The 57,671-nt window shown below is 47.8% G+C and carries 60 protein-coding genes, 1 pseudogene and 2 riboswitches (2 of these 63 running past the window's edge); of the genes and pseudogenes, 15 read left to right on the plus strand and 46 right to left on the minus strand.

Translation table 11 applies throughout. The features are described 5' to 3' along the window. From ABD014_RS15230 to ABD014_RS15290, 13 genes are all read right to left on the minus strand, one after another. Positions 1-974, minus strand: the 5' portion of a protein-coding gene (locus tag ABD014_RS15230; RefSeq protein WP_343862575.1) for a CgeB family protein. 115 nt of this gene lie to the left of the window's left edge; the window shows 974 of its 1,089 coding nt (coding positions 1-974); its start codon is at positions 972-974; the stop codon falls past the left edge of the window. 198 nt (positions 975-1,172) lie between these two features. Continuing rightward, the gene (locus tag ABD014_RS15235) at positions 1,173-1,526 is read right to left on the minus strand and encodes a hypothetical protein (RefSeq protein WP_343862577.1); all 354 of its coding nucleotides are present in this window, start codon (positions 1,524-1,526) and stop codon (positions 1,173-1,175) included. Beyond that, positions 1,520-1,831: a hypothetical protein gene (locus tag ABD014_RS15240; protein ID WP_343862579.1), complete on the minus strand. Its 312-nt coding sequence runs from the start codon at positions 1,829-1,831 to the stop codon at positions 1,520-1,522. Before ABD014_RS15240 ends, ABD014_RS15235 begins: the two co-directional genes overlap by 7 nt. Beyond that, positions 1,828-2,175, minus strand: coding sequence for an alpha-helical endospore appendage domain-containing protein (locus ABD014_RS15245; RefSeq protein ID WP_343862581.1), 348 nt, complete (start codon positions 2,173-2,175; stop codon positions 1,828-1,830). The genes ABD014_RS15240 and ABD014_RS15245 overlap by 4 nt, the downstream gene beginning before the upstream one ends. Positions 2,176-2,200: 25 nt before the next feature. Beyond that, positions 2,201-2,488 carry a nucleoside-diphosphate sugar epimerase gene (locus ABD014_RS15250; RefSeq protein ID WP_343862583.1) on the minus strand — a complete coding sequence of 96 codons (288 nt, stop codon included), beginning with the start codon at positions 2,486-2,488 and terminating at the stop codon, positions 2,201-2,203. Between the two features lie 114 nt (positions 2,489-2,602). After that, a complete protein-coding gene (locus ABD014_RS15255; protein ID WP_343862585.1) occupies positions 2,603-3,904 on the minus strand; it encodes a glycosyltransferase family 2 protein in 1,302 nt (433 codons plus the stop codon). A 17-nt stretch (positions 3,905-3,921) separates the two neighbouring features. Further along, positions 3,922-4,881: a GT-D fold domain-containing protein gene (locus ABD014_RS15260; protein ID WP_343862587.1), complete on the minus strand. Its 960-nt coding sequence runs from the start codon at positions 4,879-4,881 to the stop codon at positions 3,922-3,924. A gap of 59 nt (positions 4,882-4,940) precedes the next feature. Next, entirely contained in the window at positions 4,941-5,072 is a 132-nt protein-coding gene (locus ABD014_RS15265; protein ID WP_343862589.1) for a hypothetical protein, read from the minus strand. Positions 5,073-5,239: 167 nt separating this feature from the next. Next, positions 5,240-5,968: a sugar phosphate nucleotidyltransferase gene (locus ABD014_RS15270; RefSeq protein WP_343862592.1), complete on the minus strand. Its 729-nt coding sequence runs from the start codon at positions 5,966-5,968 to the stop codon at positions 5,240-5,242. A gap of 26 nt (positions 5,969-5,994) precedes the next feature. Next, positions 5,995-6,741: a glycosyltransferase family 2 protein gene (locus ABD014_RS15275; protein WP_343862594.1), complete on the minus strand. Its 747-nt coding sequence runs from the start codon at positions 6,739-6,741 to the stop codon at positions 5,995-5,997. After that, entirely contained in the window at positions 6,738-7,859 is a 1,122-nt protein-coding gene (locus tag ABD014_RS15280; RefSeq protein ID WP_343862596.1) for a glycosyltransferase, read from the minus strand. The genes ABD014_RS15275 and ABD014_RS15280 overlap by 4 nt, the downstream gene beginning before the upstream one ends. A gap of 10 nt (positions 7,860-7,869) precedes the next feature. Beyond that, positions 7,870-8,685 (minus strand): glycosyltransferase family 2 protein, encoded by an 816-nt coding sequence (locus tag ABD014_RS15285; protein WP_343862598.1) that lies wholly within the window; start codon positions 8,683-8,685, stop codon positions 7,870-7,872. Between the two features lie 140 nt (positions 8,686-8,825). Beyond that, positions 8,826-10,016: a glycosyltransferase family 4 protein gene (locus ABD014_RS15290; RefSeq protein ID WP_343862600.1), complete on the minus strand. Its 1,191-nt coding sequence runs from the start codon at positions 10,014-10,016 to the stop codon at positions 8,826-8,828. A gap of 377 nt (positions 10,017-10,393) precedes the next feature. On the opposite strand from ABD014_RS15290, the gene ABD014_RS15295 reads away from it, so the two are divergent. Further along, complete coding sequence (locus ABD014_RS15295; protein WP_343862602.1) at positions 10,394-11,503, plus strand: YheC/YheD family endospore coat-associated protein; 1,110 nt, start codon at positions 10,394-10,396, stop codon at positions 11,501-11,503. A gap of 119 nt (positions 11,504-11,622) precedes the next feature. Here the strand turns inward: ABD014_RS15295 and ABD014_RS15300 are convergent, their stop codons facing one another. From ABD014_RS15300 to ABD014_RS15310, 3 genes are read right to left on the minus strand one after another with little or no spacing between them, the layout of a single operon-like run. Continuing rightward, positions 11,623-12,429: an energy-coupling factor transporter transmembrane component T family protein gene (locus ABD014_RS15300; RefSeq protein ID WP_343862604.1), complete on the minus strand. Its 807-nt coding sequence runs from the start codon at positions 12,427-12,429 to the stop codon at positions 11,623-11,625. Further along, complete coding sequence (locus tag ABD014_RS15305; RefSeq protein WP_343862606.1) at positions 12,426-14,021, minus strand: ABC transporter ATP-binding protein; 1,596 nt, start codon at positions 14,019-14,021, stop codon at positions 12,426-12,428. Before ABD014_RS15305 ends, ABD014_RS15300 begins: the two co-directional genes overlap by 4 nt. Continuing rightward, positions 14,021-14,626, minus strand: a complete 606-nt coding sequence (locus ABD014_RS15310) for an ECF transporter S component (RefSeq protein ID WP_343862608.1) — start codon at positions 14,624-14,626, stop codon at positions 14,021-14,023. Before ABD014_RS15310 ends, ABD014_RS15305 begins: the two co-directional genes overlap by 1 nt. Positions 14,627-14,755: 129 nt before the next feature. Next, positions 14,756-14,867, minus strand: a riboswitch (TPP riboswitch). A 153-nt stretch (positions 14,868-15,020) separates the two neighbouring features. Here ABD014_RS15310 and asd point away from each other — a divergent pair. Continuing rightward, positions 15,021-15,818, plus strand: a complete 798-nt coding sequence (gene asd / locus ABD014_RS15315) for an archaetidylserine decarboxylase (RefSeq protein WP_343862610.1) — start codon at positions 15,021-15,023, stop codon at positions 15,816-15,818. Positions 15,819-15,891: 73 nt separating this feature from the next. Here the strand turns inward: asd and ABD014_RS15320 are convergent, their stop codons facing one another. Continuing rightward, complete coding sequence (locus tag ABD014_RS15320; protein ID WP_343862612.1) at positions 15,892-16,677, minus strand: helix-turn-helix domain-containing protein; 786 nt, start codon at positions 16,675-16,677, stop codon at positions 15,892-15,894. Positions 16,678-17,406: 729 nt separating this feature from the next. Between ABD014_RS15320 and ABD014_RS15325 the strand changes: the two genes are divergently transcribed. Both ABD014_RS15325 and ABD014_RS15330 read left to right on the plus strand, forming a co-directional pair. Then, a complete protein-coding gene (locus tag ABD014_RS15325) occupies positions 17,407-18,696 on the plus strand; it encodes an aminotransferase class I/II-fold pyridoxal phosphate-dependent enzyme (protein ID WP_343862708.1) in 1,290 nt (429 codons plus the stop codon). A gap of 107 nt (positions 18,697-18,803) precedes the next feature. Then, positions 18,804-18,917, plus strand: a complete 114-nt coding sequence (locus ABD014_RS15330) for a sporulation protein YjcZ (protein ID WP_229716841.1) — start codon at positions 18,804-18,806, stop codon at positions 18,915-18,917. A gap of 80 nt (positions 18,918-18,997) precedes the next feature. On the opposite strand, the gene ABD014_RS15335 is transcribed toward ABD014_RS15330, so the two are convergent. The 5 genes from ABD014_RS15335 to ABD014_RS15355 form a co-directional block, all read right to left on the minus strand. Further along, positions 18,998-20,212, minus strand: a complete 1,215-nt coding sequence (locus ABD014_RS15335) for an ABC transporter permease (RefSeq protein WP_343862617.1) — start codon at positions 20,210-20,212, stop codon at positions 18,998-19,000. A gap of 3 nt (positions 20,213-20,215) precedes the next feature. Further along, entirely contained in the window at positions 20,216-20,962 is a 747-nt protein-coding gene (locus ABD014_RS15340) for an ABC transporter ATP-binding protein (RefSeq protein WP_343862619.1), read from the minus strand. A 29-nt stretch (positions 20,963-20,991) separates the two neighbouring features. Next, entirely contained in the window at positions 20,992-22,371 is a 1,380-nt protein-coding gene (locus tag ABD014_RS15345) for a DEAD/DEAH box helicase (RefSeq protein ID WP_343862621.1), read from the minus strand. Positions 22,372-22,544: 173 nt separating this feature from the next. Next, entirely contained in the window at positions 22,545-23,321 is a 777-nt protein-coding gene (locus tag ABD014_RS15350) for an SDR family NAD(P)-dependent oxidoreductase (protein WP_343862623.1), read from the minus strand. Positions 23,322-23,365: 44 nt separating this feature from the next. After that, on the minus strand, positions 23,366-23,821 hold the full coding sequence (locus ABD014_RS15355; RefSeq protein WP_343862625.1) for a chemotaxis protein CheX: 456 nt from the start codon (positions 23,819-23,821) through the stop codon (positions 23,366-23,368). 265 nt (positions 23,822-24,086) lie between these two features. Between ABD014_RS15355 and ABD014_RS15360 the strand changes: the two genes are divergently transcribed. Both ABD014_RS15360 and ABD014_RS15365 read left to right on the plus strand, forming a co-directional pair. Next, positions 24,087-24,989, plus strand: coding sequence for a LysR family transcriptional regulator (locus tag ABD014_RS15360; protein ID WP_343862627.1), 903 nt, complete (start codon positions 24,087-24,089; stop codon positions 24,987-24,989). A gap of 36 nt (positions 24,990-25,025) precedes the next feature. Then, positions 25,026-25,835, plus strand: coding sequence for a histidinol-phosphatase (locus ABD014_RS15365; protein ID WP_343862629.1), 810 nt, complete (start codon positions 25,026-25,028; stop codon positions 25,833-25,835). 231 nt (positions 25,836-26,066) lie between these two features. Here the strand turns inward: ABD014_RS15365 and ABD014_RS15370 are convergent, their stop codons facing one another. The 3 genes from ABD014_RS15370 to ABD014_RS15380 form a co-directional block, all read right to left on the minus strand. Further along, complete coding sequence (locus ABD014_RS15370; protein WP_343862631.1) at positions 26,067-26,633, minus strand: GNAT family N-acetyltransferase; 567 nt, start codon at positions 26,631-26,633, stop codon at positions 26,067-26,069. Further along, on the minus strand, positions 26,539-27,375 hold the full coding sequence (locus ABD014_RS15375) for a DUF1361 domain-containing protein (protein ID WP_343862633.1): 837 nt from the start codon (positions 27,373-27,375) through the stop codon (positions 26,539-26,541). The genes ABD014_RS15370 and ABD014_RS15375 overlap by 95 nt, the downstream gene beginning before the upstream one ends. Before the next feature lie 135 nt (positions 27,376-27,510). Further along, positions 27,511-28,068, minus strand: a complete 558-nt coding sequence (locus tag ABD014_RS15380) for a GNAT family N-acetyltransferase (protein ID WP_343862635.1) — start codon at positions 28,066-28,068, stop codon at positions 27,511-27,513. A gap of 71 nt (positions 28,069-28,139) precedes the next feature. Between ABD014_RS15380 and ABD014_RS15385 the strand changes: the two genes are divergently transcribed. Further along, positions 28,140-28,487, plus strand: a complete 348-nt coding sequence (locus ABD014_RS15385; RefSeq protein WP_343862637.1) for an MGMT family protein — start codon at positions 28,140-28,142, stop codon at positions 28,485-28,487. Here the strand turns inward: ABD014_RS15385 and nagZ are convergent. The 7 genes from nagZ to ABD014_RS15420 all read right to left on the minus strand — a co-directional run bounded on the left by nagZ (position 28,479) and on the right by ABD014_RS15420 (position 36,215). Then, positions 28,479-29,786 (minus strand): beta-N-acetylhexosaminidase, encoded by a 1,308-nt coding sequence (gene nagZ / locus ABD014_RS15390; protein WP_343862639.1) that lies wholly within the window; start codon positions 29,784-29,786, stop codon positions 28,479-28,481. The two genes, ABD014_RS15385 and nagZ, sit on opposite strands and share 9 nt — an antisense overlap. Before the next feature lie 155 nt (positions 29,787-29,941). Then, complete coding sequence (mnmH, locus tag ABD014_RS15395) at positions 29,942-30,976, minus strand: tRNA 2-selenouridine(34) synthase MnmH (RefSeq protein WP_343862641.1); 1,035 nt, start codon at positions 30,974-30,976, stop codon at positions 29,942-29,944. Positions 30,977-31,091: 115 nt separating this feature from the next. After that, on the minus strand, positions 31,092-32,144 hold the full coding sequence (gene selD, locus ABD014_RS15400) for a selenide, water dikinase SelD (protein ID WP_343862643.1): 1,053 nt from the start codon (positions 32,142-32,144) through the stop codon (positions 31,092-31,094). Between the two features lie 88 nt (positions 32,145-32,232). Then, entirely contained in the window at positions 32,233-32,628 is a 396-nt protein-coding gene (locus ABD014_RS15405) for a YbaN family protein (RefSeq protein WP_343862645.1), read from the minus strand. Positions 32,629-32,877: 249 nt separating this feature from the next. Next, positions 32,878-33,642 (minus strand): succinate dehydrogenase iron-sulfur subunit, encoded by a 765-nt coding sequence (sdhB, locus tag ABD014_RS15410; RefSeq protein WP_343862710.1) that lies wholly within the window; start codon positions 33,640-33,642, stop codon positions 32,878-32,880. Between the two features lie 18 nt (positions 33,643-33,660). Beyond that, entirely contained in the window at positions 33,661-35,406 is a 1,746-nt protein-coding gene (sdhA, locus tag ABD014_RS15415; protein ID WP_343862648.1) for a succinate dehydrogenase flavoprotein subunit, read from the minus strand. Between the two features lie 143 nt (positions 35,407-35,549). Continuing rightward, on the minus strand, positions 35,550-36,215 hold the full coding sequence (locus ABD014_RS15420) for a succinate dehydrogenase cytochrome b558 subunit (protein WP_343862650.1): 666 nt from the start codon (positions 36,213-36,215) through the stop codon (positions 35,550-35,552). A 276-nt stretch (positions 36,216-36,491) separates the two neighbouring features. On the opposite strand from ABD014_RS15420, the gene ABD014_RS15425 reads away from it, so the two are divergent. Further along, positions 36,492-37,394, plus strand: coding sequence for a LysR family transcriptional regulator (locus ABD014_RS15425; RefSeq protein WP_343862652.1), 903 nt, complete (start codon positions 36,492-36,494; stop codon positions 37,392-37,394). A 27-nt stretch (positions 37,395-37,421) separates the two neighbouring features. On the opposite strand, the gene ABD014_RS15430 is transcribed toward ABD014_RS15425, so the two are convergent. Genes ABD014_RS15430 through ABD014_RS15440 form a run of 3 tightly spaced genes read right to left on the minus strand, consistent with a single transcriptional unit; the run spans position 37,422 to position 40,711 of the window. Continuing rightward, positions 37,422-38,666 (minus strand): cation:proton antiporter, encoded by a 1,245-nt coding sequence (locus ABD014_RS15430; RefSeq protein WP_343862654.1) that lies wholly within the window; start codon positions 38,664-38,666, stop codon positions 37,422-37,424. Between the two features lie 24 nt (positions 38,667-38,690). Beyond that, on the minus strand, positions 38,691-39,362 hold the full coding sequence (locus ABD014_RS15435) for a potassium channel family protein (RefSeq protein WP_343862656.1): 672 nt from the start codon (positions 39,360-39,362) through the stop codon (positions 38,691-38,693). A gap of 14 nt (positions 39,363-39,376) precedes the next feature. Then, the gene (locus tag ABD014_RS15440) at positions 39,377-40,711 is read right to left on the minus strand and encodes a TrkH family potassium uptake protein (RefSeq protein WP_343862712.1); all 1,335 of its coding nucleotides are present in this window, start codon (positions 40,709-40,711) and stop codon (positions 39,377-39,379) included. A 75-nt stretch (positions 40,712-40,786) separates the two neighbouring features. Then, positions 40,787-40,943, minus strand: a riboswitch (cyclic di-AMP (ydaO/yuaA leader). A 353-nt stretch (positions 40,944-41,296) separates the two neighbouring features. Between ABD014_RS15440 and ABD014_RS15445 the strand changes: the two genes are divergently transcribed. After that, positions 41,297-43,015 carry a CPBP family intramembrane glutamic endopeptidase gene (locus ABD014_RS15445; protein ID WP_343862658.1) on the plus strand — a complete coding sequence of 573 codons (1,719 nt, stop codon included), beginning with the start codon at positions 41,297-41,299 and terminating at the stop codon, positions 43,013-43,015. On the opposite strand, the gene uvrC is transcribed toward ABD014_RS15445, so the two are convergent. After that, entirely contained in the window at positions 42,981-44,852 is a 1,872-nt protein-coding gene (gene uvrC, locus ABD014_RS15450; RefSeq protein ID WP_343862660.1) for an excinuclease ABC subunit UvrC, read from the minus strand. The two genes, ABD014_RS15445 and uvrC, sit on opposite strands and share 35 nt — an antisense overlap. Before the next feature lie 159 nt (positions 44,853-45,011). Further along, positions 45,012-45,326, minus strand: coding sequence for a thioredoxin (gene trxA / locus ABD014_RS15455; protein ID WP_068777944.1), 315 nt, complete (start codon positions 45,324-45,326; stop codon positions 45,012-45,014). Positions 45,327-45,669: 343 nt separating this feature from the next. On the opposite strand from trxA, the gene ABD014_RS15460 reads away from it, so the two are divergent. Beyond that, positions 45,670-45,825, plus strand: coding sequence for a YqzM family protein (locus tag ABD014_RS15460; RefSeq protein WP_343862665.1), 156 nt, complete (start codon positions 45,670-45,672; stop codon positions 45,823-45,825). Between the two features lie 155 nt (positions 45,826-45,980). Here ABD014_RS15460 and dnaI read toward each other — a convergent pair whose 3' ends face one another. From dnaI to ABD014_RS15475, 3 genes are all read right to left on the minus strand, one after another. Next, positions 45,981-46,937 carry a primosomal protein DnaI gene (dnaI, locus tag ABD014_RS15465; protein WP_343862667.1) on the minus strand — a complete coding sequence of 319 codons (957 nt, stop codon included), beginning with the start codon at positions 46,935-46,937 and terminating at the stop codon, positions 45,981-45,983. A 21-nt stretch (positions 46,938-46,958) separates the two neighbouring features. Beyond that, positions 46,959-48,479, minus strand: a complete 1,521-nt coding sequence (locus tag ABD014_RS15470) for a replication initiation and membrane attachment family protein (protein WP_343862669.1) — start codon at positions 48,477-48,479, stop codon at positions 46,959-46,961. 283 nt (positions 48,480-48,762) lie between these two features. Further along, positions 48,763-49,056, minus strand: a complete 294-nt coding sequence (locus ABD014_RS15475; protein WP_127002441.1) for a YuiB family protein — start codon at positions 49,054-49,056, stop codon at positions 48,763-48,765. Positions 49,057-49,258: 202 nt separating this feature from the next. Here ABD014_RS15475 and hemQ point away from each other — a divergent pair, with 202 nt between their 5' ends. Beyond that, complete coding sequence (gene hemQ, locus ABD014_RS15480) at positions 49,259-50,005, plus strand: hydrogen peroxide-dependent heme synthase (protein WP_127002443.1); 747 nt, start codon at positions 49,259-49,261, stop codon at positions 50,003-50,005. 266 nt (positions 50,006-50,271) lie between these two features. Here the strand turns inward: hemQ and ABD014_RS15485 are convergent, their stop codons facing one another. Further along, a complete protein-coding gene (locus ABD014_RS15485) occupies positions 50,272-50,532 on the minus strand; it encodes a hypothetical protein (protein ID WP_343862674.1) in 261 nt (86 codons plus the stop codon). 1 nt (position 50,533) lies between these two features. Then, complete coding sequence (locus tag ABD014_RS15490; protein ID WP_343862676.1) at positions 50,534-51,727, minus strand: NAD(P)/FAD-dependent oxidoreductase; 1,194 nt, start codon at positions 51,725-51,727, stop codon at positions 50,534-50,536. 404 nt (positions 51,728-52,131) lie between these two features. On the opposite strand from ABD014_RS15490, the gene ABD014_RS15495 reads away from it, so the two are divergent. Further along, positions 52,132-53,154: an NAD(P)/FAD-dependent oxidoreductase gene (locus tag ABD014_RS15495; protein WP_343862678.1), complete on the plus strand. Its 1,023-nt coding sequence runs from the start codon at positions 52,132-52,134 to the stop codon at positions 53,152-53,154. Positions 53,155-53,737: 583 nt separating this feature from the next. Here the strand turns inward: ABD014_RS15495 and sda are convergent. Continuing rightward, positions 53,738-53,881 (minus strand): sporulation histidine kinase inhibitor Sda, encoded by a 144-nt coding sequence (gene sda / locus ABD014_RS15500; RefSeq protein WP_127002453.1) that lies wholly within the window; start codon positions 53,879-53,881, stop codon positions 53,738-53,740. A 233-nt stretch (positions 53,882-54,114) separates the two neighbouring features. Then, the gene (locus ABD014_RS15505; RefSeq protein WP_379340708.1) at positions 54,115-54,774 is read right to left on the minus strand and encodes a YheC/YheD family protein; all 660 of its coding nucleotides are present in this window, start codon (positions 54,772-54,774) and stop codon (positions 54,115-54,117) included. A 202-nt stretch (positions 54,775-54,976) separates the two neighbouring features. Between ABD014_RS15505 and ABD014_RS15510 the strand changes: the two genes are divergently transcribed. Next, positions 54,977-55,177, plus strand: a complete 201-nt coding sequence (locus ABD014_RS15510) for a hypothetical protein (protein WP_251415340.1) — start codon at positions 54,977-54,979, stop codon at positions 55,175-55,177. Between the two features lie 142 nt (positions 55,178-55,319). After that, positions 55,320-56,510, plus strand: a complete 1,191-nt coding sequence (locus ABD014_RS15515; RefSeq protein WP_343862682.1) for an AI-2E family transporter — start codon at positions 55,320-55,322, stop codon at positions 56,508-56,510. A gap of 70 nt (positions 56,511-56,580) precedes the next feature. Here ABD014_RS15515 and ABD014_RS15520 read toward each other — a convergent pair. Then, positions 56,581-56,676 (minus strand): annotated as a pseudogene (locus ABD014_RS15520) (iron-sulfur cluster assembly accessory protein); the annotation flags it as partial. Between the two features lie 234 nt (positions 56,677-56,910). Here ABD014_RS15520 and ABD014_RS15525 point away from each other — a divergent pair. Beyond that, complete coding sequence (locus ABD014_RS15525) at positions 56,911-57,423, plus strand: SHOCT domain-containing protein (RefSeq protein WP_343862684.1); 513 nt, start codon at positions 56,911-56,913, stop codon at positions 57,421-57,423. Between the two features lie 64 nt (positions 57,424-57,487). Here the strand turns inward: ABD014_RS15525 and ABD014_RS15530 are convergent, their stop codons facing one another. Further along, positions 57,488-57,671 carry the 3' portion of a hypothetical protein gene (locus ABD014_RS15530; RefSeq protein WP_343862686.1) on the minus strand. Its footprint extends 20 nt past the window's final position, so only the last 184 of its 204 coding nucleotides appear in the window; the start codon falls outside the window, past its right edge; the stop codon is at positions 57,488-57,490.

The raw sequence follows: 57,671 nt of genomic DNA on the forward strand, positions 1-57,671 counted from the left end.
TAGTCAATTTTGGATTGCAAGTCGCCGACATCTTGGAATGTTTCAATATCATACCCCGGACGGTAATACCGAAGCAGATCGCTACGGATATCGGTGATTTGCAATGTTCCACAGGCTGAAATCTCATAGGTTCGCGGATTGATTGAGCTTCCAGATAACCCTCTACCATTGTGGTTATCCGAACCGGCCGACGTCGGACGATGAAGATTAATCACTATTCTGGAACCATTGTAATAAGCGACCGTCTCCGGAACAGGAACCCATCCAATGCGGATAAAGCGGGACATTTGATCGTAGCGCTTGAGCCGGTCCCAATGTCCCCCCGCGATGATCACTTTCTTATCCTGCAGAAAAGGTTCCAGCTGATCGAACAGTTCGACTCTGTTCCAGAAGGCGTTGCCTATAAAGCAAATATCGAATTGCTGCTCTATCGTCGTCCTAACCGGTGCGAATGTATTCGGAGATACTGCTAGAGGTAAATAATAAACCTGTGAGCAGCCTGCTTCCTTATAGAAAGAAACGCAGTCCTGCTCATGAGTGAACACAACATCATAAGACACCGACAACTCAACCGTTTCATCTGTAAAGTAGGGATCATCCACGAACCAAACCGCAGTCTTGATTCCCATCTGACGAATCATTCTGATATGAGCCACATGATCGGCAGGAAATACATGCAGCCCATTCATTACAATCACCAGATCCGGTCGGCAGTTTCTCGCTGCTTCAAGCATCTTATCTGGAGTGGCGATAATGCACTCTGCTGCCAGCTGCTGGAGCGCATCACTCATCCCTTGATCAATAGCCTCGAATCCTTGAGGGATGTACAGAACCCTGATGTTTGTTTTGCCAGATATTTGCGGTGGAATTCTCGCCAGAATTGCCTGGCACCCACCATAACGGTATCCCTCTCGGTATCCGGCTTGGTAAACCTCGCTGGGGGTACTCTCGTTCGCATTCTTCAAGGTATTCATCCTATCTTTGAATGGATTTCCTAGGTCTGTATAAATATATGCTAGGGGTACACGTGCATCATGGACGACTACCCCGCGTCCGCATAAATTGGCGAATGCCTTCTATGTAGCAGACATCAAAGCCCCTACCCGGTCTTGTGGCCGAATAGGGGCTTTCAGATTGCACACTCTATGAAATTTATAGATAATAGATCAGTCCTATATCCGTTCCTTATAACCTATTTTATGCCCATCCTCGAACCCTTGGGAGAACCCTGAATCGAAGCCCTCCTGGTAGGCATCATTATAAGAATTCTGATAACTTTCTGAATCATTTGCCACTTCCTCCGGGACCGTAACGACTATAGGATCGGATGCCAAATTTCTTTTACGACGGTGATTCAAATAACGCCTGCGTTGAAACCTGCCTCTACGTTTTGATCTACTCTTGCGGAGGCCCCTGCCGTGCAGCCTGCGTCCGCGTTTTAGCGCTAATTTGCGTTTACCGGCATTACCTCGCCCAAGCCTCCTCGATTTGGGTCGGCGGCCGGCGCGAACCTTCGGTCTTAACATACTCTATCTTCCTCCTGTTCTCCTCGGGTGACAACCTTTGCTGCATAACAAGAATCCGTAATCCAGGGCGATGAAGGAGTTCCGTAATAGACGCGATGCAGTGTTACTCCACATATCGTACGGGCTATCGCCTGCTGATATTCCACCAGCGTCTTGACATTTTCCGCGAGATGGCGGGCCGTTCCTTCGGAATGAGTCACATCTGCCATGCTATCCAGAATGCGCGCCAATGCCATTTGGCTCCTGGCAATGGATTCTATGACACTTATTTTGGCCTTCTCTCTAGCATGAAGATCGATCATCATTTGTCTGTATCCCCCAAATCGAAGCCGTCACCAAACAATCCGTCAAGGCTTCCTTCCTTATCCGCCTCTTCTTCTGCCGGGACAAGTACTGTCTTTAAATTACTGCATAATCCGTTCTGCAGCTTAGTAAGCCCCTCCATTACCTCAACAATCTGTTCATGAATGTCGAGCGGCTCGGACAACCGCTTCTCATCCTCCTCGAAGCTGGTGTGTTGGACATGGTTCAATACCCAATTGCGCACCTTCTCGGCTTCAAGCGCCTTAGCCTCCAGGATCATAGCGACATTCCACTGGACTTTGGAGGCTGCATCTAAAATATGCAAATAAGCCTGCTCTCTACTCATTGCATCCTCCCCACTTTCAAGCTTATTACTCTTCATCCTGGCTTCTTAGCTCTTTTAAGACGAAGCCCAAATTCTCTGCCATAGCCTCCTGAAGATCAGCAATGGCATTTAAATAAGAAATTACGCTTTTGTTGATCCGGCCCGTATTCTCGATCAGACCAGATACTCCATCAAATCCAGGTTCGGTATCAGGAATGGCATGAACGATTTGGGCCAAACGAACAACAACCTGCCGTTCAGCATCCATCACTCTCGCCATCTGCTGGTGTGAATGAGACACGTGGACAATGATCTCTGTAATCTTCTCCTCCATCCTGATTCCTCCAAATGATTATAATTATTACAATAGACGGCACAAGGCTATGCCCGGCATTCATCTTTGTTCCAGCATATGCACGGCCATAGCCTGTCGTTCCTGTATGACAACCTACAAAACCACCGATTTCAACCGGGTGGGAGGTGCGATCGGAAGACCTTCCGCCCAATCGTTCCACACTTCATGGGAGGTCACCTGCTTAGGAATAATAAATCCCCAAGCAGTACAAGCATAATGTGATACAAATGCTCTCTTTGCCCCCTGATCGAGCTGATAGATCGTCCCGTCCTCCGCTATTACAACTTTCCCATCCTTGAACAGATCCCCCTTGATCGCTGCCAGCTCTGCTTCTCCATACTCAGATCCCGTTGGAATCTGCAGTAATTCAATGACGGACAATTGAACAGCAGATGCGATCATCGCCTCGTCCCTTATTCGGGTGGATACAGGATGCTTCACGCCATGCTGCATCCAGAATAGCTTCCCGCTGGCGCTTCTGATCCAGGTATGTGTTGGAAAGAAATCAGCCGCCTGATAAGGGGCAGCGGTCGATTCCTTGACCCTGCTTCGTACCCTTTCATAGCGATCCCCCCATTTCTGTGTGTAGAACCGCCCGTTCCTGTCATTCACAGCAGAAAATTGCTTCTCGCCAAGCCCCTTCATCGTCACGCTTCCAATATGGTGGACAAAAGTATCGCCGGCAATTCGCATCCTTTTGCCTTGCAAGCGTAAGCGCAAATTCCAGTCATCATCCTCGAAGTTCCCGACTTCATACCCCTCATCGAGGTATCCTACCTGTTCAAAGGTGCTGCGCTTCATTAGAATACAGAAGCCTACAAGGCGACTCGTATCCCGCCATTTGCCAGGATCACGGCGATTATAGGCAGCTGCAAATCGAGGCATTTCGGATATTTCATGATAGGGAACATCTATTTTCTGCTCCCCACTAATGTAATTCGTAACCGGACCTACAGCCGCCGTATCGGGACTTTCATACAGGCAGGCCAGCATCTGGGTTAACCATCCTTCTGTAACAAATACGTCATTGTTCAGGAGTACGATCGTCTGTCCTCTGGCCATCATAAGTCCGGTATTAATCGCTTGTGCGAAGCCTAGATTAGACGAATGCGCCGCAATACGAAGTGAACCTCTACGACGACGCAATGCCTCCACCGTTCCATCCTGTGATCCATTATCAACAATAATAATTTCATAGGGTGACACGGTATGGGCTTCTATATAATCCACACATTGAAGCAGTAATTGCTTCTGATTATAAGTCGGAATGATGATGCTAGTTCCCTCGAACCAGGTACCAAATGTCTCTTTACCGGATTTAAAACCCTTGTCGTAACCCGTACGATATCCCCGCCGGAAATCGGCTTTACGGGCCGTATGTCTGGTATTCCGCAAGAAGCTACCTCCTCCTCTCATGTGAGCGACAACTCACCTGAAGTGATTTTATCCGCCAGATGCCCCATGTCTAGAGCAGCCTTCCCCAACTCATTAGCGATTCTTGCACATAGAATGACAGCTGCAATACCGGCCGATACAAATGCAATATCGAATTCGATATGTGCGATCTGATTCATCACCCGCTGAATATCAGTGACACCGAGCACCGGAGCGATTATTCCTTGAACCTGAATCCCCAGAGATCGCAAATGCTTGGCCAAGCCAGGAGCCTCATTGCCAATCAGCAGAACTCTGCGCCCAGTCAGCAGTTGTCTCAGCCTTCCCTCTTCGTTGAGAGCATAGTTAACGGTAGACGAGGTCATCTTCAGGCTTCGATAATTGATTCCGAAATATCGCAATACCGGGAACAATAACCCTTGATAGGAAGGATGTCGTGACTCAGGGATACCGACGATGCTTGCACTGGAAATTGCCTTAGCTAATTCCAACCGCACACGGGAATCAGGAAGGTTCACTCCTGCATATGGCAAAAAGCTTCCCCAGCGCCTCACCTCTTCTATAGACATAACCGTATCATGGGCTAAGGTTAGTAGTTCTCCATCACCAAGGCGTACTAATGAGAAGGGCCTAGCGTTCTTAATCGCTTCTGCCAGCTCTTGAGAGACATCGACAGTTGTGAGGATCGGTATTAAAGATCCAGTCAGGCTCTGTATTCCAGCTTGTATAACATCATCCACTGTCAACTCTGGCAGCACCATCTGATTCGGTAACCATTTCTCTACCTTGGCCTCTCCCCCATCATACAATCCTTGTCGATAGCCTTCCTCATAGGGTAAAGCGTCGATATTTTGCCGTATCCCGACCCGATCCGGAAGAACGGAAGCCCGTAAGGGTATCTTGGTCGACTTGGATATCCTATGGTCCTTCACCGCCTCATTCTTGCCGTCAATCGGCGCTGGCAACATTCTTCTCATCCTGTTCTTCCTATACTTCTCAGTCATTTTGCTCATCCCTAGTGTCCCAGGGGATGAGCTTATAGACTGGCGGTGGTGCTTCCCCCAACTCTGCCTTGTCTTATCCGTTCCGCTCCACAAATACGAGCCGGTCCGTCTCCGCCAATGTCTACGCCATGACATCCGTCTCCTTCGTGCCGGCGGTCCGTCATGCACGAGACCCGCTTGACGAGGTATTCTCCTGATTTTCCGACTTCTGCCGGCTGTTCGGAATTGATACCCTCTGACCGACATCCTATTCGCTCCTCTCCAAGCAGGCTGGACTATTCTTCAGTAACCTCATTGGCAACTTGAATAAGAAATCGCTTCTGCCCTTGAATCAGGGCAGTACCCCTCTCATATATACTTCAGCTTCACGCAGAGATTCCGGTGTACCTGCATCTCCCCACCACAGCTTCAATATGTCATACTCCAGCTTGCCTTGTTCCGCGTACCGATTGTTCACATCCGTAATCTCCAGTTCACCTCGGGCCGAGCGGGTGATGCCCTTAATCATGCTGAATACCGTGTAGTCATACATATATATTCCTGTTACGGAATACCTCGACTTCGGATGCTTCGGCTTCTCCTCAATATACGAAATCAGCCCAGGCTGATTCGGATCGAAGACAGGAACTCCGTAGCGTCTAGGATCATCCACAGGTTTAAGCAGAACTCTTGCTCCACTGTGCTGCTGCTTGAACTTCTCTACATAGGGTGTAAGATCATCGAGGAATAAGTTGTCTCCAAGCAATACGACGAATTTCTCTCCGGGCGTTATAAATCCTTCTGCCAATTCCAACGCTTCGGCGATTCCTCCGGCGGATTCCTGGATTCGGAAATTCAGCTTTACACCGTAGTTCTCCCCGCTTCCAAAAAAATCGGCATAAAGGCCTGCCGACTGCTTGCCGATAACCATGAGAATATCAGTGATTCCGGCCTGGCGCAGCCGTTCTATGCCATAGCAGACCATAGGATATCTCCCGACCGGAAGCAGGTGCTTATTCACCAATCGGGTCAGCGGGTACAGTCGTGTTCCGGTGCCTCCCGCCAAAATCACACCTTTCATTGGCTCCCCTCCTTAATTCAACTCATCTATATAAACTGCCAAGGGTCTATGCCCCATTTCTCGATAAACAATCCTCGGTTCCTCTCGATCAGAGGGTTCCATCCATCAGGATGATGCTGTCTAAAGCTGGCGCTTCCGGCGTGGTGGACTAGTGTATCCCCGGATATCATAAGACGATATCCACGCCGTCTAGCTCTATAGCAATAATCATCATCTTCATAGTGTCCTGGTGAGAATCGCTCATCGAGCTGACCGAGCTCAGTGAACAGCTTCCGCTTGAACATGAGACACATTCCGACGAGCCTTGGCACCTCCTGCCATCGCTCAGGGTTAGACTGATTATATTGCTCCGCAAGAGCGTAATACTCCGCCAGTCCCTCCCATTGAATATCCACCTGCTGCCTCCCACTACAATAATTTGTTACGGGTCCGACCATTCCGATGTCTTGTGAACTATACAGTGTTATTAACATATTGCTAAGCCACCGTGGTGAGACGATCACGTCATTATTAAGCAAGAGAAGCTGATCACCCGATGCAATGCTTAGCCCTCGATTGCAGGCTGCCGGAAAGCCTGTGTTATCAGGCATGGCTACAACAATAAGCCCTTCACGCAATCCGTATTCCGCAGTCCCGTCGCTCGATCCGTTATCTACGATAATGATCTCATAGGGTACCTCCGTGAAGCGACGAATCGCCTCTACACATGGAATCAATAAATGCAGACCGTTATAGGTAGGAATAATGATACTGGTTAGACCGAACTTGCTCAACGTCTATTCCTCACTTTCGCAAGCTCACTGCGAGTCATCCGCGTAAATTTCAACCGCGGACCATAAATCTCCATCACTTCCGCCAATGCCTCTATATGATCGCCAAGGATTAGTCCGGCTACCGAATTGGCCGGACCTGTATTTGTGCTGCGAATTCGGTTATTCTTCACCACATTCACCGAATACGGCGCCGTTACAGTTAATCCGCGAACTAAGGCAAGTGCATGTGCCTTGGGAGGGACGGTCAGGCTGGCATGACCTAATGCATCGATAGCTCTGCGAGATAGAGCATGTGGAACAGCAGTGAGCGAGTTAGCTAATAAATCCGTGCGTCCAAGCGACATATTTAGAAACATCTTGCTATACGTCACACTATCCTGCTTCATGAATGAAGGCAGGAACGGTGTAATGTCATTGAGAGCCACATCGCTCCCTTGCTCAATAGCTACTAGAAAGGCCCCGAGATCCTCCGCAGGTAGCGCCATATCCCCATCCACGAACAGAACCGTATCCTTAGCAGTCACCGCGGCACCAAGGGCTCTCCCCACATCATGGCCGAGCCGTTCCGGATAGTTCAGCTTAATAAGACGAGGATCATGTTCCATAGCTGTGAAGCTCCCGTCACTGCAGCCATTCAGTACCACCACAATCTCCCCGAAGGGTAAGCGCATAAGCTGCGCCAGTACCGCATTTAAAGTCCCTCTCTCATTGCTGGCTACAACTACAGCTGCTGTCGTCCTTCTAAGTGGGAGTGGGATATAATGACACAGCAGGCTGTCTCCCGCAGCATAACCATGCGCAAAAGCTGTGGAAATACGGAGTGTTGGGGAATATTTCCTTTGTGTTCCCGCCGCGTGTTCCAAGTACCATGAATTAAAGCTCTGCTGCATGTGATTACAGGAGCGTTCGCTCTCACTCTTGCCGGCGGCTGCCTCTCTTCCGCCTTGCAAAGCCAGCCGTTCCAGCCAGTCTGAACCATATGACCGCGCTTCCGCTCGAGTAGCGTTTGCCTCGTGGAACACCTTCTTCGGCCTAACAGTATACCCTTTTCTTCTGTTGCGTCTGGCTATATTATCCCGTCGGTTTTTACCTTCACCAGCTGCATGCATTCTTCCCATTCGCATACTATCACCTCACCTTGCCCCGTAGTCGGTTCAAGTCACTGTAACCTCCACGTTTCCCCCGTTCCTGAATCAGCCAATGCACCGCATCCAGATGGTCGCCAACCACAAGCGAGGCTAGCGGGTCGGACCTTCCCACTCTCCGGCGCACAGGATTCATGCTCCCCACCGCGACGGTATTCGCGATTTGGATATTCAATCCCCTAATCGCTGCGACTGTATGGGCCAGTGGAGGAATCTCTAGCAGCTTAGGGCCTATTATGGCAAGAGCCTGACGGCTGAGCGCATGAGGTACAGCTGTCATTGAGGCGCCATGGAGATCTGGGCGGGACAGCCAAGCATTCAGCGAGTATTTCGCTAACACGACAGGATGAGCCATTTGTCTGCCAACTGAACCGGAATACCCGTTCAAGGCTACGTCTACACCGGATAATACAGCCCTGACGAAAGGTCGCAGCTCAGCAGCCGAAATAACCATATCCCCATCCATGAACAACAGAACCTGCCCTCTGGCTGCTTCCGCACCGATACGTCGTCCAACATCATGCCCGAGCGGGTCGGCAAAGCGAATAACCCTCGCCCCAACTGCGGCGGCGATCTCAGCCGTTCCGTCCGTCGATCCATTTGCAACGACAATCGTCTCGCTGCATGGATGAACTTTACTAGCTTCACGCAGTACGGAGGGCAGCCGCGCTCTCTCATTCATGGCCGGAATAATTATAGAAACCATAGGATCGCGATGATTAACGATCTTCGGCAGCTTTGGCCTTGAAGCCTGTTTTCTGGTACTTGGGACCAAGCCTCTCTTCCTTCTTCTGATCAAGCCTGCACCTCCCCGTCTTGTTGTACCAGTCTATATAAAACAGTGTATGTGAGTGTGAAATAGACGCAACGGCAAATGTACATTCATGTAAATATGCAAAAAAATAGCGCGTAAGCTCCTTACGCACCCTTCATACAATTCTATTCGACTCCCCTCATTAATTGTCCCCAACGATCCGCGGTATGCTTCCAGCGGAATCTACTGCGAGCGAGTTCACGCCCCGCGCACCCCATTACCCGGCGTACCTCTTCATGATTAAGCAAATAAGATACATACTCAGCGAGTCCTTGCTGGAGAGAACCGGGCGGAAGCAGATATCCGGACTGTCCATCGGCTACAATCTCCGGAATCCCCCCGGTGTTGGTGGCAATAACCGGTATTGCTGCGGCCATCGCCTCGACATTTACTAATCCAAAGGCCTCTTCCTCACCGGAGGGAACGACAACGACATCGGCCAAATTATAGCAATCAGCAACTCGGGGATACTCAATATATGGAAGGAAGACGATATGATCTTGATATGGCTCAGCCAGCTTCTTCAGCCTCCGAACGTAGGCGGTCTCACGCTCGGCCCCATAAAATGCACTGCCTACAATAACTAGCATTGCATCCGGTACGCACTTCTGAATCGTTGGCCAAGCACTCAAAATATGATGTACGCCTTTGGCTGGCAGCAGCCTGCCTACATAGAGAACAACCTTGCGGTTCTCCCAACCGAAATCAGCCAATCTGGCCTGGCGGAGCGATTCTCCGAGTGGAGTCCAGCGAGGTATGAAATCTTCCAGGCTGACCCCTAACGGATTTACTAGGATCGGAACCTGCAGACCCGGGAATCGAAGCAACAGCTCTGAGCGCAAATACTCGCTATTCACGACGATACCATCTACCCGATTCAGCCAGCGGGAAGTCTCAGACAGAGGACTATAGGTCGTACTAATAAATGTTGTAGAATGGAGCGTCAATAGAACACGAGTGAACGGGAGTTTGCTCTTGATTTGATAAGCTAATCTAGGGCGGTTATGCACATCTATAGTATCCGGATGCCATTTACGGAGGTGCTGGAGGATCGACTGTAAGTAACGGTTCCCACCTGGCAGACGAAAACACGGAACACGGCCCACCATGCCAAAGTTCGGAAGCTGCCTGTCGGACAGCCCAAATATGCGAATATTCAATTGATCTGACGCAAGCGGTACTACCTTCTCAATCACTCTCTCAACCGAGCTGCTCCTGCCTGATGGAATAATGAAGGAGCCGGGAGTAATCACTGCTACCTTAGGGCGCTCCAATACAGACTTAGATCCCCGTTCTGTCACGATGATACTGTTCATCTCCAAACCCTCCGCATGAATCTCTTCAAGTCCACTTTTGATCACGAAGTAACACTGAGAGCTATTCGACATCGAATCTTGAATTCAGCCGGGCCTTCCGGTGCTCACGTACCCACTACAAGCAAATGCTTACGAAGTCGTTTTCTCCGAAAATGTGTAGCTCCGCTCCTCACGCCCTAGCTTCATCCAACCTTCTCGGTGCTGAAAACTGGACTTTTTGAACACGCACTTATAGATAAATATACGACCTTACTCTGTAAAATGTGCATAAAGGCAACGTCAATAAAACAGGCTGTTGCCGCAGAACAGTCGTCCACGCTTTCGGGTCAGGCCAACATAGAGTGTAAAAGAAGCCTCAAGTAGGAAGGAGGAACACTATGGGACCAGACCACGTCGGAATCCTGCTTAATTCCAGCATGTTTCGTGGTATTCCCACAAGACGTACCGGTCAGGAATCGATAAATAATTACGAGGAAGTCGCCAAGGAATTCGATCTCACCCCCTGTTTCCTCCGCTTGGGCGATATCGATCTGAAACAGGGGAAGTGCATCGCCTATATCTACAACGGCCGGGAATATGCCAAAGCTATCATTCCTATCCCCAAGGTGATTCATAACCGGGCTCTCTACTCAGATCCGGCCGCCCACAGGAATGTCCTCCAGCTCATATCGCAAGGAACAACCGTGTTTAACGCCAACAATCGATATCGTAAGGATCTCATCCACAAATTGCTGTGGGACAATAAGTATCTTCGCAGTTACTTACCGGTCTCTGTCCCAGCGACATCTTCCGGACTGCAGCAAATGATGGAGCTATACTCCGACCTCATTCTCAAGCCAGTACGCGGATCGGTGGGTCACGGAATCATACGATTACGAAAAGGAACCAAAGGCTGGGAAATCATTCATTATTCCTTACGCCAAAAAAGCTGGATCAAAGCGCGTCTATATCCGGGAGATCTGCCAAAATGGCTTGAAAAATTGCTTGCCCGTACACCTTATTTCATACAGGAACGTATTCCCTTGCTGGAATACAATAACAGGCCGCTCGATCTTCGTGTCACTGTCCAGAAAGGGATTAACGGTACCTGGAATGTTACCGGTCTGTTCGCCAAGGTTGCCCCCACGGGCAGCTTTATCTCCAACATTGCCAAGGGAGGGACGGCATACCCGGCTCCTGTGCTGCTGGGCAACCTGCTGCCTGCCCCTATCGTCGCTGGCGTCTTGGCTCAGGTTAAATCTCTGTCCTTATCAATCGCTTCAGAGTTATCCGCCAACTTACCGCAGTTAGCCGACCTAGGGCTGGACATCGGACTTACGGATAATGGACGCCCTTACTTTATAGAATGCAACGGACGGGATCAACGCTACGGATTTCGCAAAGCGGAAATGACAAATATCTGGAAGGACACTTATCGGACTCCAATAGCCTACGCAAGGTATTTACTGAATCATCAGAAATGGACAGAAAGCGAAAGAATAAAGTAGAACCTAAATCGATTAGACGCAGCGTTTACTATCTGCTAATTCGAACATTAATAAGGAGCTATCCCTAAAGTAGTACTTACTACTAGGGACAGCTCCTTCCTGCATTAACGTGCATCTATTCATAACTGGTATCTTACATCATCTACACCGAAAGGCGGCAGTAGAAGCGACATTATTAGCGCAGCTCCAACAGTGGCACTTAGTAAGAGAGCAACCCAATAATCATTCCTAGAGTACTCTGAGGGGTAATAGTAGCTTCTTCTTCCTTTCCCATCAAAAGCTTTCGTCTCCATCGCCACCGCAACCCGGTGGGCCCTCCTGATTCCTTGGACAAGCAACGGAACGATATACAGCTTAAGGCCACCGATCCATTTCATCCCTCCGCGTAAGGAGCGGGCTCCACGAATTTTCAAGGCGTTACGGCGAATTTGCAGTTCCTCCCACACCATGGGCAGCAGCCTGATCGAAGCCATGAAGCTATAAGCAAATTTAGGCGGCAGCTTCGCCTTCTGCATCAAGGCATAGAACAGAGCGACCGGCGGAGTTGTCAGTACAAACAATAGGCCTTCCGAAGCAAACGTTACAGCCTTGAACCCGATGTGTATGCCGCGATAGAAGCTCTCCTGGGAAATCTGGATCAGTCCCCATGCCCACCAGATTGTATCTCCCTTGCCAAACAGAATCATTGTTGAAGAGGAGGCTAGGAAGACGATTAGGAACGGCGTCATCATCATTGATATTTTCCAGAGTCTATGTCCACTGAAGAACACTAGCAATAGCAGAAAGCAAGTCATCTGGTAAAAGATGAAATCAAGCCGATGTGTGAAGAGCGTCAGCATAAATAGCGCAATCATACAAATCAGCTTAGCGACTGGATTCGCGCGATGAAATAGATTAACACGACGTGGAATTAAAAAATCATTCATGCCCCATCTACGCCCCTATCGCTCCGCTTTCGCTTAGCCATTGTCTCTCCCCGTTTGGTCAACCTTCTCTCCACAAGTTGCCCATTCATTACTCTCCATTCCAAGGTCGCTATCGTGTCGGCCAGCTTCTCCTCATGCGTGATCATCACAATTGCGGTTCCCTGCCTGCGAAGTTCCTCGCACAAGCTTAGAATCGTGAAGGTGCTCACCGCATCCTGACCAAAAGTCGGCTCATCCAGTAGCAGCACCGACTTATTCAGTACTGTCGCTCCAGCCACACTTAGGCGCCGCTTCTGACCCAACGAGAGCTGATAGGGATGACGGTGCTCCATTCCCTCTAATCCGAACTGCCCAATCGCCTGCCTTACTAGGGATAAAATGTTGTCTTTGTCATATCCCTCTTCATATAGTGAGAAAGCAATTTCCTCGCTCACATGATCAGCCAGGAACTGCATCTCTGGATTCTGAAATACAAAGCCAATCTTCCGAGCAGCCTTCTCGGTCCGTCTCTTCTTCGCCTTGTCTCCGCTCATATCAATCCCCTGCAGCCTGTAGGTTCCATCTGTAGGCAGGAGACCCATTAAGCTGAGCAATAATGAACTCTTCCCTGCACCATTTGGCCCTGTAATCACGATGAAGTCTCCAGGATATATCTCGGCTTGCTCCACTTCAATCACAGCTCTCCGCTGTCTGTAGCCGTGAAATTGCTTCAACTCAATCAGCGGATCTGCCAAGGAGGAACACGGGACATCCTCAGGGAGACTCAGAAGTTTCTCCCCGTCCCGGGACATGAAGAAGACTTCCCATACCCCAGGGTACCAGATGCCGAATTGCTCCAATTGTTCATGGAAGGAGGCAAACAGCTTCATTGGAGGATCCTGCCCGAGAATTTGTCCGTCTGGGCCAAACAGTACTACATTGTCCACAAGCCCAATCATTTCTTCAATCCGATGCTCAACAATAACTAGCGTTCGCCCTTCAGCGATAGAATGAATGGCCTCCCATATCTGCTTGCGTCCTTCGGGATCAAGCAATGCGGAAGGCTCATCCAAGAACAGGACTTCAGGATCGGCAAGAAGCACCGAAGCAAGCGCCAGTCGCTGCTTCATTCCTTGCGACAGTGAATTAATCGGAACATGTAGATCCTCAAAGAACAAGCCTACCTGATCCAGAGCCTGCCTCATCCGTGTCTCCATCTCTTCCCTGGGAATACATAGATTCTCCAGCACGAAGGCCAGTTCTTCATCTATGTAGGGCATACAGAACTGCGTATCCGGATCCTGAAACAACACGCCTCTCGATTCAGGAACGATTCTCTCCTTAAACCGCATCGGTACCTCGACCATCTCAGGCATGATCCCGCTCAGCACCTGGAGCAAAGTAGACTTGCCGCAGCCGCTGGGTCCTAGCAATAGCACCTTCTCACCGCGCCGGACTGAGAGGGACAAGTCCTTGAATACGAATGCAGCTTCCTCTGGGAACTTCAGACGAAGGTCTTGCACCCCCAAAATGATATCGGGTACCACAGACGCTTGCTCACCAACCTCAATATCAGACTCTGCAATCACATTTGCATAAGATGTGTTCATCATTAATCATCCAACGCCGCCAGATCTTTGGATTCGACAGGACGAAGCAGATTGGTTACCCCTGTTCGCTCGACTGCTTTGGCCAAGCTGTAGGCCAGGAACCCAGCGATTACGACCGAGCTGACGGCACGCATCGAATATTTGGCAATGAACATCCACGGCGCATAATCTCCAACATATCCATAGAAAATGTCCGGAATCAGCGAGCCAATCGATGCAGCAAGACCTGCCAGACCCGCAACTGGCGCGGAGAAATTACGGTAGCGGAATGCTGCAAATATGAGCTCTGCGGCAAGCCCCTGAAGCAGACTATAGACAAGCAGCTGAATTCCCCAAGCGCTGCCGAATAGAACCTCTACGTGCGCGGCTGCAACTTCGGCAATCAGCGCCACACCCGGCTTGCGAATCAATAGAAATACAAGTGTCGAAGCGATGAACCACATGCCGTACACCAGTTCATCCGCCTGAAAGAACAGCGGAGATAGGAGTCCGTAGACCGAGCTCCACAAATGATACACTACTCCGAGTACGACCGAGATTAGCACCGTCACCAGAAGATCGCTAAGCTTCAGTCCTTTTTTTCCCTCTTGCAAGTTGACCTCTACCATTACCTATCACTCCTTAATAAATTTATTGCGGGGATATTCCGTCTAGAGAACAACAAAAAAACCGGCTGAATAAGCTCAGTCGGTTGTATAGTCCCAGTATGCAGACATGATGAGTCCACAAAATAAGCATGAACAGGACGATAGATTCTCTACGCTGGCATTATCCAGATCAGATTAACGGTCTGCAGCGGAGTATGCTGCCATCTCAGCCTGATTCACTCAAGCCCCCGTATCCCTATGCAATTAACATTACAATACACCACATGTTTCCAAGTTCGCAAGCATCAATTACAATATTTTTATATTTATTGCTTTCACTCTTATTCTATGTCAAGATAACGAAAGTAGATTGCGGCAGTTCCAACTGCCCTTCACCTATGGGAGGAAATAACAATTGGCTACCAAATGGATGATATGGATGACAGAGCTATCCTCGCGCAAATCGGTTTGCCGGCTGACTGGCCGCTTTTCCCATTCCAAATGGAGCAGGTTCGTCATTCCACGCTTTGCTAAAGCTTATGGAATCACCCTGGATGAAGCTGAGAAAGAAATCAAAGAATACCGCACTTTGAATGAATTCTTTACGCGTAGGCTCAAGCAGGGGATGCGCCCGATTTGTCAGGAGCCAGGCGGTGTCGTAAGCCCAGTTGATGCGCTTATTACTGCCATGGGAAAGATCCAATCCAGTACGATTCTGAACGTAAAAGGACAGGACTATTCCATTGATGAACTGCTTAACCACTCACCGAGGAGCGAGGCTTACCGCAATGGTTATGCCTATGTGCTCTATCTCAGCCCAACCGACTATCATCGCATTCATGTGCCTGTCGGTGGACGCAAGCTGGAAAGCGAGCACATACCGGGAAGAGTATATCCCGTGAATGACTTCGGCATGACCAATATGCGTTCTGTACTCAGCCGCAACGAGCGGCTCATCACATATATTTCCCATCAATACGGGGAGACCGCCGTCGTAAAAGTCGGAGCCATGAATGTCAGCAGCATCAAATATGTCGATAACGACGCCAAAGAGTGGGAGCGCGGCGATGAGCTGGCCTATTTTGAATTCGGCTCCACCGTGGTTCTCCTGATGCAGAAGAACTTCCATCCGTTGTCCGGCCTGGACGTGGGAAGTAAAGTCAAAGTCGGGACCCTGCTCGGACATTTCCACAATTCTGAGTCGAGTCACTGATCGTTTAGACAAGAAATAACCTGAGTACGACTCAGGTTATTTCTTGTTAACTTTATTTTCAATCCCGTACGGATCATCTTATTTCAGAAGGACTTTTCCCCGTATACTGCTTGAATTGACGGCTGAAGAAAAATATGTCCCTATACCCCAAAGCATCGGCCACTTCAGTTACATTCATGCCTGCATGCAAGAGCAGATGCTGTGCGCGGTCAATCCTGCATTTGATGATATAGGTCTGCACGGACATGCCGATAATCTCTTTGAATTTGATCGAAAAATAGCGTGCTGATAATCCGGCCCGAGCGGCCAAATCCTCGACTTTATGCGGCAATCCGGGATGCTGAAGAACATAATTAGCCACCTCATGGATGACCTCGACCAGCTGATTGCTCACTTTCTTCTCCCGGGGTACCTCACGCTCCTCGCGCAGCAAGTAGATGAGAAGTTGCTTCAGGATCAAGCGAGCCTCCTCCTCCGCTCCATAAGCATTTACCAGGAACAAGCGTACATAGCGAGACAGCATATATTCAAAATCAAGGGTATTGTCCAGTACCCGATAAGATTTGGGCACCTCCATTACAGGTTCATCAATGTCAAAATGAATATATGTAAGCACTAGTGGCCGTTGTGGATTATGCGTCGCTGTCGGATGATCGCCTTTACGAAACAAGAAGCAGCTTCCTTTACTCACTTGAAAGGGCTGGTTGTTCAGGACGACGTTCCCTTCCCCGCTCCACACATAGAATAAATCATAGTTCTCCAGCGCTTTATCTCGCTTGCGCCACTTCCAGTTAGGTTCGCATACAATTTTGGCAAAAGCCGGCTTCAGAATAAAAGATGATGGTGAAACGTGAAGCATGTCCTTCCCTCCCCCCAAAAAATATTTCTTGTAAGAGGTTGTTCAAAAAGTCCGCTTTTGATAAGAAAACCAATCGAGGCAAATTCAAGGCTGAGCGACCGTGACGCAGAGGAGGTTTTCTTGTGATATAGAATTTCATGCTTCCGAAGTCGTTTTCTACGAAAACGTGTAGCTCCACTCCTCAGACCCTAACTTCATTCAAGCTGTAGCGTTCGAAGAAACGCACATCGGAAGCATAAGCTTCGGTGCTGAAAACCGACCTTTTTGAACACACACTTGTAAGTATTATACTCATTTTGTTGCCTGTTGAACATCTTCAAACTGTCCTATTTCCCCGAGGAATAGAAGGAAATCATTCGTGACGGCTTATGTTGTAAATGATATAATGTAAGGCAGTCTAAAACAGTCGCTTTTGATCACGAAGTGAATCAAGAGGTTAACTCGACATCGAATCTTGAATTCAGCCGGGTCTAAGCAGATGCTTACGAAGTCATGTTTCCTACAGAAACATCTCAGGTGCTCACGTACAAACTACAAGCAAATGCTTCTGAGGTCGTTTTCTACGAAAACGTGTAGCTCCGCTCCTCAGACCCTAGCTTTATCCAGCTGAAGCGTTTTGAAAAAACGCACATCGGAAGCATAAGCTTCGGTGCTGAAAACCGACCTTTTGAACTTCTTAACTATAGAAACAATAAAATAAACGATCGGAAGGATGGAACGAGAATGAGCCTGAATCCACTTGCAGAGCAGTTGAACCAGACCTTACAGCAAAGCTATGTTTATCACATGTTATCTCAGTTGGGTAAGGAGATTTATTTCCCGAAGGAAGGAATCCTGAGCCAATCGGCTGAAGCATCCGCAGGAGCTAAGAAGTATAATGCGACAATCGGTATCGCAACCGAGAATGGCATCCCTATGCATCTTGCAGCTATTCAAGACACCTTGTCCGCCTATAAACCGCAGGATTTATACCCTTATGCACCGCCTGCGGGTAAACCGGAATTGCGTAAATTATGGCGTGAGAAGATGATCGAGGAGAATCCTGCAATTGGCGGTAAGAGCTTCGGTAGCCCGGTGGTTACTAATGCGCTTACACATGGTCTGAGCGTAGTTGCCGATCTGTTCGTGGATGAAGGCGATGCCGTCATTTACCCAGATAAAAATTGGGAGAATTATGAGCTGACCTTCGGCATCCGCCGCCATGCTCATATTATCAACTACCCCCTCTTCACCGAAGATATGAAGTTCAACAGTGCTGGCCTTCGCGAGGCTCTGCTAGCGCAACGAGACAAAGGCAAGGCGATCGTTATCCTCAATTTCCCGAACAACCCGACAGGCTACACACCGGGAGCTAAGGAAGGCCAAGAGATCGTGTCTGCAATCCATGAAGCTGCCGAAGCCGGTATCAATGTCGTTGCCGTTACGGACGACGCCTATTTCGGCTTGTTCTTCGAAGAATCGATGACAGAATCTCTGTTCGGCAAGCTTGCTGGTCTTCATCCGCGAATTCTTCCGATCAAGGTGGACGGAGCCACGAAAGAAGAGTATGTATGGGGCTTCAGAGTTGGCTTTATTACCTTTGCGAACGATAATGCTGATGTCCTTGCCGCATTAGAGCAGAAGACAACAGGCATTATTCGCGCCACGATCTCTAGCGGTTCGCATCCTTCGCAGACCTTCATCCTTCAAGCGCTCAAATCGCCTGATTTCCATGCGCAGAAGGAAGAGAAATTCCAGATCATGAAGATACGCGCCAATAAGGTGAAAACGCTGCTCGATAGTGGAAACTACGGAGATGTGTGGGATTACTATCCCTTCAATTCCGGATACTTTATGTGTCTGAAGCTAAAGACGGTAAATGCAGAAGCACTGCGTCAGCATCTGATTCGCGAGTATGGCGTCGGCACGATCGCGCTTGGCGATACCGATTTGCGAATCGCTTTCTCCTGCATCGGCGAAGAGAATCTTGAGGATTTGTTCAATCTGATCTACAAAGGGGTTATGGACCTACAGGCTTAGATCCATTTTTACGGAGACCACCGATACATTCGCCCAAGCACATTCCCGGCTATAGTCATACCATACATTGTATAAATTATCTTCTTAATCAGAAAGGGGAATTGTACATGAGCGGAGTTATCGAAGAAGGAAGAGGCGGATTCGGTGGTCTGTGGACCAGTACTGGAGTTATTCTCGTGCTCTTTATCCTGCTTGTCATTGTTAGCCGTACATTTATCTAACCCGACCATACCTTCAAGTAATTCAACAGGCCAGCCGGCATATCGCCGCTGGCCTATTGTTCATTTTGAACTTCCTTATATTATTCGTCTTCGTCTTTCCATTTCTTGATCCAGGTAGATCTTAATCCAAATACCATAAGTACAGCGATCACAAGACTCAGCAGGACCCACATTAAATTGTCCATCCACGACGCTGCCGCTAGAGGAATCCACATCAGAACCGTCAGTACCAAGAGCAAGCGCGATGCAAGGCGAATTGCCTCTGTCTTATGGGCTCCAGTTGGAAGCGGATAGAAGGCCGTAGCCGGGGAATCAGCATGCATTTGGTGCAGTGAAGTAAGCTGGGTAGCGATCAGAAATGTAAAGAACAGATACAGCCCGATCCCGATCCAGCTTGCACCGTTCCAGCCGGTGAGTACCATCCCCAACAATGTCAATCTCGCTACAATCCCTAACAATTCACTACGTATGAACGTCTTCGTAATCAAGAAGCGGTACGCGGTAGAACGCTGCCAAGGCATTCTGTTGCCTACAGCAGACAGCCAGCGTCTTCGAATCACCTTCTGTCCGTCAGCTGGAACCTCAACAAACCATCCCAGCCACATCATAACTTTGGACGCCCCTATCTTCTCCGCCTCGATCAGATTGTCCCATGCCACCGCATGCCTCATCGGGAAGCGCAGAGCCAATACATAATTGACGCTGACTAGCAGCATAAAGATTAGGCTTTTCCAGGCGGGCTGCCATAACCAGGCGGCCAGCATAAGAAGGATGACGCACCAACGAAGCAGGCGATAGCCCATTCTGGCCCGGGCTGTTGTCATTCTAAGCTCCTGCCAAGATCCATAGGCACTGAGTACCTTAAGCAAAAGCAGGACGAGCAAGACCATCCAGAGCGGTTTGGCATCCACTCCGCCGAGGATGTATAACGGCCAGACAAGCACTAAGATGAGAAATAAGCCGATCAGCTTGTAGATAACTCCGCTGCGGTGGGCCGGCGACAAATATTGCTTCATGTCGGCTTCCCTCGGTAGCAGAAAGATAATATCAGCCGGTTGCATATAGGTACGAAAACCGGAAAAAACCGTCATCGGACCGAGCAAGAGCAGCATAATCCACAGGACCGGCAGTCCTGGCGGGATATTTTGCAGAAAATTAGTGTACCAGGCTGCAAAGGCGATCAACAGCAATAAGAACAGAACGGCAACGCCGCTCTGAATGACATATGGCACAAACGGGAGCACTTTGCTCCAAAACGAAGATTTGCGCTTTCGGCGCAGCTCCTGAAGTTCCATCTTCTAATCTCCGCCTTTAACTAAAGAATAGAAAATGTCTTCCAGCGCAGCCCCCGGCAGCTTGGCCTGCTCTGCAATCTCGGCAAGCGTCCCCTGGGCGATGACCTCCCCCCGGTGTAGCACAATGAAGCGATCGCAATAGTTCTCAATCGTGGACAAGATATGAGAGCTGAGCAGAATCGACGAGCCCTGGGCCCGCATCTCCATCATGAAGTCCAGCAAAGAGCGAATCCCCAGCGGGTCCAGCCCCAGAAACGGCTCATCAATGATATAGAGCGGCGGTCTGGCTACGAAGGCGCACATAATCATGACCTTCTGCTTCATCCCTTTGGACAAATGCATGGACAGGCTATCCGCTTTCTCCTCCATATTGAAGAGCTTCAGCAGCCTTGCTGCCCTCTCTTCATAATCTTCCTTTGATACGTTATAAGCTCTGGCCGCAAATTCCAGATGCTCACGCACCGTCAATTCCTCGTATAGTAGCGGAGATTCCGGTACAAAAGCGAGTGAAGATTGGTACGCCTCCGAATTCTCCCCCCTGGTCTTCCCCTGGACGGTGATTCCGCCACGGTGAGGCGACATCAGGCCCAGAATATGCTTCATCGTCGTGCTCTTGCCTGCACCGTTCAGACCGATTAAGCCGACCATTTCACCCTTGTTCACGGTGAACTGAACATCATGTAATACCGGACGTCCTATACTGTAACCGCCGCTTAGTTCCTCCACTTGCAATACGGGTGTCTCACTCATCGATGAATCCCCCCTTTAACATTCATGGATTAATGATTGTTTTGCTTATCCTTAAGCCATTTCGGCGCCCCTTTATTCTTTCGATCCTGGTCGCGGGCTTTCTTGCGGGCAGGAGCTGGCGCCGACTTGCTCGGCCGGTTCCCCGAGGTCTCCTTGGCCTTGGCTGGACGTCTCGGCTGTCCGGACTCCGAGATACGAGCTGAGTCAATACTCCGCTCTTTTCCTTTGGCTGTTTGTCTACCAGTAGTCGCACTGCTTCTCGTTCCAGGAAACGCGTCACCTTCAACAATCTGTCCCTTATATAAATTGCGCGGCGTTATCTCGATACCTAATTCACGCGAGAACTTACGCATGATGAATTCTTCCTTGGACGAGACGAGTGAGACTGCCAGACCAGAGCGCCCCATGCGTCCAGTACGGCCGACACGGTGAACGTAATGATCTGCATCAATCGGCGGATCAAGGTTGATTACCAATGTCAGATTCTCGACATCAAGGCCGCGAGCGGCGACATCACTGGCAACGAGCAAGCGAATCTTGCCTTCCCTGAACCGGCGCAGCGTTACGCTGCGCACCGTCTTGTCCGCATCACCATAGAGCGCTCCCGCACTTAAGCCAACATAGTTCATCTTCGCCTCAACCTCGGCGATATCGGTTGTATTGTTAATAAATACGATGGCCCGCTCGGGATTAAAGTGACGGACAATCCGCCGCAGCATATCGATCTTATCCCGGTCTTCACACTTGAAGTAAAGATGCTCCAGACTTCGCGAAGTCCGCTGCTCCGGCTCGATGCCTACCTCAATAGGCTCCTTCATTTCCCGCCCTGCCAGAGCGCGAATATGCTCGTCAATCGTTGCCGACAGGAACAGCAGCTGTCGGTCGCGGAGAGTACCGCGCAAAATCCGCTCTACATCGGCCGTCCCGCCGAGCTTGAACATTTGGTCAACCTCATCCACAACGACCGTCCGTAAGGTATGCAGCTTAAGCTTCTTCATTTCAACAATCTCGCGAATTCGCCCTGGAGTACCGACCACAAGTTGAGGATGCAGACGCAGCCGTTCCAGCTGTCTCTTAATCGCTGCACCACCAATCAGAGCTTGGACTGTAATTCCCAGCGCTTCCCCGTATTTCTCAGCCTCGCGCTGAATCTGCATGGCCAGTTCCTGCGTAGGCGCAAGAATAAGACCCTGCAGCGTCTTATCAGGAGTCATCTTCTCTAGCATTGGCAGCAAATAAGCCAATGTCTTGCCGGTGCCCGTCTGGGACTGGGCAAGCACATCACGGCCATCCAGAGCTGCCGGAATGCATTCCTCCTGTACCGGAGTCGGCTGCTGAATTCCATAATCAGCTAGCTTCCCCGCAAGTTTCTCGCCTATTCCGAGGCCTGTAAAAGTTGTATTAGACATTTTTTTCATCCTTATCATTAAATACTTGTTCAAATCATTTTGTTAGAGATAGTGAATTTGCAAACAACCTCTTCCTTGTCATTATTTCCATTATATGCGATAACAGTAGAACACAACAAATGGTCGCTTCAAGATACAAAAGCCGGCTGCTGCCAGCCGGCTCAATAGCTCACTTATTTCTTATTCAGCATACTATAGCTCAAGCGGTCCGCAAGTCTTGGAAACAGCTGATACAGCTTGATTCCTGCTGCCGCCATCCTTGGCAGATTCACTTCTGCCTTCCGCTTCTCAATCGCTGACACCATCGCCTTGGCGACCCGTTCCGGCTTCATCATGAACCACTTCACATTGTTCACGTAATGACCTTCTGGATCGGCAATGCTGAAGAACGGAGTGTCGATCGGTCCCGGATTAATCGTCGTGACCTGAATTCCATGCTCGCGGAGCTCCTGACGCAATGAATTGCTAAAGCCCAACACCGCATGCTTTGTCGCCGAATAAGCCGTTGACTTGGACGTTCCAAGCTTCCCGGCCATGGAAGCCACATTCACAATGATTCCGCTTCCTGCTTTCTTCATATGGGGAAGCACAGCCTTGGTACAGCGTACGATTCCCATATAGTTCACATTCATCATTTCTGCGAACTCCGTTACAGGCATGTCCTCACAATATTCGAACTTCCCGTAGCCGGCATTATTAACGAGGCAATCAATATGTCCAAATTCCTTAATCACCTGTTCAAAAGCGGCCTGAACCGATTCATCCTGACTTACATCGAGTTCGAGCATTCGGCAAGGCCCCATCATTCCAGTGCTTACGCTCTGCAATTTATGTAATGATCTCGCAGCGATCACAACCGTTGCTCCCCGCTCCGACAGCATCTGCGCCGTCAATGCACCGATACCACTAGAAGCTCCCGTTACAACGATCACTTTATTATTCAGCGTCATGGTTATTCAACTCCTAGCTTCTATTATATGCCAGGCTCTACCTCTCATGAAACCATGACTTGTATATCCAGTTCGCCAATCCCTTCCATTAATAACGGGATACATAAAGCCTTACGTACCGGTAGGTCATTCTGCCCGGTCTTGATGACGCGGGGTGGAGTAATATCTACAACAATCCCTTGATTTGACAAAATTGTACTCGCATTGCCGCTAATCATATTTCCAAGCTCTGAGATCGCGCTCTGTCCCATCTCATCCATTTCCGTTAATACGAACCCGCCCATCATTGCCGATACGATCCGCAGAGCTACGCTCTCCTGTAGTCCAAAGACAACCATACCGCTAAAATGACCACTCATATCAATCTGAATCCAAATCTGATCCCGGGCAGGCACTACGTCCTTAATCCCCAAATTGCCTGTAGAAGGGCTAATCTGTACTACTTGTTCAATCACAGACCGAGCTGACTCAAGAAAAGGATTTATCATTTCCGCTTTCACTATTTGGTCCCCTTTTCACAGAAAGTTAATCGATACTAAAGTCCCGTAATTTGATTAAATTTATTATACTTTATTACCAGATATAAGTCATTATAAATTGAATTATGCTGAATGAACTAGATCTTTGTCACGAGACAGACAGGTCAGCACCCCATCATTGCCTTAGGCTATAAAAATCACCTATAATTATTAAAATAAATATAATAAGATTTATGACCGCACTCAGCGGACTTGTGGAGTACGGTGGAAGAAAGGAGGATGTGGGATGAACATCAGTCAACTGGAGACACTAATCACCATTTCCAAAACAAAAAGCTTCCGCAAAGCAGGTGAATTGCTGAATCTGACTCAGCCAGCCGTCTCTGCGCAAATCAAAAGCTTAGAAGATGAATTCAAAAGCGTCCTGGTCGACCGCAATCAGCCTGTGACACTCACGGACCGCGGCCAGGTATTCCTGGAGAAGGCGGAACAAATTCTGGATATCGTAGAAGAACTGAAGCAGAAGCTATCCGACATGGAGCATACGCCTCAAGGGCATATTGTGCTTGGCACAACGACCTCTATCGCCATTCAGATATTGCCTCGGATTCTATCCTATTTCCAAGATCAATTTCCAATGATCAAGACAACGATCCAATCCATGCCTTCATCTCTTATTTATCAGAACGTGGAGCAAGGTTTGGTGGATATCGGTATAGGCTATCTGATTGAGAATAATCCCCATGTATTATCTTCAGTGCTATACTACGATACGTTTGAATTGGCAGTATCTCCGCTTCACCCATTGGCTAGTATGCCCGCGCCTACACTGGGTACATTGAAGGATGTCCCACTGATTATGCTCTCCCCGGATACTGTCGGACGGATGTTCGTTGACAACCTTTTTAAGCGGCATGGCATTGAACCTCATATCGTCATGGAGTTGTCCAGCAGTGAAGAAGTAAAGCGTATGATCGAGATTAATCTCGGGGCTGCTATCATCTCCAAGCAATCCATTCTGCGCGAGCTTCGCCAGGGAAGCTTGAAGACAATCCCTATCCCTGAACTGGAGGTCACTCACCCCGTTGGCGTCATTTATAAGTCCAGTAGATATATTAACTCCGCCATGCAGCAATTTCTCGGTGATTTAAAAGGGATGCCTGAAACCCACTTTATTAGCTCAGAATAATCCCAAGCTTGAGACAGCTAAGAAAGGAGCCTAATTATGAAATTTGATCTTCATACTCATCATTTCCGCTGCGGTCATGCCGATGGCAACATCTCCGATTATATTGAAGCGGGAATCGCTGCCGGATTGTCCGTCATTGGTATCAGTGATCATACCCCTTACTTCGGGAGTAAGGAGGATCAAGCTCATCCACGCATTGCCATGGCCAAATCCGCATTTGCAGGCTATGTTGAGGAAGTGCTATCCCTCAAGCAGAAGTTCGCAGGAAAAATCGATGTTCTTCTTGGTATCGAATCCGATTATTTCCCAGAGCACGTCGAGATTTATAGAGATATCCTAAGTCAGTACCCGTTTGATTATGTGATCGGCTCTGTGCATAGTGTCAAGAATGTGAGTATCTTCAACAAGAACCGCTGGAAGGGGCTCAGTCCAAAACAACAAATTGCCGACAAAGAAGCCTATTATGGATTGATCCGAGATTCGGCACGCTCCGGAATGTTCCAGATTCTCGGACATATCGATGCCATGAAGGGCAACTATCCCGCCTTCTCGGATATTCCCGCCACTGCAGCGATCGATGAAACATTGCAGGTGATCGCCGACCACAATGTAGCGATCGAGATCAACACCTCTGGTAAGACAAAGCTGTCCGGGGGATGGTATCCTGCCGATTCCATCCTGGAGCGGGCGCTTTATTATGGAGTAGAGGTCACCTTCGGATCTGACGCCCATATTCCATCCCGGGTCGGGGATGAATGGGATGATGTAGCCGCCCGGCTGCGCGAGATTGGATTTGATCATTGGGTATATTTCAAGAACAAGCAAAAGGTAAGTGTACCCCTGTAATAGGAAGTTCAAAAATCCACTTTTGATCACGCATATGCTCATATAGACAAAAAAAGGGAACCCGAGCAATCTCGCCGGATTCCAGATACAAATATATTCAAAAGGGGGTCATGTAATAAGTGTACCCCCTGACTATTAGGGTTCGATCACAGCAATATTTCATTTGTGTAACAAATCACTTCGTAATTCAAAATCGTATTTTTGGAGCTGCCCCTTATAATAATTCATCTATTAAAGTCGTAGTAAATAAACTTTCAATCGGCAATATTCATCGCTGCGATGGCCTACGCTATTATCCGCATAAGCCTGGAAGGACAACCCCAGCTTCTGCAGCACCCGTTCGGAAGCAGGATTGTCTACCCCGCATCGTGCCTCAACTTCATTCAGTCCAAGCACCTCAGCACCAAAGCGAAGCAATAATCCTGCGGCCTCAGTCGCGATCCCCAGGTTCCAGAAGGACGGCGATATCAGGTACCCCAGCCGCGCCTTACCGTTCAGCTCTGACCATTGTTGCAGAGAACAAATGCCAATCACCTCCCCTGTCTCTTTCCAGATCACCGCAAAATGCAAATCATGCAGATTCCGATAAGTTTCCTCAAAATAGCGAAATAGACGCTTTGGAAAAAGCAAGGTGTCGGGTTGAAAAGACATATGCCGCTGGGTAAGGGGATCCGTTACATATTGAAATAATAGCTCGCTATCCTCAGACTCTATTTTTCGCAGCCGTAGCCGTTCGTTCTCCAATACGGGAAATTTCATTCTCAGCTGCTGCTGCAGGCTTAGCTGCTTCGTGTCCATGTTCTCGCTCCCTTTCAATTGAAGCCATACTGCTCCCAAGTCTCCCGAATAAATAGAGCAACAAATAACAAAAGGCAGTAATCAGAAAAACCCATTTGCAGAAGCCAAACGCATGTCGTAAATTATCAATTTGCATAAAATATTTCGCCGTCTCCCGCAGTACAATGATCGGGGTGCGCAGAATATCCCAACTATTCCAGCGGATAAAGCGGCCCAGATAAACCCCGAAGCTGCTGAGCAGCAGGACAGCGATAGCAAAGCACCAGCCGACGAAGCTGCCGTAGGCTCTGCGCACCAGTTGGTGTACCGAAGCGAGCGCCAGCGAGCCTAGAGCCAGGCCGATAATAGCGGTAAAGAACACCGTATTCAAATGGTTCCAGAAGGAAATATCCTCCCAGAAGCGCGAGGATTGGGTTGGATAGCGCACGAAGGGATGCAATAAATCCGTAATCAAATAAGCCGCATTCGGATAGAAGAACAGCCATAAAAGACCGAATATCAAATACAATCCTCTTCTTACAGTACGGGAATGAAGCAGGCTGACCAGGTCTAGCATTACGGCAAATCCGAGTGGAATCCAGGCAAGAAAAGTGTTCCAGATCAAAAATAAATAAGGGGGTCTGCCCCCGCTTGGCAATCTCGTCTCCGCTACATATTTCATTCCAATCATCGTTGCGATGAATAGCATGATATAGATAACGAGTTTCATCGGATATCCTAATTCCTTGAGTCGCTGTTGCAAGGCATTCTCCTCCTCTCTGCCTACTAACGAAGCATGTTCAGATTACGTACCTCATATACGTATCGGGGCAACGGATAGTTACGGCTTAAGATTCGGGGATATATATGCGAGCGGAGATTTACAAGGTTGAGCCCTCTATTTCTCCATCGCTTCATTCCTTAATACCATGTGAATATGATCCTCCCAGACGCCATTGATCTTCAAATACTTATAAGCCAATCCTTCATGATAGAAGCCAAGCTTCTCCACAACCTTCAAGGACGAACCATTCCTTGGCATAATATTAGCCTCAATCCTATGCAGACCCAGTTCTCCAAAGGCGTATTCAATAACTGCTTGCAACGCTTCTGTCATGAAACCCTGATTCCGCTCCCGCCCATCCATGCCGTACCCTAAATGACAGGACTGAAAAGCTCCTCTTGCGATGTTACTAAGCGAGATGGACCCGATAATCCGTTCTGGCTCATCTTTGCGGGCTATCCACCACTTGCACATTTCTCCTCGATAGCTCATCATTATGCTTTGTCTGAGCTGTTCTTTTTGATACAATTCTGAATAGTAATCATCCGATCTAAGCGGCTCCCATTCAGCCAGAGAAACACGGTTATCCAGCAGGTACCGAACTACAGCAACACTGTCCTGGTCATCCAGCATTCTCAAGGTTAGGCGATCCGTATAAAGTATGGATTTCATAATTCTCCCCACATTTTCATATCAGTTCATTAATTTAATGAATTTCGTAACGATAAAGGAGTGCTCATCCTATGCAGCCGTTTACTACCCAGGTAATCCATATTATATCATCCATTCCAGAAGGAAAGGTGATGACCTACGGTCAGATCGCCAAAGAGGCCGGAAGCCCTCGAGCGGCCAGACAGGTCGTACGTATCCTCCATTCCATGAGCCGCAAATATCAGCTTCCCTGGCATAGAGTAGTGAACTCGCGGGGAGAAATTGCCCTTCAGGATGACGAAGGCGCTTCGCTCCAGAGAATGCTTCTGGAGGCAGAGGGTGTATACATCGGGCTTGGAGGAGGGATCGATTTGCAACAATACCTGTCTCAACCTGCTCCCTCATCCATGCCAAACAGCCCTGAACAAGAACTATTTTAATTTATACTTGCTCAAAAATTGTTGGATACGCTTGTTGACTTGCTTGATATCCGGCCCTTTCGCCGGGTCATCGTTCAACTTATATTTCTCCTTCAGCTCAAGCACCTTATACACGCGATCATCGAGTACGTCCATCGGGATCGTTCCCTGTTCTACAGCATCGGTGATCGCTTGAATAGCCGCCTTCTCTTTTTCGAGTTCATGTCCGATCAATACGATATTGCCGCCCGCCAGAATGAACTGAACCGCGGCATCCTCTATTTTATAGTGCTCGGAAATAGCTCCCATTGTCATATCGTCTGAGATAACAACCCCGTCGAAGCCAAGCTCGTCGCGCAGCAGGTCTTGAATAACCGCCTTGGAGAAGGATGCAGGATGATCCGGGTCAAGCTTTGGCATCAGCAGGTGAGCAACCATAACGGCATCAGCGTCAGCCTCAATTGCGGCCTGAAAGGGAACGAGCTCAAGCTTGCGCAGCCGCTCCATATCGTGCTTAACAACCGGAAGCCCCAAGTGAGAATCAACCGACGTATCACCATGTCCAGGGAAATGCTTGACGACAGGGATAACTCCCTGCCCGCTTAGCCCCTTGATTTCGGAAAGCCCCATCCTACTTACGATCGAGGCCGAGGAACTGTACGAGCGGTCACCGATCACCGGATTATCAGGGTTGCTATTGACGTCAAGCACAGGGGCGAAGTCCATATTTAGGCCAAAACCCGCCAACTCCGTGCCAATAATGTCCCCTAACTCCTCCGCTGCCTCGGCATCCCCTACAGCGCCGACTTTCGCCGCTGCCGGTAGTTTTGTATAATCAGCTGGCATTCGCGAGACCCGTCCTCCCTCTTCATCAACACTAAGGATTAACGGTACAGGATTATCCCTATTCTCCTCCTTAAGCTGATTGAACAGGGATAAAGCTTGATTCGTGTTCTCTATATTATTCTTATAGAAAATAACCCCTCCAACATGCTGCTGTTGCAGAAGCTCTCGGATGTTGTCATTGCTCGCAGTCCCATCCATGCCAACGATGAACAATTGTCCAATCTTCTCGGCCGTGCTTAGCGAATCTAACTTCGCTTGAACCAGATCCGTTGGCTTGGGCGTCGAAGAAGGCGGTTGATTACCTTCGCCAGTCTGATTTCCATTCAGATTCCCTTCGGTCCCGGATGGTGTATTTCCACCTTGATTGTTGCGGCTGGAGTCCGTCTTGCCGCCCCCACCACCGCAGCCGGCAACGAACAGGACAACTGCAAACAAGGGAACACATACATATCGAAAAATCATTCTTTTCTTCATACCTGATGCCTCCAGTAAGTGATGTCTTGTTTGACCATTCCAAACAGCTAATCTTTTTATTGTAGCTTTATTTCCTTTATTTTTCCAGTTCGACTCAAATAGAAGAGGGACATCGTACCTGAACGACGTCCCCCCTTATGCGCCATATAAACCTCTTAATGATAACTCTCTTGTAGAAGCTGCTCTAATTGTTGCTCCGCTTCTTCCATGGTATTGGCGGTAATCGTGATGAAATCACTCTCCGCATAATTTTTCTCCGAATAGGCATACCGTTTGTCGTAATAATGAAGCAATAGCAATTCCACGGCCCGAGCATATATTCCGTGCTCTAGGCATTCAGCAATTTCTGCAGCGATAGGCACATGAATCTTGGAACGTATCTTCTGAAAATCAAGTATGCAATCCTGCGGATATTTCCAGGGCTCATAGTCATCCAAAATATTTTGCACGCGGACTTCGAGTGGCAGCTCCAGCTTGACATGCCTTCCATGATCCTTCTTGGACAGGATGAAGTCAGGCACGCAAACTTTACCGATTCGTCTGCTCTCTGCCTCCAGCATGATATATTCACTATGCTGCAGACGCAGCAGCTCTTCCAGAAGCAGAGAATCGAACATCCTCTGATTATTGGATTGCAGTCCAATATGTCCGAAGGCCGAGCCGCGATGTCCAGCCATTCCTTCCAGATCAATAACCGGATAGCCCTTGGCTTGTAAATTACGTAAAATTGCTGTCTTTCCATTCCCTGTATTCCCATGGATAACGAGCGCATTCGGTTTGAAATCCAAGCTCTCCAAAGTCGATACGACCCATTTCCTATAGTCACGGTAACCTCCGGCCAATCGATAGACATGGATATCCATCAAAGACAATAAGGTCGCTGTCGTCCTACTACGCATGCCCCCCCGCCAGCAGAACACCGTCTTAGGACCCTCGATATCGGCAAATTGGCGGATAAACCGGGGGAGCTTGGCGGACACAATTTCCAGGCCCCGTTCTTTGGCGGCTTCAACACTTATCCGTGTATATATCGTACCTACCTCGGCCCGTTCCTCATCATCGAACAGAGGAATATTTATACTGCCTGGAATCGATGAATCGGTATATTCTGAAGGGGAACGTACATCGATCATCGTCATTTCCTTGTCTTTTCTCTCTAGCCACTCTGTAATGCTTAGATCCTGAAACATTAATCTCTTTCCCTTCCCTGCTTATAGAGGTTGTTCAAAAAGCTTCATCCAACCCTCTTGGTGCTGAAAACCGTTCTTTTTGAACTTGCATTTATAGAGGTTATTCACACACTTATTATTCAACGACGATATGGCTTGGATGCTGATCTGTCACTATACCGATCAGGCTCGCCTCAACCCCTGCTTTAACCAGTTCGTCCAGCAAGGAATCCGCTTCTGCAGCCGCAACAGCGATCAACAGACCACCCGAGGTCACTGCATCGCACAAAATCCAGCGGTCGATCTGATCCATCGTTTCCGGGAACGAAATATCCCCCTCCACATGGGCGAAGTTATTCTTCGTTCCGCCAGGAATGAACCCATTCTCAGCCAGTTCACGCACACGCGGCAATACAGGAACCTGATCCTGCTTGATACGGATTCCCGTTCCACTGCCTTTTGCCATTTCCAGGGCATGTCCCATCAACCCAAATCCAGTCACATCCGTACAAGCATGAACATCATACGGCTCCATAATTTCTGCTGCTTTTCTGTTCAGTGTCGACATGACACGGGTAACACGCTCTGTCTCTTCGGCAGTTAGCTGCCCCTTCTTGATCGAGGTTGTCATAATTCCAACTCCGATTGGCTTCGTCAGGATCAGTTTATCGCCAGCCTTAGCGCCGGCATTGGTTCTAACCTTGTCTGGATGCACCAAGCCGGTAACTGCGAGACCGAACTTCGGCTCCTCCTTATCATCGATCGAATGACCGCCGACCAAGGTAGCTCCGGCTTCCCGCACCTTGTCTGCAGCGCCGCGCAAAATGTCAGCCAGAATACTCTTGTCCAGCGTCGAAATTGGAAAGGCTACAATGTTCATAACTGTCAAAGGCTTACCGCCCATCGCATATATATCGCTAATCGCGTTGGCCGCTGCGATCTGTCCGAAGGAATACGGATCATCGACAATTGGCGTAAAGAAATCCAGCGTCTGCACCAGGGCCAGATCCTCGCTGATTTTATATACCCCTGCATCATCGCTTGTATCTAAACCGACCAATAAATTGGGGTTCGGCTCTGTTGGTGGCAGACTACGGATGACCTGCATAAGATCTGCAGGACCAATCTTGCAGCCACACCCTCCCTTGGTTGTTAAAGTTGTTAATTTCACTGTATTGGAAGCTTCCATGTAATTTTCACTTTCCTTCCTATCATTTATTGCTTGCCATAAATTTTATATATTAATCGTACTCCTATACCGTAATGTATGGCAACCATCATTCAAACTCTTCAACAGAAGCGGCCGTCTCCGACCTTCTTACCGTTTTAATGCGAAAAATAAAATAGTAGTACATAAACGAGATAAGGAGTAGGATACAGCCTCTGCCGATCCAATTCTTCATTACAATAAAAGCTATCGCCAACATAGAAGTAGCTAGTACAAGTATACCGAGTTTGGCGCGAAGCGTCATGGATCGCGAATGGATGAACCCTTCCAAATGTTCCCTGTACAGCTTCGTACCGCAGAACCAACGGTGAAACCGATCAGAACCTTTGGAGAGGAAGAACGAGGCGAGCAGCAGGAACGGTGTCGTAGGCAGCACGGGAAGAAATACGCCAATCGCACCCAAACCTAGAAATAAAAAACCTAATGTCAAATAAAGATACTTCATTATTGGCCTCCTTAAGCTAAAGTAAAAGGTCAATTTATATATTTCAATATTATAAGTGAAATAGTTCACGTAAATAGGAACGAGCTAGCATCATGTTAGCTTCGCTAACCTTAGCATGTGGCTGCAGAGATCGTCAATCAGAATGAATAACGGGATACTCTATGGTATATTGTCTTTCTATAGAAAACCAAAAAAATTCCTATACCCCAGTCTATTCATGGGATATAGGAATCTATTCTACGCTCGGTATTACACCCCTAACCAGCGCTTGAACATATGCTTGGTTGTCGCTTTATTCATCTCGGCAATCGAGGTCGTCAGCGGAATGCCTTTTGGACATGCCCGTACGCAGTTCTGCGAATTGCCACAGCCCTCGATGCCTCCATCTTCCATCAATGCCTCAAGTCTCTCCTCGGCGTTCATTTCACCGGTCGGATGAGCATTGAACAGGCGTACTTGGGAGATCGGAGCTGGACCCATAAAGTCTGTCTTCTCATTCACATTCGGACAAGCCTCCAGACAGACGCCGCAAGTCATACATTTCGAGAGCTCATATGCCCATTGCCGCTTCTTCTCCGCCATCCGTGGTCCTGGACCAAGATCATACGTACCATCGATCGGAATCCAGGCTTTAACCTTCTTCAGAGCGTTGAACATCCGGCTGCGGTCGATTATCAGGTCACGTACTACCGGGAAGGTACGCATCGGCTCGATACGAATCGGCTGTTCTAAATTATCAATCAAAGCGGCACAAGCCTGACGTGGCTTGCCGTTAATTACCATGGAGCAGGCTCCGCACACTTCCTCTAGGCAGTTCGATTCCCAGCACACTGGGGCAATATGCTCGCCTTTTGTATTCACTGGATTTCGCTGAATTTCCATCAAGGAACTGATCACATTCATACCAGGACGATAATCAAGCTCGAATTCCTCAGTATAAGGCTTTGTCTCCGGGCCGTCCTGACGCGTGATAATAAACTTTACCTTTCTGCTTGCTGCTTTTGTTTCCGCCATTGCCATTGCTCTCCCCTCCTACTTTTCCTTCGAATAGTCGCGAATACGCGGCGGAATCAGTGATACATCGATATCTTCATACGAAATTTGCGGTCCTTCCGGCGTCCAAGTCGCTTTGGTCGTCTTCAGGAACTCCTCATCATTACGCTCCGGATAGTCCGGCTTATAATGAGCGCCACGGCTTTCATTGCGGAGCAACGCGCCAAGCGTCATCGCTTCAGCCAGCTCCAGCATGTTCCACAGCTGACGAGTAAAGGCAGCCCCCGTGTTGTTCCAACGCGAAGTATCATTCACATTGATATCTTTATAGCGAACCTTCAGTTCTTTAATTTTGTTAATCGTCGCTTCCAGTCGATTGTTATGGCGAACCACTGTCATATTGTCCGTCATCCAATCACCTAGCTCTTTATGGAGTACATAGGCATTTTCCTTGCCGTCCATCTTGAGCAGCTTCTCGAATTTGTCCTCTTGCAACTTGCGAGCATTGTCTAACATAGTTGAGCTCATATCTTCGACCGATTTCTTCAGTCCGCGGATATATTCTACTGCTTTAGGACCGGCTACCATGCCACCAAAAATAGCGGATACGAGTGAGTTCGCACCTAGGCGGTTGGCCCCATGGTATTGATAATCGCATTCGCCTGCTGCGAACAGACCCGGAATATTCGTCATCTGATTATAATCAACCCACATGCCGCCCATCGAGTAATGGACCGCCGGGAAGATCCTCATCGGAACCTTACGCGGATCATCGCCGACGAATTTTTCATAAATCTCAATAATGCCGCCGAGCTTAACGTCCAGTTCCTTCGGATCTTTATGCGACAAGTCAAGATACACCATATTCTCGCCATTGATTCCAAGCTTCTGGTCAACACATACAGAGAAGATCTCCCGCGTTGCGATATCCCGTGGAACGAGATTGCCGTAGGCCGGATATTTCTCCTCAAGGAAGTACCAAGGCTTACCGTCTTTATAAGTCCAAATCCGTCCGCCCTCACCGCGAGCTGACTCCGACATCAGGCGCAGCTTGTCATCGCCTGGAATCGCTGTCGGGTGGATTTGAATGAATTCACCATTCGCGTAATGAACGCCTTGCTGGTACACCGCACTCGCTGCTGTTCCTGTGTTAATAACAGAGTTGGTCGTCTTGCCGAAGATAATCCCCGGTCCACCTGTTGCCAGAATTACGGCATCCGAGGCGAAGGTTACGACCTCCATAGAGCGCAAATTCTGTGCTGTAATACCACGGCAAGCCCCTTCATCATCAAGAACTACCGACAGGAACTCCCAGTTCTCATATTTGACCACAAGGCCTTCCGTCTCATGACGGCGAACTTGTTCATCCAGGGCATAGAGCAACTGCTGGCCAGTCGTTGCACCGGCGAACGCCGTACGGTGGTGTTTCGTACCGCCGAATCGGCGGAAATCGAGTAACCCTTCTGGGGTACGATTGAACATTACCCCCATCCGGTCCATTAGATGGATAATGCCTGGTGCCGCTTCACACATTGCTTTGACAGGCGGCTGGTTAGCGAGAAAGTCTCCGCCGTATACCGTATCATCGAAGTGCTCCCAAGGAGAGTCGCCTTCACCCTTTGTATTTACCGCACCGTTGATCCCGCCTTGAGCACACACGGAGTGCGATCTCTTAACAGGAACGATCGAGAATAGATGAACCTGAACCCCGGCTTCGGCCGCCTTGATTGTAGCCATAAGCCCGGCAAGCCCTCCACCGACGACAACTATGCTTTGTTTCGACATTCTTTTCAACTCCTAAAAGTTTTGTGAGCTATACCACTTGGATTTACTTCGTACAAAACTTGCTTCGTAAGCATTCGCTTAGTTTTGTGAGCTATGCCACTTAGATTTACTTCGTACAAAACTTGCTTCGTAAGCGATCTTTCCTATCCAAGCATTCTAAAAGATTGAAGCAGAGCCGTTGCCCCTGCAAATTCCTCACTGCGGAACGCGAACAGCGACCATACGAACATAATCGATACGATCACAAACATACTCATGCAAATGTATGAGGATATACGCTGCGAGCGCGGCCCCACCGTAATTCCCCAACTAACAAGAAACGACCATAAGCCATTGGCAAAATGGAAGGAGGCAGACACAACAGCGATCAAATAAATAATGAAAAATATCGGCTGCATCATAATGTCATGCATGACTCCACCTAACTGATCATGTGTTACATTGCCCAGTGCCACTTGAATTCTCGTCTCATACACATGCCAGATAACAAATAAGAATACGATAATTCCGGTAATCCGCTGCAGCAGGTAGCGCAGATTGCGCTCCGTAGCATAATTGCCGTTATTCGGCTTCGCCTGAAAAGCGATGTATAGGCCGTAGACACCGTGGTACAGCAGCGGCAAATAAATGCCCACAATCTCCAGTACCAGGATCAGCGGCAGACTGTTCAAGAATGCTACGCTGTCTTTAAAGCCCTGGCTTCCCCCCTCAACCGCAGAGAAATTCGTCAGCATGTGCTCCAGAAGGAAGAAACCTAGCGGAATAATGCCCAGAAGCGAATGCAGTTTCCTGGAATAAAACCCTTTCATAAGTTCGTGTACCCCTTTCTCGTCTCCATCGTCCTTTACATACTCATACATTAGAATTCGACAGCAGTCTGTGAAATGAGCGTAAATGATAATTCGCACAAACAGCCATCTATCCTGCCTTGTTACAAAAGTAACATGTGAACAACTTGTGTCACTTTCATGTTACTCCTTTTTAGCTTATAATGGAATTGCAATATAATTATTAACTGTTATAACTATTATGCATAAGAGAATTTCATATCCGTAGAAATCGATCGAATAAAGAGGAGGATCGAATTGCTGGAAGAATTGATTGTCTTTACTACCGTTGTAGAACAGTCTAGCTTAAATAAAGCTTCGAAGCTGCTTAATTTGTCTCAGCCTGCCTTATCGAGGAAAATCGCCAAGCTAGAGGAAGAATGGGGAGTCGCCCTGTTCAACCGTAATGGCAAGAAGCTTGAGTTGACCCGCGTTGGCCACGAGGCCTATCTCTATGCCCTGGAGCAGCGGCAGCGCCATCAGAACTTCCTGCAGTCCGTCTCACGATTCAAAGCGGCCAATCGCAGCACCGTAACCCTCGGCGCCAGCCTCACGACGTTGCAGACGACACTGCCTCCTCTTGTCACCGCACTGATGAACAACTTTCCAGACATGGAGGTCAAGCTGCTCACTGGCAAAACCCATGAGATTGTCTCCTACGTTAGGGAGAAAAAGGTCGATATCGGCGTCATCGCCTCCTCCATCAGCGAGTCTGGCTTAAAATGCATTCCGCTCTTCCAGGATCACCTTGAGCTAGTCGTCCCGCGTGGACACGAGCTTGCGGATGGCATCCCTGTGGCAATGGGCGATCTCAACGACCGCTCGATGATCATTTTCTCTAAGGGCACCTGGTATCGTAAGCTGATCGATGAGGTGTTCGTACGCTATGGCATTATCCCTGACGTCAGGATGGAGATTGACTCCTTCGAAGCGATCGTACGTCTTCTGCCAACCTGTAAATCTGCTACACTACTTCCAAAATCCTATTTGCGCAAGCAACTCCTGAAAGACAATGATCTCGTTACCTTGCCAATGAAGGAGCTGGAGCAGACGCGCCGGGAGACTTGTCTGATCTACGGCAGCAAGACCAATCTAAGCAGTGAAATCAAAGAATGGGTGAACGATATCCGCAGCCATTTGATCCAAGTTCTTACTATCTAATATGTAAAAAAAAGCAGCGTGCCTGTCTTACTGGCGCGCCGCTTCCTTGCTTACTTCAAGCCCCAGCTTCCGGGCTGCCCAACCCGTCGTGCTGGCTTGAACTATAATCGTCAGCATAATAGCCATAAAGGCAATAGCTGAAATAATCTGGGCATTAGCGACGCCCATCCCTACAATCATGCCTGATAACGCCGCGGGAATAACTCCCGTCTCCCGTACCCAGCACATGAAGAGCAGTTCCTGCCATGTCCACTTTGCTTTACGATCTGGCCAGGCGCAGATCAATACCGTTAACGGCCGGGCCACGAACATCAATATTAAGACAGCAGCTAGACTCTGCCAGAAGTAGTGTCCCAGCGTAGTGAAATTCACTTGACTGCCTAGAAGGATAAAAATAAGCATCCGCATCATTAAAGTAATGTTGTCGGAGACTGCCCCGATCTCTGAACGCTTCTCCTCCATATTCAGATTGAATATGTCCGCATTACCCCATATAACTCCAGCTACGAAAGTAGCCATAAATCCACTAAAACCAAGCAAATCCGCAATCAAATAGCTGGCCAGTGCACATACTATCATAACAAGAGTCGTATATTCACTTAAAATCCCGTGCTTTATATGTCCCGTAAAATACGATAGAAAACCGGCTATAACAAGACCAACAGCAATGCCGCCAAAGGCTGTCTTCACGAAATCCCAGCCCATCATGCCAATGTTCAATTCGCCGCCGCTGGTGACCGCCACCAGAAAGGCAAAGGTCAGAATTGAGCCGGTAGCATCATTAAAAGCCGATTCGCTCTCCACGGTCTCCCGGACCCTCTTCTTGATGTTCACCTGCCTGAATACCGGAATAATGGATGCCGGGTCCGTAGAAGCGATCACCGCACCTGCCAGGAAAGAGAACACCCAACTGACCCCAAATAAATAATGAACACCTACACCGACTACCCCCATCGTAATTAGCACTCCCAATACACTTAACAACGATAGGCTGATCCATATCTCCTTTAGCCCACTAAGCCTTAAGTTGCGTCCCCCGTCAAACAGAATCAAGACCGAGCCAACCGTCAGAATGATCTGATTGATCAGCGAGCCACTCGCTTCATGGATCCAGCCGAGGCCCGGACCTAGCAGCATCCCTGTTGCAATATAGACTGCTACATCCGGGAGCTTGAGGATAGAAGCTATTTTCCCTGAAATCATGCCCACGGTAATAACAAATAAAATCAAAATAAGTAAGTGCCTAATAGCCTCTGTAGCCGCAGATTCCATCTATTATCACATCCCAGGGATAGATTAGGAAATATTCTCGTTAACCATCATTTCGAACTCTTCAACATTCTCATTGGAGCCGATAATGACCATAATGTCTCCGGTTTTCAATTGATCCATCGCTGTCGGCGCAACGATTACACCATTCTCGCGATGAATGGCCACAATCGTGCAGCCAAAGCGAGCTCGTGGATGAAGCTCTCCTACATTTTTACCGTTAAGGCATTCAGGAACGTTCATCTCCACGATGCTGTAATTTTTAGACAATTGGATATAATCAAGCAAATTCGGCGTCACCAATTGGTGTGCTACCCGGATACCCATATCCCGCTCCGGAGAAATGACTCGATCCACGCCCAGCTTCTCCAGTGCCCTACCATGTAGTACAGAGATCGCCTTGGCTACCACCGTCGGCAAACCAAGATCTTTAAGCAGAATTGCCGCCAGTATGCTCATCTGAATATCATTGCCGATCGCTACGATCCCGCAGTCGAAGTTACGTACTCCAAGCGATTTGAGAACCTCTTCATCCGTTGCATCAGCAACGACGGCGTGGGTCAGCTTATCGCTCCATTCATTTACAATTTCCTCATCCCGGTCGATCCCCAATACCTCATAACCGAGATCCATCAGTTCCAGTGCCAAACTAGATCCGAAACGCCCCAGTCCGATCACTACAAACTGCTGTGTTTTCATGCTTATCCTTCCCCTTATCCAATAATAATTTTACCTTCCGGATGTCTATATAATTCTTTGCCCTTCTTCGGCCCAAGCGCATATGCCATTGTTAGTGGCCCTAGCCGTCCGGCAAACATCGTGAAGCTGATAATAAATTTACCTATCACTGTTAATTTACCCGTTAATCCCACGGTCAAGCCAACCGTGCCAAAAGCCGAAGTCGTCTCGAAAAGGATGCTCAGGAAGCTTGCACTCTCGGTCGTCGATAGTACCATCGATACCGCGATGACGAGGAACAAGGATAACATCGTCAGCGTGACCGCTTTGAAGATACGGTCCTGAGTCAGACGATAGCGGAACAGCACAAGATCAGACCGCCCGCGAATCATCGAGATTACAGCGCCGACCAGAATCATGAAGGTCGTTGTCTTAATCCCGCCCCCGGTAGAGCTCGGAGAAGCACCAATAAACATAAGGATGACCATGAAGAATTGAGTTGCCTGCCTTAGCGAACCCAGGTCGACCGTATTTGCCCCCGCCGTCCGCGGTGTTACCGACTGGAAGAAGGAAGCCCATATCTTTTCTCCCCCGCTAAGGCTTGAGAATGTACCCGGATTCGTAAACTCAAATACGTAAATCACCAAGGCCCCGATCAAAATAAGCGAAGCCGTCATCGTCAATACCACTTTGGAATGAAGCGATAGCTTCCGGTGCTTACGGAAGTCAACAAGATCCGATAACACGATGAATCCAAGGCCCCCGGATACGATCAGGAACATCGTCACCAGGTTAACAATCGGATCGCCTACGTAGCGGGTAAGGCTCTGATAGTGACCGAACAAGTCAAAACCGGCATTATTAAACATGGATACTCCATGGAATATTCCAAAATATAACGCACGTCCAAACGGCATATCAAAGGACCAGCGAATCGTATAGATTAATGCGGCGCTGCTCTCAATGACCAGGGAATAGATCAGAACCTTGCGAATCAAGCGGACGATCCCTTCCATCGTGTTCTGGTTCATCGCCTCTTGCAGCAAGAGACGATCCTTAAGCGATATTCTGCGCTTGAATACGAGCGAGAATAGGGTAGCCACGGTCATAAATCCGAGACCGCCGGTCTGAATCAGCAGCATAATCACGACCTGGCCGAACGTAGAATAATATGTCCCGGTATCCACGACGACCAATCCCGTCACACAGGTTGCCGAAGTTGCGGTAAACAGCGCATCAACGAATGGTAAAGACTCCCCTGTTGTACTTGAGATCGGCAGCATTAACAGCAGCGCTCCGACGAGAATAATGGCTGCGAAGCCCAATACTAAAATCTGTGGCGGGGAAAACCTGAACCATTTTACCCACATGCTTAACTGCAACTTAATCACTCCATCCTTTTTGTAGCAAAGAAAAAAAGCACTGGAAATCCAATGCTTTTTGATTGGTCCCTGCTCAAAGGCCTACGAGGTTAGCTGACGGATTCGGACATGAACGGTTGCCCTATTCGCTTGGATCCTTGGAATATCCAGAAATTCAGCGAAACTCACCCCTAAAAATCGGTTCCCCCGTTTTCGTAAAGAAATTCGGCCATTTATATATTTTATTGTTTCATTGTTTTCATTTCATTTTCGTCAAATGGATTATAAGCCTTATCGGCGTGTAATCACAAAGTTTCTTTTGGATTAAATAACTCTAAAAAGGCGTAAAAGGCGTGAAACTATGATTATGATACTCCATTATCTGAGCCATGCGAGACCTTACCAGAGATATTGCAGATTTTCGTGAACTATATCCCGATTGGCGAACCTAAGGTCCCCTATGTTATCTTTAATTGAATGTGTTTTCTAAGAATTACGCTCAATGTCACCCCCGCTTCTAACTCACTTGGTTACGACAAGCGGACTCATTGAACAATTCCTTGTTTAGAAAAAAGTGTTAAAGGAGCTGTAAAAATGCAAACTTCCAAGAACTCACCTGGGATCTTGCTCAAACCTAAAGCACTCTGGATACTTGCTGCGATTGGATTGGTCCTCTTCATTGTCCTGCAGCTTTGGCTGCCTTCCTTGAACGAGCCGGAGCAACAATTAAGCAAGACCATCAGCAAAGAGCAAGCCAGGCAGGCCGCCGCTTCATTCGCTCAGACGGAGCTTGGCATCAACGGTAATTTTCAGAATGCTCACGTTACATACGATACCAAGCCTGAACTGTTCGGATATTTGACGAAGGAAAATTTAGTCGGCAAATATTCTAAATCCTATGGCAAACAATTTCCTTATGACGTCTTCCATGTTGTCTTTACAGAACCAGATGACATATTAAGCCTCTTAAGCATCGACGTTAATATGCAAGAGGGCAATGTCGTTGCCTTTGAGAAGGTCATCTCGACAAGTAATGCCACCAAGCAGGCTTTAATCGACTACGGTCGCGAGAATACACTGTCTCTGGTGGCCCGGGAAGGCGATATCAGCCTGGCGGATAAAGAGCAGTTAGTCCGACCTTACCTGAAGACTTTAGGAGTGAGTGAAGCCGATCTGAAGCTTGCTACCGTCGAAGGGCAATACGGCTTACTGTATGAATTGCCAAATTACGAGATCGGACAGTCACGGGCCCAGATACAATTTCATTTCGAATATGGCGCGGTAGCTTCAATGGAGACGAAGTTCACCGTTCCGAATTCCTACAACGATTATCTTAGCGGTCAGAAGACGCTCGCCTACATCCTTACCTTTGCAGGCTATGGGCTGCTCACCTTCGTTCTGGCTATTCTGGCGATCGTGTACAGCATAGTGACAAGAGCCTACACCTCTTTTAAGCGTGGTCTCTTCCTAGCTTCTCTTTATTTTGTCCTAAGTATGGTCGGAGCAATCAACATGCTGCCCTATTTACAAAAAGATAGTCTGAGCAGCTCCATACTCATCTTAAGCTTTGTTATTCAGGGCGTAGTAACCCTACTGCTGTCCGGCTCCATCTATGTATCGCTAGTGGGTGGCGATGCGCTCTGGAGACAGAAGGGGCGGATCCTTTGGCCAAGAGCCAAAGAGCCCGGTTATGGACGCCACGTGCTGACAGCGATGACGAATGGGTATGCCTGGGCGCTGATTTTGCTCGGGGTACAGTCCATTATTTTCCTGGCTCTCGAGAATACAATTCATACCTGGTCGACGACAGATGCCTCCCAATCGACTTACAACATGCTTCTGCCGCTGCTATTCCCGCTGCTGGCCTGGGTAGCAGGTATCGGAGAGGAGGCCGTATACCGATTGTTCGGGATCGCTATGCTGAAGAAGATGTTCCGCAGTACATTCGTAGCAAGCTTGATTACTTCACTGATCTGGGCCTTCGGTCATACCCTGTATCCAATATATCCAGTCATCTCGCGGCCCATTGAACTCATGTTCATTGGCTTGCTGTTCAGCTTCGTGTTTCTGCGCTATGGATTTATTACCGCCGTCTTCTCCCACGTCATCTTCGATACGATTCTGATGTCAATCAGTCTGATGGTCATGGGCGGAGGACTGAATATTGCTGCCGGGTTATTCTATCTGGTACTGCCGGCCATTGTCGGTTATCTGATCTACCGTTTCAATCCAGCGTATAAGGAACGTCCGATTTCGCCAACAAAAAAAGAGGAGCCGTTTATTCCGACTCCTCATCCCGAAGCGAATCAATAATTGTCTGTGCGAGTTTATCCCCGATAGAAAGAGGCCGAAAATCTTCGATGGAGGCCTCTTTTATTTTTTTCAGTGAGCCGAAGTGCTTCAACAACAGTTTGCGTCGTTTCTCACCTACGCCGGGAATCGCATCAAGCTGCGATACGACCATCGATTTGGCACGCTGCTCGCGATGGAAAGAAATCGCGAAGCGGTGCACCTCATCCTGAATGCGCTGCAGCAAATAGAACTCCTGACTATCCCGGGCCAGATTCACCGGCTCCGGCGGATCGCCGATAATAAGTTGGGCGGTCTTATGCTTCGTATCCTTCACGAGGCCGCAGACAGGAATGAACAATCCCAGCTCATTCTCCAGCACATCCTTGGCCGCAGCCATCTGCCCTTTGCCGCCGTCCATAACGATCAAATCAGGGAGCGGCAGGTCCTCTTTGAGCACGCGCTCATATCTGCGCCGTACAACCTCACGCATCGTCTCCACATCGTCAGGGCCCTGAACTGTACGGACCTTGTACTTGCGGTATTCCTTCTTGGCCGGCTTCCCATCGATAAATACTACCATCGCGGATACCGGATTGGTTCCTTGAATATTCGAGTTATCGAACGCTTCGATCCGGGACAGCTCGGTCAAGCCGAGAGCAACGCCCAGATTCTCCGCCGCCCTAGAGGTTCGTTCCTCATCCCGCTCGATCAGACGGAACTTCTCGTCCAACGCAACACGGGCATTCTCAATGGCCATCTGCGTCATCTGACGCTTCAGTCCCCGCTTGGGAACCAGCGTCTTCACATTCAGCCAGTTCTGCAGAGCGGCTGCCCCACTCTCCGCATCAAGCAGTTCTCCACCTTCATCAGAAGCCTCGAAAACCTTCTCTTCGACCTGTTCCTCTGTCTGGCCCTCCTGCTGCCCCGGTTTCATATCTGGCAGCAGAATCTCCTGTGGAAGCGCCGGATTGTCACTATAATATTGTGTTACATAAGACAAGAAATCACCATAGGCCTCTCCATAGAATGGAAATACCGAGGCATGTCGTTCGATCATTTTCCCTTGTCGTACATACAAAATCTGCACACACATCCAGCCCTTATCGACCGCAAAGCCGAATACATCACGATTTCTCGCATCATTCATCGTAATCTTCTGCTTCTCCATCAGGGCGTCTATGCTTCTGATCTGATCACGCAGCTCCTTGGCCCGCTCGAAGTACAGCTCCTCAGCTGCTTCTTCCATCTTGCGCTGAAGCTCCTGCTTGATCTCCTCATGCCCGCCATTCAGGAAGGATACGATCTCTTGAATCATCTCATCGTACGTCTGCTGAGGCACTTCCTTCACGCAAGGTGCCAAGCATTGGCCCATATGATAATACAGACAAACCTCCTTCGGCATCACATTACACTTGCGCAGCGGGTACATTCGGTCGAGCAGCTTCTTCGTCTGCTGTGCTGCATAAGCGTTCGGATAAGGGCCAAAATACTTAGCCTTATCCTTAAGAATCTTCCGCGTGACTTCCAGCCGTGGATGAGGTTCATTTGTAATTTTAATATATGGGTAGGTCTTGTCATCTTTCAGCAGTACGTTATAACGGGGAGAATGCGTCTTGATCAGGTTGCACTCCAGAATGAGCGCCTCCATATTGCTGCCGGTAACGATATATTCGAAATCGCGAATCTCCGAGACGAGCCGTTGTGTCTTCCCGTCATGACTGCCAGTGAAATAGGAGCGTACACGGTTCTTCAGAATTTTGGCCTTCCCAACATAAATAATCATGCCGTTCTTGTTCTTCATCAAATAGCAGCCCGGTAGATCCGGCAGCAGTGCAAGCTTGTGACGGATCGATTCCATCGCCTGCTCCTTCTCCCGCATTTCTTTGGCATAGGTATCCGAATGATGGCTATTGCTAATTGTCCTCTCCCCCTCTCACTTCATGATGCTGTTCTGCACAGAAAACGCCCCCGGGCATGCCGGAGGCGTAGTTGTAGCACTCTGAATCAGCTGGCCAAATTAATGTTTGGCAATCATGTTTTTCAGCGCGTCTTTGGAGTTCAAGCCAACAACTTTGTCGACAGGTTGGCCGTCTTTGAACAAGATAAGAGTTGGGATACTCATTACGCCAAAGCGGGATGCGGATTCAGGGTTCTCGTCCACATTTACCTTCGCGATTTTAACTGAATCACCCAAATCACCTGACAATTCTTCCAAAATTGGCGCTATCATTTTGCAAGGACCACACCAAGGCGCCCAAAAGTCGACCAGAACGGTACCTGTACTTTCGACTTCACTGTTAAAAGATTGATCGGAAACATTTACTATTGCCATGATATCTCCTCCTTGTATGTTACTGGAATGCCTGCATGAAGCCAGCCCAACATTCCCTAACTAATCAGTATAGGTGTAATAGCGCCCTATATTGACGCTATGAATTACATTATAACATAACTTTTTAGTAAATGGGAATTCGCGTCAGGCATCATCTTTACAAACTTGAAAGCGATTGGTTATACTAAGAATATCCAAATATCGCTTTGTCTATGATATTTTTAATTGACAGTACATAAAGTGTGTGTTCAAAAAGGTCGGTTTTCAGCAACAAGAAGGTTGGATTAGGCTACAGTCTTTTTGAGCAACCTTATAAAACCAGTTTTAAGGAGGCCTCGCCCATATGGATGCTAACCCGCATGTGAACGACCCGCGCCAGCATATCAATGAAGAGCCACGCAATGACTTGTTTGATCTGATGAATGGTTTTTTCGGTATGCTCACCCTTATGGCCATTATTTTCTTCGGCATGGTCATTTTGAAATTTATCGCCAGCTAGTATGATCGCTTTCGGTCAAACAGCCCTGCCGATTTTGTTTTCAACTTACGTTTGAATACCACAAAGAAGACCTCGCAGTCCCAATTAAGGGGTATTGCCGAGGTCTTCTTTGTGTTTGTTGATTTATATTATGGCCGGCAATTCTATTCGCCCGATTATGATCTATTGCCGCGCTTATTGCTGCCGGTAACTGTGACCACGTCCACGAATGGAGCGATCCGATCCATCAATCGCTGGCCTTTATACCGTTCCTCCCCGTCCTTGCTCGTAAAGCTCAAATGCTGCTCCAGCGCTTCCAGCGAATAATTGGAGGTATAGAAGGTCGGCTTACGATTCATCCGATAATTCAATATCGAGCCCATCACATGGTCGCGAACCCAAGGGTTCAAATTCTCCGCCCCGATATCATCAAAGATGAGCAGATCGGCCTGCTTCATCACTTCGACAGTCTCCTTCAACTTCTGTGAATCCTGAAGCATCGACTTCAGGTCCTCTACAAATTCCGGCATATACACAATGACTCCGGAATATCCCGACTTCGCCAACTTGTGTAGCAGATAACACATCAAGAAGGTTTTGCCCGTTCCGAAGTTGCCCTCCAAATACAAGCCGCGCGGTTGCAGACCGCCCTCCTCTGTGGCGCTGATATAGCGAAGCACTTGGGTTACGGCAGGTGCACGGACACGATCCTTCGTCAGAATCTCGACTTCGTCATATCCTTCCTGAAGAGCCCGCTCATCCACATAGAAGCTGCGGATCTTCTTCTGAATCAATAGCTCATTCTCTCTTTGCAGTTGTCTTGAGCAAGGAACCTGACGAGCGACGATTTGTGGGCCAAGTGTATTATTCTCCACTGTCAGCTTCGTGAAATGGCCGGGAAAATCATTAGGACATTGATCGAGTCCGGGACAATTGGCACAATGACGGCTGTCATTCACGTATTGATACAGCTTGGCCATATCTCGAATCAATTGCTCTTCATCCAGCTCGGGATGCTTCGCACGAAGCTCAAGTACAAGCGGATCGTTCAACAGCTCCGCCTTAAGTTGCTCCGACCGCCTGAGCAGGTTGTTATTCTTCATCCCTACAAGTATTTGACCGACTGAATCCATTGCTTACGTCCCCCTTCCCGATTAAGCCTCATTGTTCCTACCAGCCTGCATCCGTTCTGCAAGCTTCAGCATCTCCGCGAATTCCTCATCCGAGACGCCCTCTTCCTGGGCAGAGCTCTGCACAATAGGAATTTCCGGCTTGCTCTTGCCCGTGGCTTGACGCCCTTTGTAGGTACGTCTGCGGCTCGCCCCATCTTGCGGCTCTGAGGTGGACTTGGCCTTTACCTTAGACTGCTCGCGGATGTAACCAACCGCCTTTTCATAAGTATTAATTTGCTTCATCAGCATATTGGAAGCGATCGCCTCCACAAAATTGCGATTAATCCGCTGCTCCGTATTGGAAGTAAGCAGAGACATCAAGTAATGAATCAGGACATTGATGACTTCGCCAGGCAATTTATAATTCAGATCAATCTTCGTAAAAATATCCAGTAAATTGTCCGGAACGGCTCCCGGGAAGAAAGTTCTTAAGAGGCGCGTATACGGCTCGTTGCGGAGCATCATGTTGTATTGATGAATATCGCATTTATTAGTGAATTGCTTGGGTACCTCTAAATAAAATTCCATCTGTACCGGGAACTCTTCCAACTGTTCCTCTTCCTCCCGAGCAGAAGAAATAGAGACAACCTTGGCATAGGCGACTTCCCGTTCCTCATTGCGTCGCTTACCTTGACGGAAATGGAGATTAGCTCGATGCTGCAACTCATCCAGCAGGATACCTCCGCTGGGATCAAATACCCCATCCTCGTCCAACAGGCGGCAAATATCCTGCACACTTAGATCGAATTTCCGGGCCACAAAATTAAGCACCCCCATCCCTTCCAGATTGAAGCGAAGCCCTTCAACATGAGTACGGTTCACCGAATCGCGCGGGAAGCGAAGAATAATATCCGCGTAGTTAATCCGCTCTTCTTCATCCAGAAGAGGGCCTCCGCTCTGACGAGCCAAGGCCGTCTCTGCAATCGCCTGCTCTAGTTCATAGTCTATGGAATGAGTATTCAATTCAAAAATATCATAAAACGGCACCGTAATATTTTCTTTGTTGTAAGACAAGCCGTACATATCCCCCGGCTCCTTGCTGAAGAACCGTTCACGCAAAGACAGGACAGCAAACTTCCCGATCTTGTCGCGCAGCAGCAGCGTCAAATGCTGAGTATTAAAAAATTCTGTCGGCGATAAAGGTGGCTGCAACTCATATTCGTACATATATTCATCGCTATCGGTCATATACATGCGGCTCGTCTGTAGTAGGCCGACTGCTTCCAATTTGGAAGTCTGCTCTACGAGATAAGTGCGTCCCCTCTCGCTTGGATCAATCCCCAAAGTCAAGAAAAGCGCCCGCTGCTGCTCAACCCGTGAATAGCCGACCTGATCCTGAGGCACCTGCTCTACTAAGAGCCGATATAGTGAAATAGCAAAAGCCCCGACCATCGGCTGATAGATTAGACTAAGCGTCTTCCCGTCAACAGGACTGAGACTGAAGTCACGATATACGCAATAACGATGATTTTCAGTAAAATGCAGCATGTTGTTCATGCGCACGGCTTCATCGCCCCTTCCCACAATTAGATGGTTCATATTCTATTGAAACGTCTATCTGAGGATCTGATCCATTACGGGAATTCTCGATCCTCTTAACTTGTACACGTTCGATCAATGTTTCTATATTCTATCACAAAATGATTCTACTTGAATCATTCAAACCTTACAAAAATCATGCCATTTCCCTGGCAATAATTCTAAAAAATCGACAAAACAAAGCCGATAACGCTTCAGATCGCAGCATTATCGGCTTTTTCCAATCTTTAAGTATGGACTTACGAATCTAGAACATCTTATACCCAGCAAAACGCAGCTTGCGTATTGTCCATCCGCTGAGGATCGCTCCTGCCAGACCAGCCAAAGCGGTCAAATAATCAACAAGACGGAATGAGGACAAATAAAGCCCCAAGCTCTTATCATGATCCCATAGCGTATATACAACCACCGGAACAATGATAATGACGAACACGTAAGCGGGGAACCATGTCGTCTTCATTAGCATGTTAAGAATGAATCCGATCCCGAACATCATGACAAAAAACAATACCATCAATATCAATACGATGAGCCATCCCACGTACCTCACCCCTTATGTACACTATAACAAAGGTCACACTATTTATAACTAGTAGATAGTTTACTAAAAAAAATGTTGCAAAGCAATGAACTTTACTTATTTTTATAACGTTTTCATTTGCCCCTGCCGATCATATTAGGATACAATGGTGACAGTGCATAAACTTATGCCTACCTAATGATTATTTAGGAGTGATCATAAAATGAATGAAGCTGCATTAACCCTGGAAGGCTGGTATGCTCTCCATGATTTCCGCACCATGAACTGGACAGCCTGGAAAGAGACTGATGATGAAGAGCGTGCTGGCGCCCTGGAGGAGCTTCACAACTTTCTGCAGGAATGGGACTTATTAGAGCAATCCAAAACTGGCAGTACTGCCGTTTATTCTATCCTTGGACAAAAGGCTGATTTTGTATTCATGCACCTCCGCGAATCACTTGAGGAGCTGAATGCATTGGAGAATGCTTTTAATAAAACAACCTTTGCCGAATATACAAACAAAGCCTATTCATATGTCAGCGTAGTAGAGCTTAGCAATTACCTCGCCTCTGGCGGAGGAGATCCGAAGGAGAATCCGGAAGTTATGGCGCGGCTGCAGCCAATTCTTCCTAAGTCTAAGCATATCTGTTTCTATCCTATGAATAAGAAGCGGGATCTAAGCGATAACTGGTACATGCTCTCTATGGATGAGAGACGCGCCATGATGCGAAGCCACGGTTTGATTGGACGCAGTTATGCTGGCAAGGTCAAGCAGATCATTTCCGGCTCCGTTGGTCTGGACGATTGGGAATGGGGAGTAACGCTGTTCTCGGATGACCCGCTGCATTTCAAGAAGCTTGTATATGAGATGCGCTTTGATGAAGTAAGTGCTCGTTATGGTGAGTTCGGTTCCTTCTATGTGGGCAATTTGTTAAATGAACAGTTGTTTGAAGACATGCTCAAAATCTAATATTCCGCTTTTGATCACAAAGCAAGTCAGGAAGCCCACTCGGCATCGAATCTTGAATTCAGCCGGGCCTAAGTAGATGCTTACGTAGTCATGTTTCCTCCGGAAACATTTCAGGTGCTCACGTACCAACTACGTACGTTCCGCTCCTCAGGCCCTAGCTTCCATCCAACCTTCTCGGTGCTGAAAACCGGACTTTTTGAATATGATTAGTCTAATATCAAAAAAGGCACTCTCCGATCTTATGATCAGAGGTGCCTTTTTAATATCTATTCTCCGCTATCGTCCTCTTCCTCAAGCCTGCGCAGCGATTCCAGAAATTCCGCAGTTGCACGGTCGCGATCTCTGCTCTTCTCCTTCAAACGCTCTATGGCAGGCAGGATCAGAATATCGACTTCTTTCTGGACAACATAGGATAAGTCATATTGCCCTTGCTTCTCCAGATAAGAGCCGACCTCCATTAAGGCGTTATAACGATCTAGTTCCTCTCGGGTTAACAAACCTCGTACCTGCACACTGCAATGTCTCATTTTACAGGAATCTGCCTTTCTTCAGAACGAGCGGAATCCCGCCAATGATAAATAAATAACGGATATCAACCAGCTTCTTAATCTGAGCAGCTACCCAACCTTTGTACTTCTTGCCGAATGCACTAGCTACAGCCTCGCCTTTACCCAAGGAAGCCACCGTCCCTTTGTTGCTGAAGGCGAATTTCTTAAGTTCCTTGTTACGGATCGAAGCCACAACATTCTGCGCACATGTTACCCCTTGCTGCATAGCAATTTGTGCTGTCGGCGGATATGGCCGCCCTTCTGGATTAAGCATAATGGAATTATCTCCAATAATAAACACATGATCATAGCCCGGTGCATGTAAGTATTCATCAACCATCACCCGGCCTCTGGATGTCTCGAAGCCAGCGGCCTCGACTAGGCGATTGCCACGAATTCCACCCGTCCACACAACGGTAGCAGAACGGATCACTTCTCCATTCGCCAGCACAACTCCGTCTTCCATGCACTCTTTGATCGCAATACCGATCTTGAATTGAACGCCCTTCTTCACAAGTACATTTTGGGCATATTCCACCAGTTCAGGATCGAATCCCGGCAGGATCGCTGGAGCAGCCTCTACATTATAAATATTAACAAGACTAGGGTCGACATCATATTCTTTGCACAGACGCGGAATACGGTCAGCCAATTCGGCGACGAATTCGATTCCACTGAAGCCAGCTCCGCCTACTACAAAATTCAGACGGTCGGTGCGGCTCTCATCCAACTTATATAGAGCGAATTGATATTCAATATGTTCGCGAATCAAGCGAACCGAGTTAATACTACGAATCGTCATCGCATATTCGGACAGCCCCGGAATACCAAATGATTCTGGTTCCCCACCCAGTGCAATGACGAGATAATCAAAAGATAAAGTCCCATCCTGAAGAATCACCTTACGGTCTGATAGACGAATTTCTTTGACATTGGATTTAACCAAGTCTATTTTGAATTCATCGATTAACTTCGAAATGGACACCCGAGTATGCTCGATCGAATCCGTTCCGGCAGCTGGCATATGCAAATGCGTTGTGAAATAATGATAATCATGACGATTAACCAAGGTTACATCTGCTTCATTATAATTCAGTTCCTTCTGCAGACGCTGCGCCGTTAAAATTCCGCCATATCCTGCACCGAGAATGACGATTTTAGGTATGGTACTCATCTCTAGTACTCCTTCCAGTCTCAAACACTCTATTTTTGTATTTTTTCTATCTGGATTCCTATTTCAATGTGAAAATAACCACATAAAAAAATAATAACCAGTTTGTATATTTGTCGATCATGAAGTTTATGATATTTCTCACAAATATTGTAACCCAAATCACCATTTTAAAGCAAAAAAATGACAGTGTAAATTTTCAAATGTGCTTTTTTCGTCACAAATTTATGTGCATACAATTTGAATAATATCGACTTTTGTATAAAAGATCAAGTCTTATTTTACGCCACTTGCGGGCATTTCTAGGGTCGCATAAATTGGAAATTCGACAAATATCGCGTTAGCTTTGCAAGACAACAGCGGGAGATTATAATAAAGTAGAAATGACAATATAAAAACTTCATGAAATGATCTGGAGGTGTAAGTCTGTGTCATCCCTGAATGCCAACGGAGAATTTACCGACCTTCTCATTATCGGAGGAGGCCCGGCAGGTATGTTCGCCGCTTTCTACGGCGGAATGAGAAAAGCTTCCGTCAAATTAATCGAAAGTATGCCTCAGTTAGGTGGACAAGTAGCAGCCCTCTATCCTGAGAAATATATTTACGATATTGCCGGTTTTCCTAAAGTTACAGGTCAGGAGCTAGTGAACAATTTAACGGAACAACTCAAAATGTTCAACCCTGACATTCGTCTTGAGGAAAAAGTACTACAAATCGAAAAAAAGGATGAACGGCATTTCATCGTAACCACCGACAAAGACGTTCATTATGCCCACGCGGTTATAATCACCGCAGGCGTAGGCGCATTCGAACCGCGTCGTCTTGAGCTTGAGAACGCACTTGGCTTCGAGAAGCATAATCTTCATTATTTCGTTAACGATATGGAGAAATTCCGGGGACGGAAGGTGCTGATCAGCGGTGGCGGTGACTCGGCTGTGGACTGGGCACTCATGCTTGAACCTATCGCCGAGCAAGTAACGCTTGTTCACCGCCGCGATAAATTCCGGGCTCATGAACATAGCGTTGAGAAGTTGATGGCTTCCCGCGTGAATATCGTAACTCCTACAGAGATTACAGAGCTTCACGGAGAGGATCAAATCAAGCAAGTAACGCTGGCCCATGTTAAGACGAAAGAAGAATCGATCGTTGATGTCGATGACGTCATTGTTAATTTTGGCTTCGTATCTTCCCTTGGTCCAATTGCTGAATGGGGGCTCGATATTCAATCTAACGCCATCGTCGTGGATTCACGAATGGAGACTTCGATTCCGGGGATCTTTGCAGCTGGAGATATCGCAACGTATCCTGGCAAGCTGGACTTGATCGCTGTCGGCTTCGGCGAAGCGCCTACTGCAGTGAACAACGCCAAGGTATATATCGATCCGGAAGCGAAGCTTTCGCCAGGTCATAGCAGCAATATGAAGCTATAAGATAGGTTACTCAAAAAGTCCGCTTTTGATCGCGAGGTAAATCAGGCAGTGATATCGGCATCTAATCTTGAATTCAGCCGGGATTTCCGGTGCTCACGTACAAACTACGTACGCTCTGCTCCTCAATCCCTAGCTTCATCCAACCTTCTCGGTGCTGAAAACCGGACTTTTTGAGCTTCTATTAAATAAGGGAAATCAAATCTACATGAGATTCAAATAAAAAGGGTATCTTAACTTTACGCAGGAAAATGATGTCGTAAAGGAGAGATACCCTTTGCCTTATGTCTGCCCGTTATGCAACGGCCTGGCCCCATTAACTGCAGCTTGTCCAGACTGTGGATATACTCTGGATAATGCCGGTCGAAGAGAGGATTATGCTGGTCCATATAGTCCCTATGGCTCTGCGGACCAATACACTTCTGCTCTCTCACTTCACAGCCTGGAGGGCTGCGAGCATGTTGTCCAATGTCCACACTGCCATGAGGCTTATATTTATCGAGTTAATCTTTGGGAATCCCCTTAACTACGAGTCAAGTAAATTTAGAGATTTTCACCGGCCGGGAGAAGCCAAAGCTTGTCCAAACTAGTGTAAAATAGAACCGTCCGATGTATTGAGTTCTCGTCTATGGATCTCTGCCAACAGAAGTGCGATGAACTCCCGGTCCAGGTTTAGTTCCGTGGCCATATAATAGGATTCAAGCAACATCTCATCTGTTAACATCGCCATTGATCATACACCCTTTCTATTTTTTTCTAATCATAACAAGATTCTCCGAACAGAACAAGCGTTCCGTTATCCACATACACCTGTGGAAATCCTGTGAATAACTTGTTAGTAAAATGCGTAGTTGACTGTAAAATCTAATTGGATAATGTGGATAAAAGTTATTCACAGGAATTTTGTGTCAAAATTTCGGAGAAATTTTTTTTTAGATATTTCTAACTTTGTTCGATGTTTTATTACTGCGGCCTCGTGTTGACCTCGAATATCCATACCTTACCGTTGACATCGATCCCATAATCAAAGCCCAACTGATCGATCCCCGGAAAAGAACTCTCCATAATTCCGATGCAAGTATTCGTTAAATTACGCATTTCTGCACTTTTCTTCCTCGCCGTCCCTCTAGGCAATGAACGACTTAAACCGGAGCGAGCAGACAATTGCGTTCCGCCCTTGCACAGGTTTGTAACGAATAGACCTGGACGAGCCAATCTTCCAACCATCGCCCGATATGTCCATTTTCCATTGTGCTTAACTACCTTCACACGATAATCGATCGGCCGACCGGCTATCCTAGCCAGGTGTATGCCTTGCTGAATAATATATGAGCGGCGAACCTTCGCCCGGTTCAATGCCCGGAGCATCGCATCATAAGTAGAAAAGGAAGATCTTCTTGACATATTGGTAAAAGAATAGATTCCACCTGAATAGGTTACCTTGATTACGCCATAACCTCCACCGCCACGGACTGGCTTGATGACGACCATACCAAAACTATGCAACATCTGCTTCAAAGATTCAGAATTATACTTACGTGTTTGAGGTATGTGGGCAGCCACACTTTCGTTACCGAGCAGTGCTTCCGTCTTGAGCCACTTATTGGCCAACTGTCTTCCCACGGTTGACATCCCCCTTTCCGTTATGTGATATTCATACTCGAATTAACGTATTTTTTCTTGTATGTTTGTCCGCGGCAATGGCCTGTTTTATTCGCAACCGCTTTCTATGCAAAATTTCAAATTTAACGTATAGTATGTAGCAGGTATATAAGTTGAACTATTGAATTTGGAGGATTTTCAGATAACCGGGAGGGACGTTAGTATGTCGGCTTTATTTGGAGTATTGTATTGGTTCGCTATGATTGCGATGTCACTGGTTCTCGCAGCGATCACGGTAACTGTGTTCCTGTTCGGCTTCAAGGCAATCAAGACATCAAGCAAAGGGCTTGGAATCAGCTGCATCGTCTTCTCGGTCGTCGCGGCTGGAATGGTAGTTCTCATGGTCAACAAGCAGTTCTTCTAATCGCTACATATTCAGGCAAAAAGAGATTCGTTCCTTTTCAATCCATGAAAGGGTTCGAATCTTTTTTTCTGAAAAATTTGAAACTATATCAATCTAAAACGTATTATTTATATAACAGATTATCAGGAGGTTCTACAGCTATATGGAAAACTCACAGACATGGAGCGGACGCTTCAAGAACCTGTTCATTAATAACCGTTTCGTTCTATTTCTATTGATCTTGCTCTTGATCGGTTTGAATGTGCTGGTTTTTTATAAAATCTCCTTCGTGTTCAGACCGATTACCGTACTGTTAAAAACAGTTCTGCTCCCGGTTCTACTTACGGGTGCGATCTATTACCTACTTAATCCACTCGTCGATTGGCTGGAGAGGAAAGGCGTCAAACGCGTATACACGATCGCTGCCCTGTATTTGCTAATTATTGGCTTGCTTACGATCATTATCGTGTCTGTCATTCCGCTCCTTCAGGAACAGATCATCCGGCTCATTGATAACTTCCCGAGATACAGCTATGAGGTTCAGCTTCAATTCGAAAGTCTGATTGGCAGTGACTTCTTCCATCAATTCCAGACAACGATAGGATTCGATCCGTCTACAATTGGGGACACTTTCTCCAAACAGGCTACGACGATTCTAAATGGCGCCTGGTCTAGCATAGGCGGATTCCTTGGCACGATCAAGGATGTCATTCTGGCCATCGCAACTGTGCCATTCATTCTATTCTATCTGTTGAAAGACGGGAAGAAGCTTCCCCAATACATTCTTAGATTTGTACCGATCCGTCTTCGGGAGAGCACACATACAGTAATGACTGAGATGAACGGGCAAATTAGCCATTATATTCGCGGACAAATCATTGTCAGCTTCTGTATCGGTATCCTGATGTATATTGGATTCCTCATTATCGGGCTCGATTATTCGCTGATTCTTGCTCTGATTGCTTCCTGTACCAGTATCGTTCCTTATCTGGGACCAGCGATCGCTATCACACCGGCACTGATTATCGCTTCAGTCACATCGCCGTTCATGCTGCTCAAGCTGATCGTCGTCTGGACGGTCGTACAATTAATTGAAGGCAAGTTCATCTCGCCGCAAATTATGGGTAAGACGCTGCGAGTCCACCCTATTACGATCATCTTCGTTATTCTGACCGCCGGGAATCTGTTCGGCTTCTTCGGAATTCTGCTCGCGGTTCCAGGATATGCGGTATTGAAGGTCGTCGTGACTCATTTATTCGATTGGTTCGAGCGAAGATCACATTTATATGACCCGATTGAACAAAATGAACCGAATGAGGACAACGCTGACACTATGGAGAACCCTGCTCTATAAGGCAAAATTAAAGCAAACACAAAAAACAAAGTCCCTGCGATTGTCTACAGGGACTTTGTTTATATATATCTCAATCACAAACTTCCGGCTTACCTTCTTCATTACGCATGCGGAAGGACTGTCCACAGCCGCAGGTAGCGATGGCATTCGGATTGTGGATTGTGAATTATACGGATGGCTTACGTTCGGCTAAAACCGCGTCAGATCAACGTTTGCCGCGAGTGTACGGGATTATTAATCTCCGATAGTACCTGTTAATCACGCGCCTCTATAGCGCATAATCTCGTTGATCGTATTGTACCCTATTAATGCCGACCTTCGCAACGGCTATTAATATGATGATTACGACTTTCTATAATATGTATTCTTGTGTTACGATGTACAAAAACGGAGGTTGCGCATGTCCAAATTATACAATGCACTTACTGATCGCGTAAACAAGCGCGAAGTTATGGATTGGGCTGAGGGATTAAACGGACTAGTAGCGGTCACTAAATCGAATGTATATCTTGTTCGGGGCGGATTCATGGAAAAGGAAAAAGTAAAAACATACATACTAAGAGGAATCACATCAATACAAGCTAAGAGGCCCACTACTTTCACTAACGGTCATTTTCAAATAATTTCCTCCGGCGTTGGCGATAAGACCTCTAGGTACGGCACAATTAACTACGCCTTAGACGAGAATACGGTGATGATTAGGTCTAATTTTGATCATTTCCTACGTCTTGAGCAATTAATATATAAAATACAAAGCGAGCCTCAAGTGGTGATCGCAAACTCTGTACAAGAAGTACAAAAAGAAGAAGATACCTTTGTGATGTTAGAGAAGCTGAAAAAACTCCGCGAAATGTCCGCTATAACTGAGGCGGAGTATGAAGAAAAACGCAAAGAATTATTGTCGAGGATTTAAACGAAAAAATGGGGCGCAAGCAATACGGATATTATTCCGCAAGCTTGCGCCCCTTATCTTTGTTCTATTCGTCTTTATTCGCCGCGTCCGAAAGTCCTTCCGCCAACATATACGCAACACACGCACCGACAGCGCCAATTACTCCGGTAACTTGTACGACGGTATTATCGCCAGCTCCGGCCGCCGTCATTATCGACGTAGCGAGCGCGGCCAGAAGCGCCCAAAACTTCCGCGAACTTAATTTACGT

The organism is Paenibacillus motobuensis, assembly GCF_039521865.1.
In the GTDB taxonomy this organism is placed as follows: Bacteria; Bacillota; Bacilli; order Paenibacillales; family Paenibacillaceae; genus Fontibacillus; species Fontibacillus motobuensis.

Coding starts and splice junctions, on each gene's coding strand:
- ABD014_RS15235 (WP_343862577.1), bottom strand. CDS start 1,526: ATGTTAAGACCGAAGGTTCGCGCCGGCCGCCGACCCAAATCGAGGAGG.
- ABD014_RS15240 (WP_343862579.1), bottom strand. CDS start 1,831: ATGATGATCGATCTTCATGCTAGAGAGAAGGCCAAAATAAGTGTCATA.
- ABD014_RS15245 (WP_343862581.1), bottom strand. CDS start 2,175: ATGAGTAGAGAGCAGGCTTATTTGCATATTTTAGATGCAGCCTCCAAA.
- ABD014_RS15250 (WP_343862583.1), bottom strand. CDS start 2,488: ATGGAGGAGAAGATTACAGAGATCATTGTCCACGTGTCTCATTCACAC.
- ABD014_RS15260 (WP_343862587.1), bottom strand. CDS start 4,881: ATGAGAAGAATGTTGCCAGCGCCGATTGACGGCAAGAATGAGGCGGTG.
- ABD014_RS15265 (WP_343862589.1), bottom strand. CDS start 5,072: ATGACGGACCGCCGGCACGAAGGAGACGGATGTCATGGCGTAGACATT.
- ABD014_RS15270 (WP_343862592.1), bottom strand. CDS start 5,968: ATGAAAGGTGTGATTTTGGCGGGAGGCACCGGAACACGACTGTACCCG.
- ABD014_RS15280 (WP_343862596.1), bottom strand. CDS start 7,859: ATGGGAAGAATGCATGCAGCTGGTGAAGGTAAAAACCGACGGGATAAT.
- ABD014_RS15290 (WP_343862600.1), bottom strand. CDS start 10,016: ATGAACAGTATCATCGTGACAGAACGGGGATCTAAGTCTGTATTGGAG.
- ABD014_RS15295 (WP_343862602.1), top strand. CDS start 10,394: ATGGGACCAGACCACGTCGGAATCCTGCTTAATTCCAGCATGTTTCGT.
- ABD014_RS15300 (WP_343862604.1), bottom strand. CDS start 12,429: ATGAATGATTTTTTAATTCCACGTCGTGTTAATCTATTTCATCGCGCG.
- ABD014_RS15305 (WP_343862606.1), bottom strand. CDS start 14,021: ATGATGAACACATCTTATGCAAATGTGATTGCAGAGTCTGATATTGAG.
- ABD014_RS15310 (WP_343862608.1), bottom strand. CDS start 14,626: ATGGTAGAGGTCAACTTGCAAGAGGGAAAAAAAGGACTGAAGCTTAGC.
- ABD014_RS15320 (WP_343862612.1), bottom strand. CDS start 16,677: ATGCTTCACGTTTCACCATCATCTTTTATTCTGAAGCCGGCTTTTGCC.
- ABD014_RS15330 (WP_229716841.1), top strand. CDS start 18,804: ATGAGCGGAGTTATCGAAGAAGGAAGAGGCGGATTCGGTGGTCTGTGG.
- ABD014_RS15335 (WP_343862617.1), bottom strand. CDS start 20,212: ATGGAACTTCAGGAGCTGCGCCGAAAGCGCAAATCTTCGTTTTGGAGC.
- ABD014_RS15340 (WP_343862619.1), bottom strand. CDS start 20,962: ATGAGTGAGACACCCGTATTGCAAGTGGAGGAACTAAGCGGCGGTTAC.
- ABD014_RS15345 (WP_343862621.1), bottom strand. CDS start 22,371: ATGTCTAATACAACTTTTACAGGCCTCGGAATAGGCGAGAAACTTGCG.
- ABD014_RS15350 (WP_343862623.1), bottom strand. CDS start 23,321: ATGACGCTGAATAATAAAGTGATCGTTGTAACGGGAGCTTCTAGTGGT.
- ABD014_RS15360 (WP_343862627.1), top strand. CDS start 24,087: ATGAACATCAGTCAACTGGAGACACTAATCACCATTTCCAAAACAAAA.
- ABD014_RS15365 (WP_343862629.1), top strand. CDS start 25,026: ATGAAATTTGATCTTCATACTCATCATTTCCGCTGCGGTCATGCCGAT.
- ABD014_RS15370 (WP_343862631.1), bottom strand. CDS start 26,633: ATGGACACGAAGCAGCTAAGCCTGCAGCAGCAGCTGAGAATGAAATTT.
- ABD014_RS15380 (WP_343862635.1), bottom strand. CDS start 28,068: ATGAAATCCATACTTTATACGGATCGCCTAACCTTGAGAATGCTGGAT.
- ABD014_RS15385 (WP_343862637.1), top strand. CDS start 28,140: ATGCAGCCGTTTACTACCCAGGTAATCCATATTATATCATCCATTCCA.
- nagZ (WP_343862639.1), bottom strand. CDS start 29,786: ATGAAGAAAAGAATGATTTTTCGATATGTATGTGTTCCCTTGTTTGCA.
- mnmH (WP_343862641.1), bottom strand. CDS start 30,976: ATGTTTCAGGATCTAAGCATTACAGAGTGGCTAGAGAGAAAAGACAAG.
- selD (WP_343862643.1), bottom strand. CDS start 32,144: ATGGAAGCTTCCAATACAGTGAAATTAACAACTTTAACAACCAAGGGA.
- ABD014_RS15405 (WP_343862645.1), bottom strand. CDS start 32,628: ATGAAGTATCTTTATTTGACATTAGGTTTTTTATTTCTAGGTTTGGGT.
- sdhB (WP_343862710.1), bottom strand. CDS start 33,642: ATGGCGGAAACAAAAGCAGCAAGCAGAAAGGTAAAGTTTATTATCACG.
- sdhA (WP_343862648.1), bottom strand. CDS start 35,406: ATGTCGAAACAAAGCATAGTTGTCGTCGGTGGAGGGCTTGCCGGGCTT.
- ABD014_RS15420 (WP_343862650.1), bottom strand. CDS start 36,215: ATGAAAGGGTTTTATTCCAGGAAACTGCATTCGCTTCTGGGCATTATT.
- ABD014_RS15430 (WP_343862654.1), bottom strand. CDS start 38,666: ATGGAATCTGCGGCTACAGAGGCTATTAGGCACTTACTTATTTTGATT.
- ABD014_RS15435 (WP_343862656.1), bottom strand. CDS start 39,362: ATGAAAACACAGCAGTTTGTAGTGATCGGACTGGGGCGTTTCGGATCT.
- ABD014_RS15440 (WP_343862712.1), bottom strand. CDS start 40,711: ATGTGGGTAAAATGGTTCAGGTTTTCCCCGCCACAGATTTTAGTATTG.
- ABD014_RS15445 (WP_343862658.1), top strand. CDS start 41,297: ATGCAAACTTCCAAGAACTCACCTGGGATCTTGCTCAAACCTAAAGCA.
- uvrC (WP_343862660.1), bottom strand. CDS start 44,852: ATGGAATCGATCCGTCACAAGCTTGCACTGCTGCCGGATCTACCGGGC.
- trxA (WP_068777944.1), bottom strand. CDS start 45,326: ATGGCAATAGTAAATGTTTCCGATCAATCTTTTAACAGTGAAGTCGAA.
- ABD014_RS15460 (WP_343862665.1), top strand. CDS start 45,670: ATGGATGCTAACCCGCATGTGAACGACCCGCGCCAGCATATCAATGAA.
- dnaI (WP_343862667.1), bottom strand. CDS start 46,937: ATGGATTCAGTCGGTCAAATACTTGTAGGGATGAAGAATAACAACCTG.
- hemQ (WP_127002443.1), top strand. CDS start 49,259: ATGAATGAAGCTGCATTAACCCTGGAAGGCTGGTATGCTCTCCATGAT.
- ABD014_RS15485 (WP_343862674.1), bottom strand. CDS start 50,532: ATGAGACATTGCAGTGTGCAGGTACGAGGTTTGTTAACCCGAGAGGAA.
- ABD014_RS15490 (WP_343862676.1), bottom strand. CDS start 51,727: ATGAGTACCATACCTAAAATCGTCATTCTCGGTGCAGGATATGGCGGA.
- ABD014_RS15495 (WP_343862678.1), top strand. CDS start 52,132: ATGATCTGGAGGTGTAAGTCTGTGTCATCCCTGAATGCCAACGGAGAA.
- sda (WP_127002453.1), bottom strand. CDS start 53,881: ATGGCGATGTTAACAGATGAGATGTTGCTTGAATCCTATTATATGGCC.
- ABD014_RS15510 (WP_251415340.1), top strand. CDS start 54,977: ATGTCGGCTTTATTTGGAGTATTGTATTGGTTCGCTATGATTGCGATG.
- ABD014_RS15515 (WP_343862682.1), top strand. CDS start 55,320: ATGGAAAACTCACAGACATGGAGCGGACGCTTCAAGAACCTGTTCATT.
- ABD014_RS15525 (WP_343862684.1), top strand. CDS start 56,911: ATGTCCAAATTATACAATGCACTTACTGATCGCGTAAACAAGCGCGAA.